Annotated in this window: 52 protein-coding genes (1 of these 52 cut by a window edge); 19 read left to right on the forward strand and 33 right to left on the reverse strand. The window is 65.4% G+C overall.

Features of this window, described 5'->3' with window-relative positions:
- Positions 1-197: 197 nt before the first annotated feature.
- Together HV681_RS20290 and HV681_RS20295 are read left to right on the forward strand one after the other, a co-directional pair.
- Positions 198-1550 (forward strand): MFS transporter, encoded by a 1353-nt coding sequence (locus tag HV681_RS20290; RefSeq protein ID WP_175124736.1) that lies wholly within the window; start codon positions 198-200, stop codon positions 1548-1550.
- A gap of 21 nt (positions 1551-1571) precedes the next feature.
- Complete coding sequence (locus HV681_RS20295; protein WP_175124737.1) at positions 1572-2441, forward strand: DMT family transporter; 870 nt, start codon at positions 1572-1574, stop codon at positions 2439-2441.
- Between the two features lie 10 nt (positions 2442-2451).
- On the opposite strand, the gene clsB is transcribed toward HV681_RS20295, so the two are convergent.
- The 12 genes from clsB to HV681_RS20355 form a co-directional block, all read right to left on the reverse strand.
- Positions 2452-3663, reverse strand: a complete 1212-nt coding sequence (gene clsB, locus HV681_RS20300) for a cardiolipin synthase ClsB (RefSeq protein WP_175124738.1) — start codon at positions 3661-3663, stop codon at positions 2452-2454.
- Positions 3660-4526, reverse strand: a complete 867-nt coding sequence (locus HV681_RS20305; RefSeq protein ID WP_175124739.1) for an endonuclease/exonuclease/phosphatase family protein — start codon at positions 4524-4526, stop codon at positions 3660-3662. The genes clsB and HV681_RS20305 overlap by 4 nt, the downstream gene beginning before the upstream one ends.
- Before the next feature lie 310 nt (positions 4527-4836).
- Positions 4837-6624: an aspartate--tRNA ligase gene (aspS, locus tag HV681_RS20310; RefSeq protein ID WP_175124740.1), complete on the reverse strand. Its 1788-nt coding sequence runs from the start codon at positions 6622-6624 to the stop codon at positions 4837-4839.
- Between the two features lie 36 nt (positions 6625-6660).
- Positions 6661-7326, reverse strand: a complete 666-nt coding sequence (locus tag HV681_RS20315) for a DUF502 domain-containing protein (RefSeq protein ID WP_370632979.1) — start codon at positions 7324-7326, stop codon at positions 6661-6663.
- 17 nt (positions 7327-7343) lie between these two features.
- Positions 7344-7676 carry an FmdB family zinc ribbon protein gene (locus tag HV681_RS20320; RefSeq protein WP_175124742.1) on the reverse strand — a complete coding sequence of 111 codons (333 nt, stop codon included), beginning with the start codon at positions 7674-7676 and terminating at the stop codon, positions 7344-7346.
- Positions 7677-7881: 205 nt separating this feature from the next.
- Positions 7882-9165: a putative Na+/H+ antiporter gene (locus HV681_RS20325; RefSeq protein ID WP_175124743.1), complete on the reverse strand. Its 1284-nt coding sequence runs from the start codon at positions 9163-9165 to the stop codon at positions 7882-7884.
- 124 nt (positions 9166-9289) lie between these two features.
- On the reverse strand, positions 9290-10186 hold the full coding sequence (locus HV681_RS20330) for a DUF6999 family protein (protein WP_175124744.1): 897 nt from the start codon (positions 10184-10186) through the stop codon (positions 9290-9292).
- Positions 10183-12153: an iron-containing redox enzyme family protein gene (locus HV681_RS20335; protein WP_175124745.1), complete on the reverse strand. Its 1971-nt coding sequence runs from the start codon at positions 12151-12153 to the stop codon at positions 10183-10185. The genes HV681_RS20330 and HV681_RS20335 overlap by 4 nt, the downstream gene beginning before the upstream one ends.
- A 35-nt stretch (positions 12154-12188) precedes the next feature.
- A complete protein-coding gene (locus tag HV681_RS20340) occupies positions 12189-13115 on the reverse strand; it encodes a fatty acid desaturase (protein WP_254595027.1) in 927 nt (308 codons plus the stop codon).
- Positions 13115-13900, reverse strand: coding sequence for a sterol desaturase family protein (locus tag HV681_RS20345; RefSeq protein WP_175124746.1), 786 nt, complete (start codon positions 13898-13900; stop codon positions 13115-13117). Before HV681_RS20345 ends, HV681_RS20340 begins: the two co-directional genes overlap by 1 nt.
- A 100-nt stretch (positions 13901-14000) precedes the next feature.
- Positions 14001-14915, reverse strand: coding sequence for a 4-hydroxy-tetrahydrodipicolinate synthase (gene dapA, locus HV681_RS20350; RefSeq protein WP_175124747.1), 915 nt, complete (start codon positions 14913-14915; stop codon positions 14001-14003).
- Positions 14916-15243: 328 nt separating this feature from the next.
- Entirely contained in the window at positions 15244-15729 is a 486-nt protein-coding gene (locus HV681_RS20355; protein WP_175124748.1) for a GAF domain-containing protein, read from the reverse strand.
- Between the two features lie 144 nt (positions 15730-15873).
- Here HV681_RS20355 and HV681_RS20360 point away from each other — a divergent pair, with 144 nt between their 5' ends.
- The 5 genes from HV681_RS20360 to HV681_RS20380 all read left to right on the forward strand — a co-directional run bounded on the left by HV681_RS20360 (position 15874) and on the right by HV681_RS20380 (position 20864).
- Positions 15874-17070 (forward strand): aminotransferase-like domain-containing protein, encoded by a 1197-nt coding sequence (locus tag HV681_RS20360; RefSeq protein ID WP_175124749.1) that lies wholly within the window; start codon positions 15874-15876, stop codon positions 17068-17070.
- Between the two features lie 120 nt (positions 17071-17190).
- Positions 17191-18117 (forward strand): 4-hydroxybenzoate octaprenyltransferase, encoded by a 927-nt coding sequence (gene ubiA, locus HV681_RS20365; RefSeq protein WP_175124750.1) that lies wholly within the window; start codon positions 17191-17193, stop codon positions 18115-18117.
- Positions 18118-18342: 225 nt separating this feature from the next.
- Positions 18343-18747: a DUF1090 domain-containing protein gene (locus HV681_RS20370; RefSeq protein WP_175124751.1), complete on the forward strand. Its 405-nt coding sequence runs from the start codon at positions 18343-18345 to the stop codon at positions 18745-18747.
- A gap of 399 nt (positions 18748-19146) precedes the next feature.
- Positions 19147-19542, forward strand: a complete 396-nt coding sequence (locus tag HV681_RS20375; protein ID WP_175124752.1) for a DUF4148 domain-containing protein — start codon at positions 19147-19149, stop codon at positions 19540-19542.
- Positions 19543-19745: 203 nt separating this feature from the next.
- Entirely contained in the window at positions 19746-20864 is a 1119-nt protein-coding gene (locus HV681_RS20380; protein WP_175124753.1) for a saccharopine dehydrogenase family protein, read from the forward strand.
- Between the two features lie 54 nt (positions 20865-20918).
- Here HV681_RS20380 and glcC read toward each other — a convergent pair whose 3' ends face one another.
- On the reverse strand, positions 20919-21683 hold the full coding sequence (gene glcC / locus HV681_RS20385; RefSeq protein WP_175124754.1) for a transcriptional regulator GlcC: 765 nt from the start codon (positions 21681-21683) through the stop codon (positions 20919-20921).
- A 238-nt stretch (positions 21684-21921) separates the two neighbouring features.
- On the opposite strand from glcC, the gene HV681_RS20390 reads away from it, so the two are divergent.
- The 3 genes from HV681_RS20390 (at position 21922) to HV681_RS20400 (ending at position 25930) form a co-directional block, all read left to right on the forward strand.
- Positions 21922-24096 carry a malate synthase G gene (locus tag HV681_RS20390; protein ID WP_175124755.1) on the forward strand — a complete coding sequence of 725 codons (2175 nt, stop codon included), beginning with the start codon at positions 21922-21924 and terminating at the stop codon, positions 24094-24096.
- A gap of 151 nt (positions 24097-24247) precedes the next feature.
- Positions 24248-24865 carry a TetR/AcrR family transcriptional regulator gene (locus tag HV681_RS20395; protein ID WP_056327123.1) on the forward strand — a complete coding sequence of 206 codons (618 nt, stop codon included), beginning with the start codon at positions 24248-24250 and terminating at the stop codon, positions 24863-24865.
- A gap of 210 nt (positions 24866-25075) precedes the next feature.
- Entirely contained in the window at positions 25076-25930 is an 855-nt protein-coding gene (locus tag HV681_RS20400; protein ID WP_175124756.1) for a cysteine hydrolase family protein, read from the forward strand.
- Positions 25931-26025: 95 nt separating this feature from the next.
- Here HV681_RS20400 and HV681_RS20405 read toward each other — a convergent pair whose 3' ends face one another.
- The 5 genes from HV681_RS20405 to HV681_RS20425 all read right to left on the reverse strand — a co-directional run bounded on the left by HV681_RS20405 (position 26026) and on the right by HV681_RS20425 (position 29344).
- On the reverse strand, positions 26026-26622 hold the full coding sequence (locus HV681_RS20405) for a TetR/AcrR family transcriptional regulator (protein WP_175124757.1): 597 nt from the start codon (positions 26620-26622) through the stop codon (positions 26026-26028).
- 154 nt (positions 26623-26776) lie between these two features.
- The gene (locus tag HV681_RS20410) at positions 26777-27082 is read right to left on the reverse strand and encodes a DUF4148 domain-containing protein (RefSeq protein WP_175124758.1); all 306 of its coding nucleotides are present in this window, start codon (positions 27080-27082) and stop codon (positions 26777-26779) included.
- 91 nt (positions 27083-27173) lie between these two features.
- Positions 27174-27479, reverse strand: coding sequence for a DUF4148 domain-containing protein (locus HV681_RS20415; RefSeq protein WP_175124759.1), 306 nt, complete (start codon positions 27477-27479; stop codon positions 27174-27176).
- A 90-nt stretch (positions 27480-27569) separates the two neighbouring features.
- Complete coding sequence (locus tag HV681_RS20420) at positions 27570-27875, reverse strand: DUF4148 domain-containing protein (protein WP_175124760.1); 306 nt, start codon at positions 27873-27875, stop codon at positions 27570-27572.
- A gap of 302 nt (positions 27876-28177) precedes the next feature.
- On the reverse strand, positions 28178-29344 hold the full coding sequence (locus tag HV681_RS20425) for a mandelate racemase/muconate lactonizing enzyme family protein (protein WP_175124761.1): 1167 nt from the start codon (positions 29342-29344) through the stop codon (positions 28178-28180).
- A gap of 95 nt (positions 29345-29439) precedes the next feature.
- Here HV681_RS20425 and HV681_RS20430 point away from each other — a divergent pair, with 95 nt between their 5' ends.
- Positions 29440-30369, forward strand: coding sequence for a LysR family transcriptional regulator (locus HV681_RS20430; protein WP_175124762.1), 930 nt, complete (start codon positions 29440-29442; stop codon positions 30367-30369).
- Positions 30370-30469: 100 nt separating this feature from the next.
- Here the strand turns inward: HV681_RS20430 and ssb are convergent, their stop codons facing one another.
- Together ssb and HV681_RS20440 are read right to left on the reverse strand one after the other, a co-directional pair.
- Complete coding sequence (gene ssb / locus HV681_RS20435) at positions 30470-30985, reverse strand: single-stranded DNA-binding protein (RefSeq protein ID WP_175124763.1); 516 nt, start codon at positions 30983-30985, stop codon at positions 30470-30472.
- A gap of 295 nt (positions 30986-31280) precedes the next feature.
- Positions 31281-32465, reverse strand: a complete 1185-nt coding sequence (locus tag HV681_RS20440; RefSeq protein WP_175124764.1) for an MFS transporter — start codon at positions 32463-32465, stop codon at positions 31281-31283.
- A 240-nt stretch (positions 32466-32705) separates the two neighbouring features.
- Between HV681_RS20440 and uvrA the strand changes: the two genes are divergently transcribed.
- Positions 32706-35561 carry an excinuclease ABC subunit UvrA gene (gene uvrA, locus HV681_RS20445; RefSeq protein WP_175124765.1) on the forward strand — a complete coding sequence of 952 codons (2856 nt, stop codon included), beginning with the start codon at positions 32706-32708 and terminating at the stop codon, positions 35559-35561.
- Positions 35562-35593: 32 nt separating this feature from the next.
- Positions 35594-36256, forward strand: coding sequence for a glutathione S-transferase family protein (locus tag HV681_RS20450; RefSeq protein WP_175124766.1), 663 nt, complete (start codon positions 35594-35596; stop codon positions 36254-36256).
- A 10-nt stretch (positions 36257-36266) separates the two neighbouring features.
- Here the strand turns inward: HV681_RS20450 and HV681_RS20455 are convergent, their stop codons facing one another.
- Genes HV681_RS20455 through HV681_RS20465 form a run of 3 tightly spaced genes read right to left on the reverse strand, consistent with a single transcriptional unit; the run spans position 36267 to position 39133 of the window.
- Positions 36267-37394, reverse strand: a complete 1128-nt coding sequence (locus tag HV681_RS20455) for a deoxyguanosinetriphosphate triphosphohydrolase (protein ID WP_175124767.1) — start codon at positions 37392-37394, stop codon at positions 36267-36269.
- A 24-nt stretch (positions 37395-37418) separates the two neighbouring features.
- Positions 37419-38495, reverse strand: coding sequence for a 3-dehydroquinate synthase (aroB, locus tag HV681_RS20460; RefSeq protein ID WP_175124768.1), 1077 nt, complete (start codon positions 38493-38495; stop codon positions 37419-37421).
- Positions 38492-39133, reverse strand: a complete 642-nt coding sequence (locus HV681_RS20465) for a shikimate kinase (RefSeq protein ID WP_175124769.1) — start codon at positions 39131-39133, stop codon at positions 38492-38494. The genes aroB and HV681_RS20465 overlap by 4 nt, the downstream gene beginning before the upstream one ends.
- A gap of 113 nt (positions 39134-39246) precedes the next feature.
- On the opposite strand from HV681_RS20465, the gene HV681_RS20470 reads away from it, so the two are divergent.
- Complete coding sequence (locus HV681_RS20470) at positions 39247-41694, forward strand: penicillin-binding protein 1A (protein WP_175124770.1); 2448 nt, start codon at positions 39247-39249, stop codon at positions 41692-41694.
- Positions 41695-41728: 34 nt separating this feature from the next.
- Here HV681_RS20470 and cyaY read toward each other — a convergent pair whose 3' ends face one another.
- Entirely contained in the window at positions 41729-42058 is a 330-nt protein-coding gene (gene cyaY / locus HV681_RS20475) for an iron donor protein CyaY (RefSeq protein ID WP_175124771.1), read from the reverse strand.
- A gap of 55 nt (positions 42059-42113) precedes the next feature.
- Here cyaY and lptM point away from each other — a divergent pair, with 55 nt between their 5' ends.
- Together lptM and lysA are read left to right on the forward strand one after the other, a co-directional pair.
- Positions 42114-42281: an LPS translocon maturation chaperone LptM gene (gene lptM, locus HV681_RS27920; protein ID WP_239216358.1), complete on the forward strand. Its 168-nt coding sequence runs from the start codon at positions 42114-42116 to the stop codon at positions 42279-42281.
- Positions 42278-43570 carry a diaminopimelate decarboxylase gene (lysA, locus tag HV681_RS20485; protein ID WP_175124773.1) on the forward strand — a complete coding sequence of 431 codons (1293 nt, stop codon included), beginning with the start codon at positions 42278-42280 and terminating at the stop codon, positions 43568-43570. Before lptM ends, lysA begins: the two co-directional genes overlap by 4 nt.
- A 72-nt stretch (positions 43571-43642) precedes the next feature.
- Here lysA and ccsB read toward each other — a convergent pair whose 3' ends face one another.
- From ccsB to HV681_RS20500, 3 genes are all read right to left on the reverse strand, one after another.
- Positions 43643-44989 (reverse strand): c-type cytochrome biogenesis protein CcsB, encoded by a 1347-nt coding sequence (gene ccsB, locus HV681_RS20490; protein ID WP_175124774.1) that lies wholly within the window; start codon positions 44987-44989, stop codon positions 43643-43645.
- An 8-nt stretch (positions 44990-44997) separates the two neighbouring features.
- Complete coding sequence (locus tag HV681_RS20495) at positions 44998-47079, reverse strand: cytochrome c biogenesis protein ResB (RefSeq protein ID WP_175124775.1); 2082 nt, start codon at positions 47077-47079, stop codon at positions 44998-45000.
- A 119-nt stretch (positions 47080-47198) separates the two neighbouring features.
- A complete protein-coding gene (locus HV681_RS20500; RefSeq protein WP_175124857.1) occupies positions 47199-47900 on the reverse strand; it encodes a c-type cytochrome in 702 nt (233 codons plus the stop codon).
- Between the two features lie 264 nt (positions 47901-48164).
- Between HV681_RS20500 and yihA the strand changes: the two genes are divergently transcribed.
- Positions 48165-48788 carry a ribosome biogenesis GTP-binding protein YihA/YsxC gene (yihA, locus tag HV681_RS20505; RefSeq protein WP_056571052.1) on the forward strand — a complete coding sequence of 208 codons (624 nt, stop codon included), beginning with the start codon at positions 48165-48167 and terminating at the stop codon, positions 48786-48788.
- On the forward strand, positions 48785-49801 hold the full coding sequence (gene hemB, locus HV681_RS20510) for a porphobilinogen synthase (protein WP_175124776.1): 1017 nt from the start codon (positions 48785-48787) through the stop codon (positions 49799-49801). The genes yihA and hemB overlap by 4 nt, the downstream gene beginning before the upstream one ends.
- Before the next feature lie 79 nt (positions 49802-49880).
- Here hemB and HV681_RS20515 read toward each other — a convergent pair whose 3' ends face one another.
- From HV681_RS20515 to cutA, 3 genes are all read right to left on the reverse strand, one after another.
- Complete coding sequence (locus HV681_RS20515) at positions 49881-50762, reverse strand: DMT family transporter (RefSeq protein ID WP_175124858.1); 882 nt, start codon at positions 50760-50762, stop codon at positions 49881-49883.
- Between the two features lie 205 nt (positions 50763-50967).
- A complete protein-coding gene (gene dsbD, locus HV681_RS20520; protein ID WP_175124777.1) occupies positions 50968-52863 on the reverse strand; it encodes a protein-disulfide reductase DsbD in 1896 nt (631 codons plus the stop codon).
- Positions 52863-53210: a divalent-cation tolerance protein CutA gene (gene cutA / locus HV681_RS20525; protein WP_175124778.1), complete on the reverse strand. Its 348-nt coding sequence runs from the start codon at positions 53208-53210 to the stop codon at positions 52863-52865. The genes dsbD and cutA overlap by 1 nt, the downstream gene beginning before the upstream one ends.
- A gap of 122 nt (positions 53211-53332) precedes the next feature.
- Here cutA and HV681_RS20530 point away from each other — a divergent pair, with 122 nt between their 5' ends.
- A complete protein-coding gene (locus HV681_RS20530) occupies positions 53333-53797 on the forward strand; it encodes an HIT family protein (RefSeq protein WP_175124779.1) in 465 nt (154 codons plus the stop codon).
- 106 nt (positions 53798-53903) lie between these two features.
- On the opposite strand, the gene rplQ is transcribed toward HV681_RS20530, so the two are convergent.
- The 3 genes from rplQ to rpsD form a co-directional block, all read right to left on the reverse strand.
- The gene (gene rplQ / locus HV681_RS20535; protein WP_006389635.1) at positions 53904-54296 is read right to left on the reverse strand and encodes a 50S ribosomal protein L17; all 393 of its coding nucleotides are present in this window, start codon (positions 54294-54296) and stop codon (positions 53904-53906) included.
- 185 nt (positions 54297-54481) lie between these two features.
- On the reverse strand, positions 54482-55468 hold the full coding sequence (locus HV681_RS20540; protein WP_008169002.1) for a DNA-directed RNA polymerase subunit alpha: 987 nt from the start codon (positions 55466-55468) through the stop codon (positions 54482-54484).
- Between the two features lie 229 nt (positions 55469-55697).
- On the reverse strand, positions 55698-55756 hold the end of the coding sequence (gene rpsD / locus HV681_RS20545; RefSeq protein ID WP_175124780.1) for a 30S ribosomal protein S4. Its footprint extends 565 nt past the window's final position; the window shows 59 of its 624 coding nt (coding positions 566-624); the start codon falls outside the window, past its right edge; the stop codon is at positions 55698-55700.

Raw genomic sequence — 55756 nt, forward strand, 5'->3', positions numbered from 1 at the left:
GATATCAGTCTGATCTATCGTCGCAGCAGCAGGCTTGTGTCGCATCACCCCGTGTCACTGATTTCCAACCAGCAAACCATTCCTATTGACGACAGCGACCATATCAGGGTGCCGGTGATATCCTTGACGGCATGAATCCGCCGCCGACGCCCCCGCAGCCAGCCACTGATCCCACACGCTCACGACGGGACCTGCTGATGGCGATGGCAGGCGTGTCGGCCACCGTGGTGCTTGCCGCCCTGGATTCCACCATCATCAGCACCACCCTGCCGCGCGTGGCCGAGGCGCTGAACGGCATGGCGCTCTACGCCTGGGTCGGCACGGGCTATCTGCTGGCCACTGCGGCCTCCATCCTGATCTTCGGCCGGCTGGGCGACATGTTCGGCCGCAAGCCCTTGATGCTGGTGTCGGTGCTGATCATCGCGCTGGGCTCCATCGCATGCGGCCTGGCGCAATCCATGACCCAACTCATCGTGTTCCGCACCCTGCAGGGGGTGGGCGGCGGCATGATGATCGCCACGGCATTCGCCGCGCCGGCGGATCTGTTTCCCGACGCCAAGCAGCGGGTCAGATGGATGGCGCTGGTGTCCGCGGCCTTTGCCATGGCCAGCGGCATCGGCCCGGTGCTGGGCGGGGCGGCCACGCAGGCGTTGGGGTGGCGCGCGGCGTTCTTCATCACGCCGATCGCGGCTGCGGCCGCCTTCTTCCTGTTGGCCCGTTATTTCCCGCGCATCCGGCCCATTCACGACGGCAGCCGCAAGATCGACTGGCTGGGCGCCATCCTGCTCGTGCTGGCCGTGGGCGCGCCGCTGGCCGCGCTGGAGCTTGCTTTCGCCAGCGGCGAACACGCGCACCCGATGCTCGGCCTGACCCTGGCGCTGGTCGGCGCTGCCGCCATTGCCATCCTGATTCCGACCGAACGCCGCGTGAAGTCGCCGATCTTCCCGCTGCGCGTGCTGTCCGGCCGCGACCCGCGCCTCTTGAACGTGGCAGCAATGATGGTGGGCGCGGTGATGTTCATCCTGATCTTCTACAGCCCGCTGCTGTTGCAGCAGGTGCTGGGCTACACGCCCAGCCAGGCGGGCCTGCTGCTGACGCCGCTGGTGGCCGCGATCTCGGTCGGCAGCATCATCAACGGCCGGATGTTCCCCAAGCAGACCGAGCCGCAGCGGCTGATGGTGTTCGGCGGCGGCCTGCTGGCAGCGGGTTCGCTGATGGTGCTGCTGATTTCACCGGGCACGCCGGCGTGGTGGATCCTGTCCGCCTTTTTCGTCAACGGCTGCGCGCTGGGCTTTCTGTTGCCCAACCTGACGCTCTTCATGCAGATGCTGAGCGAGCGGCGCGACGTGGGAGTGGCGTCGGCGCTGGTGCAGACCACGCGCGCCATCGGCAGCGCGCTGGGCACTGCCGTGGTCGGCATTCTGATTTCGCACAGCACGGTGCTTTCCGGCGTGCGGACCGGGCTGATCCTGTGTATCGTCCTGTCCCTGACCTGCGCGCTGCTGGCGCACCGGGTGAAGATGAAGAATCTGGTCACGAACCGGAAATAAGGCGTACGCCCGAGACAAATCATGCGTCAACGCAATCTGATGGATTTGCTGCTTCTGGCCGCCGTCTGGGGCGGCTCCTTTCTGTTCATGCGCGTGGCCGTCAAAGAGTTCGGACCCATCGCACTGATCGAGCTGCGCGTCGGACTTGCCGCCCTGTTCTTGCTGCCGGCCGCGATGTGGCGCGGCAGGCTGCCGATCATCGGACGCCACTGGAAGGCGTTGCTGGTGGTCGGGACCCTCAATGCCGCCGTGCCCTTTCTGCTTTACGCCTATGCCGCACAGTCCCTGGGCGCCGGCTTCCTGTCGGTGGCCAATGCGGTGACGCCCGTGTGGGGCGCCGTGGTGGGGTGGCTGTGGCTCAAGGACAGGCTCCCGAGGATGCGGTCGCTGGGGCTGTTCATCGGCTTGATCGGCATCGTCGTGCTGGTCTGGGACAAGCTGAATTTCCAGGATGGCGGCACAGGCCCCGCCGTCCTAGCGGCCGTGTCGGCGCCGGTCTTCTACGGCATCGCGGCCAACTGGACCAAGCGTTTCCTGACAGGCGTGGATGCGCTGGCAAGCGCCACGGGCAGCATGATCGCCGCGTCGCTCGTGCTGTTGCCGCTGGCCATTCCGGCTTGGCCGGAGACGCCGGCCTCGGCGCCCGCGTGGATCTCCACCATACTGCTGGCGGTGGTCTGCACCGGTGCGGCTTACATCATCTTCTTCCGGCTGATCGCCAATGTGGGCCCCACTGCGGCCGTGAGCGTGACGTTCCTCGTGCCGATATTCGGCGTGGTCTGGGGCGCAACGCTGCTGGATGAAGCCGTGACGCCGTCCATCGCGATTGGCGCGGCCATCATCCTGGTGGGAACGGCGCTGGCGCTGGGGCTTCTCAAACCCCGTACGTGAGCGCCCGCGTTCAGTACTTGTCCGACGTGCCCGTGAACGCCACGCCGATCCGCAGCAACGCATAAGACGCCGCATCGACCCACCGCCGCACGAAACCCCGGCGCTGGTAATCCAGCGGCCGAATAAAGCGTCCGCCTTCGCGGATGGCGGTTTCCAAGCGCTCCTGCAGGTCCCAGGCGAACGGCTGGCTGTCGACCACGACATTGGCCTCGCGCGCCAGCAGCAGGCTGAAGGGGTCGAGGTTCGATGACCCCACCGTCGCCACGTTGTCGATCACCGCGACCTTCGCGTGCAGGTAGCTCGGCATGTACTCGTAGATCTCGATGCCGTCGCGCAGCAGCTTGTCATACAGCGAACGCGTGGCGTGATACTGCATCCGGTATTCGACCTTGCCCTGCAACAGCAGCCGCACGCGCACGCCGCGGGCGGCGGCCTTGGCCAGCGCGCGGCGAAAGCGCACGCCCGGAAAGAAGTAGGCATTGGCGATCAGGATGTCGCGCCGCGCGCGCGAGATGCCGAACAGATAGGCACGCTCGAATGTCCTGCGGAAACGCAGGTTGTCGCGCAGCACCAGCGCGGCGCGCAGCATGCCGCCAGGCGGCGCAGGAACATCGCGCGGCTTGAGCAACTGCAACCGATGCCAGTCGCGCGGATGGCGCCGCAGGCGCGCCCAGTTCAGGCGCACCCACAGGAGATCCTGCGCATGGGCCGCCTGCGTGACGAGCGGGCCTTCGACCTGCACGGCGAAGTCGAAACGCGGACCGGTCAGGCCGTCGGTGGGATCCAGGTCATCGTAGTCGTCGATGACGTTGATGCCGCCGATAAAGGCCATGCGGCCATCGATGATGATGACCTTGCGATGCAGGCGCCGCAGGCGGCTGCGCGATGGCACGAAACGCGCGAACCAGCGCGGCTCGGGCCGGAAGATGCGGCACTGCGCGCCCGCATTGGTCAGCGCAACGCGCACGCGCTCTCCGTGCAACGCGCTGCCAAAGCCATCCAGGACCACGCGTACCTTGACGCCGCGGCGCGCGGCCGCCGACAGGCACTCCAGCACCTTCGTGCCGGTGCGGTCGAGCATGAATATGTAGGTTTCCAGGTGCACGCTGACCGTGGCCGAGTCGATCGCCGCGCACAGCGCGGGAAAGAAGTCGGCGCCGTTCTGGAGCAGACGGATATCGTTGCCCTGCACCCACTCCAGCCTGTCCTGCTCGTCCTTCACGGGAGTTCCAGCTCCGCGAGCAAGGGCGAATGATCGGACAGCTTAGCCCACTCGCGGCCGCGCAGCACCCGGGCGCTGCGCACGGCAAAGCCGCGCTGGTAGATGCGGTCCAGGCGGAACCACGGGAACACGGCGGGAAACGTGCGCGGCGGCGGCGCCAGCAGCCGGGAGCTGCCGTCCATGCCGAGCTGGTTGTTGCGCTCCATGACCGAGACGCCGCTGCTGGGCAAACCGCGCAGGGCGTTGGACAGCCGCTTGACCGAGTCGCGCAGGCGCGGCAGGTCGCCGCCATGGCTGCGCGGGGCATGTGAAAACACTTCGTACAGCCCAAGCTGCTGCACGAACATGGGCGCTAGCCGGTCATTCCAGTCGTTGAAATCGCCGGCGATCAGGATGGGCTCGCCGTCGGGCACCATGCGCTTGATGCGCTCGGTCAGCGCCAGGATCTGGCGGCTGCGGCTGCCGGCAAAGAGGCCCAGATGCACCACAAAGCAATGCACCGCCCGATCGCCCACGTCGATGCGCGCATGCAGCAGCCCGCGTTGCTCGAGGCGATGGTCGGAGATGTCGAGATTTTCGTGGTCGAGGATGGGATAACGCGACAGCAGCGCGTTGCCGTGGTCGGTGGCGTGACGGATGGCGTTGCGGCCATAGGCCACATCCAGCCGCAATGCCGCGGCCAGGGACTCGTGCTGGGCGTCGAGCAGCGACTTCTGCTCGTTGCGGCCCTGGACCTCCTGCAGGAAGACCAGGTCAGGGCGCAGGCCATACAGGCCCAGGCGAAGTTCATTCAGGGAGTCGCGCCGGCCTAGTGCCGAACGGCCCTTGTGTATGTTGTAGCTGACGACTCGGATGAGCGACATGGAAGCAATGGCGCCTTTCAAATCTTGGGAACCACCGGCCGGGTCCCGGTAGGTCCTCTGGCCAGCCGCCGCCGTGTTTGGCGGCGTTAGCCAGATTACTCCATTTCAGCCGGGCATTCCCATCTTTGCGGCATGCGGTCACGCCAGACTGACTGATCAGACACTTGAAACCTGCTCATGATTCGGGCGTGGCGCCCAGTGCGGATCGTGCTTCAAGCAGACCGCCGCGGATCCGGCGCTGCCGGTCCGCCAGCGGCCCCCGTGAAGAAGGCCGCCGGGGGGGGGGGAGCGCCAACGGCGCTCCGGGGCTTTACGCCTTTTCGACGTTGCGCAGGCGGATGTGCAGCTCGCGCAGTTGCTTCTCGTCGACTTCCGACGGCGCTTGCGTCAGGAGGTCCTGGGCGCGCTGCGTCTTCGGGAAGGCGATCACGTCGCGGATCGATTCGGCGCCGGTCATCATCGTGACGATGCGGTCCAGGCCGAAGGCGATGCCGCCGTGCGGAGGCGCGCCGTACTGCAGCGCGTCCAGCAGGTAGCCGAACTTCTCGCGGGCTTCCTCGGCGCCGATCTTGAGCGCGCGGAACACCTTGCTCTGCACTTCCTCGCGGTGGATACGGACCGAGCCGCCGCCGATTTCCCAGCCGTTCAGGACCATGTCGTAGGCCTTGGCGAACGCCTTGCTGGGATCGGATTCCAGGAAGTCTTCGTGGCCGTCCTTGGGGCTGGTGAACGGGTGGTGGGCAGCGGTGTAGCGGCCGTCTTCCTCGTCGTATTCGAACATCGGGAAGTCGACCACCCACAGCGGCTTCCAGCCGGCCGTGAACAGACCCGTCTTCTTGCCGAACTCGCTGTGGCCGATCTTCACGCGCAGCGCGCCGATGGCGTCGTTGACGACCTTCTCGCGGTCCGCGCCAAAGAAGATGATGTCGCCGTCCTGGGCGCCGGTGCGCTTGACCAGTTCGGCCAGGGCAGCGTCGTGCAGGTTCTTGACGATGGGCGATTGCAGGCCGTCGCGGCCCTTGGCCACTTCGTTGACCTTGATGTAGGCCAGGCCCTTGGCGCCGTAGATGCCCACGAACTGGGTGTAGGCGTCGATCTCGCTGCGCGACATTTCGGCGCCACCGGGCACGCGCAGGGCGACCACGCGGCTGCCGGGCGCCGTGGCGGCGGCGGCAAACACCTTGAAGTCCACGTCGCGCATGACGTCGGTGATATCGGTGAACTCGAGCTGCACACGCAGATCGGGCTTGTCCGAGCCGTAGCGGCGCATCGCTTCGGTCCACGGCATGATCGGGAACGGCGACGGCAGGTCGACGCCCTGCACCACCTTGAACACGTGGCGGATCAGGTTTTCGAAGATTTCACGGATTTCGAATTCGTTCAGGAACGAGGTTTCGCAATCGATCTGGGTGAATTCCGGCTGACGGTCGGCGCGCAGGTCTTCGTCGCGGAAGCACTTGGTGATCTGGTAGTAGCGGTCAAAGCCCGAGACCATCAGCATCTGCTTGAAGAGCTGCGGCGATTGCGGCAGCGCGAAGAAGTGGCCGGCGTTGACACGCGAGGGCACCAGGTAGTCGCGCGCGCCTTCCGGCGTGCTCTTGGCCAGCATCGGCGTTTCGATGTCGATGAAGCCCAGCTCGTCCAGGAACTTGCGGGTTTCGATGGACACGCGGTAGCGCAGCATCAGGTTGCGCTGCATCTGCGGACGGCGCAGGTCCAGCACGCGGTGCGTCAGGCGGGTGGTTTCCGACAGGTTGTCGTCGTCCAGCTGGAACGGCGGCGTGACCGACGCGTTCAGGATCTCGACTTCCTTGCAGAGCACTTCGATTTCGCCGGAGGCCAGTTCAGCGTTGGCCGTGCCCGCCGGACGCTCGCGCACCAGGCCGGTGACGCGGACGCAGAATTCATTGCGCAGGCGCTCGGCGGTGGCGAAAGCGGCGTTGTCCGGATCGAACACGATCTGCGCCAGGCCCGCGCGGTCGCGCAGGTCGATGAAGATGACCCCGCCGTGGTCGCGGCGGCGGTTCACCCAGCCGTACAGGGTGACGGTCTGGCCGAGATGGTCACGGCAAACCTGGCCGGTGTAGCAGGTACGCATGCGGGATGACTCCGTTTTGTGCTTGGTGTGTAAGGGTTACGAATCGGCGCGGGGTGCGTCCTGCACGCCCGGCGCCGGAGAGAGCGCAGCCGGCCGGACCACGGGCGTTGCCCCCGGGACCGGGGCGACCACGCCCATGGAAACGATGTACTTCAAGGCCGCGTCCACGCTCATCTGAAGGTCGACGACCTCGGCGCGAGGCACCATCAGGAAAAAGCCGGATGTGGGGTTGGGGGTCGTCGGCACGTACAGGCTGATGTGGTCGCCAGGCAGGCTGGCGGCCACTTCACCGCTGGGCGTGCCGGTGACGAAAGCGATGGTCCAGGCGCCTGCCCGCGGATACTGCACCAGCACCGCGCGGCGAAACGCCTGGCCGTTGGGAGCAAGCACGGTATCGCTGACCTGCTTGACCGAGTTGTAGATGGAACGCACGAGCGGGATGCGGCCCAGCAGGCTTTCCCACTGGTCGACCATGGTGCGGCCGATCAGGTTGGCGGCGAAGACGCCCGTCAGAAGCACCACCACGATCACGAGGGCGAAGCGGAAACCGGGAATGTCCAGTCCGAACAGCGATTCGGACGACAGGAAGCCGGGCACGAACCCTTCAAGGGTGGCGACCAGCAGTCCCAGTACCCACACCGTGATGACCAGGGGAACCCAGATCAGCAGCCCGGTGATGAAGTACTTCTTGATGACGCGCATCCGCATCGCGATGCGCTCTAGGAAGCGGCGCTGCCGGCAGCAGGCGTCGCCGGGGCGGGGGCTGCGGCAGGCGCGGCAGCCGGCGCGGCGGCGGGCGTGGCGCTTTCAGCGGAGGCCGGGGCGGCGCCCGGGTTGCTGCTGTTGGCGCTGCTGCTGTTGCCGCTGCCGTTGTTACGGAAGTCCGTGACATACCAGCCGGAGCCCTTGAGCTGGAATCCAGCCGCGGTCACCTGCTTGGAAAACGTGCTTTGGCCGCATTCGGGGCAAACCGAAAGCGGCGCGTCGGAAATCTTCTGCAAGACGTCTTTGGCATGGCCGCAGGCGCTGCACTTATAGGCGTAGATGGGCATCGAGGGCTCCCAGGCGCAAGCCCGGCATATCAAATTCCGCCTGCTGCCGCGCGCGGGCGCAAGGCTCGGCGGCTGGGCAAGGCCGGAAAAATACGGGAAAGTCTTGAATTTTAGCGGTTTTTCATAAAGCGTCGGTGTCCGCCCCACCCTGCCGGCCGCAAGCCGGCGCCCGGGGCACGGCCTGCCTGGTGCGGGCGGCCTTCCCCTACACGGGAAGCAAGAACATCACGGCGGCCACCAGGGTCGGTCCCAAGGCGCACAGGAACAGGCGCCCGGACGAAATGCTGCCATCCGGGAAATGGTTCTTCAGGATGGCGAAACCGGCCGGATTGGGCGCGTTGGCGATCACCGTCAACCCGCCGCCCGTGACCGCGCCGGCCACCAGCATGTAGCGCCAGGCCTCGCTGGTGCCTTCCACGAGCGACCCCAGATAGGTGAGCGCCGCGTTGTCGGTAATGGCTGTCAGGGCCGTCGCGCCCCAGAACAGGACGAAGGGCTCCAGCCCGCCAAGCAGTCCTTGCAGCCACCACTTCTGCAATCCGCCCAGCACCACGAGACCGGCCAGGAAGAAACCGACCATCAGGCCCTCCTTGATCATCAGGCGGTCCTGGTGCCGCTTGTACGCCTCGGAAAAGCCGATGAACATCATCAAAAGGCCCAGGAAGATGGCCGGATGGTGCGCGGTCAGCACGATGGCGACCAGGAACACCAGGTGCACCAGGATCACGATGGCGGGCACCGGCGCGCGCTTGCCGGCGCCGTCCGGCGCATCGACGCCGCCGCGCGTGCCCACCGCGCCTTCGAGCAGCGCCTTGCGGCAGATGAACGTCAGCAGACCCGCGTTCAGGCAGACTGCCAGCGCCGCGCGCCAGCCGAAGTGCTGCAGCATGAAGGCCGAATCCCAGCCGAACGTGCCCGCCACCATCAGGACGGGCGGCGCGGCGTAGGACGTGAGCACGCCGCCGATGGACACGTTCACGAACAGCACGCCCAGCGTCAGGTACTTGAACCCGGCCCGGCCGCTGCTGCGAAAGTACGCGTCGCGCAGCAGGATGGCGGCCAGCGTCATCGCGGCGGGTTCGGTGATGAACGAGCCGCCCAGCGGCACCAGCGCCATCACCACGAAAAAGGTCGAGAGCTCGCGCGGCATGGGCATCGCCCGCGCCACGATGCGGACCAGCAGCCCCACCAGCTCAAGAATCGGCCGGCTGGCCGCCACCACCATGATGACAAAGACGAACAGCGGCTCCGTAAAGTTGCGCGTGTCCATGTAGTCGATGGCGGCCGACGGCCCGGCCAGCGCGGCCATGGTCACGATCAGCGCGAAGGCCCACACGCCGAAGACGGCCTCGACCTCGGAAAACAGATGCCAGAAGCCCGCGTGCGGCCCGCCCCGATGCGCCAGGCGCGCAAAGAAGGGAACCGAAAAGGTGTGGAGGACCGCCACGGCAAACAGGATGGTGGCGATGACCTCTAGCGTCTGGGGCATTTGCGGCAATTCCTATGACGCCCGGCGGAGGGGTGTTCCGGCGGGCTTGTCGGACAAGCGTCGCAATATAGCCCAGCGGCTGGCCGGTGTAACGCAGGGTCAACACTGATCCCTGCCGCCTTTTCTACGCGATCGGGGCCGGCGGTTCGGCGCCCGCCTGGGCCGCCTTCATCTCCATCAGCAGGCTGTGCAGCATCTCGGTGGACAGGCCGTGCAGCACCAGCCGGTAGCCTGCACGCAGCGTGGACATGGGCACCAGCGGATGGCTGTTGTTGACCAGGATCAGGTGCTGCGGCGCGCCCAGCAGCTTGGCCGCATAGATGCCCACGGTCTCATCGAGCTGCAGCGAATTGGCCGCGCGCCAGAAGTCGTTGTCGGTCAGCAGCAGTTGATACAGCGGCGTGAACAGCTCGATGGCGCTTTGCAGGTCCAGGAAGTTCAGCTTGCCTTGCGGCATGTCCTCCAGCCGGATCGGCGGGTCGCGCAGCATGGAAAAGTCCACGGTCTGCGGCGCGTGCATCTCCACGCCAGCATCCCGCAGCGCCTGGTTCAGCCGGATGACGAAGTTGAAGAGATTCAGGTCGTGCTTGACGAACAGATCGTCCTTCAGGTCGTCGATCGTCATCGGCTCGAGCGGCGTCGTAGTGATCGGCACCGGCGAGTTCGCCGCGATGAACGCCAGCGCCTGCGCCCCCAGATGAAAATGCCGCAGGATCAGCCAGTTGGCCTCGGGCGACACGAACCGCTTCAAGCCCCACGCCAGGATGCGATGCAGCACCCGGGAATGCGACCAGCGTCGCGGCAGGAACGTTTTGACGATCTGGATCAGGATGATGAAGGCCCGCGCAAGCGGCCGCAGGAACGGCAACAGGTATTGGCGCGACGCGCAGCTGGAATCCGTCAGCCAGGCCTTCTTGACCTTGTCCGGCAGCGGCGTGCTGCGGTCCAGGTACAACGCGAGCCAGGGGCTGGGATCCGCCGGATCGTGCTCCCGGGCAAGGAATTCAGGCTCCTTGTTCATGCCGCGTCCGCCTCCATCACGTGATGAAACTGCATCAGGTAAAGCGCCGCCGTGCGGCGCGCGGTGTCGACGATGCGCTGCTCGGCGCGGCCATCCTCGTCGCAATCAAGCGCCAGTTCCACGGCCGACAGCCAGCGCGCCAGATGGTGTTCATCGTTGTGACCGTGGTATTCCAGGAAGCGGAAGGCGTCGGGCGGCAGCTTCAGACTGGCCTTGAGCAGCGGCAGCAGCGCCGGCACGATGCGCTGCCCCGTGCCTTCGATGATGTAAATGGCGCCCAAAAGGCCGATCGGATCGCGCGTGGCGGCCAGGCTGTGCAGGTAGGCATTGAGCGCCTCGCCGCCGGGATTGCGGCGCAGGGCGTCGATGCTGTCCACCGTGCCGCCCGCGGTGCGGTAGTCGTCGAACAAGATCTGGAAGTCGTTCTGCTCTTCGCCCGCGTGCATGTCGATCAGCGCGGCCAGCGGCGCGTATTGCTCGGTCAGCGACGCAGCGCCTTCGCGCATCCACTTGCTGCCTTCGCGCACCTGCGGAATCCAGTTCTCCATCCACGTCAGGTAATCCGTGGTCTGGAATTGGCGGTTGCGCAGGCGGCGGACCACCGGCGTGCGCCACACGCGCGAGCGGTAGTCGTGCCAGATCGCCGCGAGTTCGGTCAGAAGCTGGCCCAGGCCTTGCGGCGCCATGTCGGGATCGTGCGGCGGCGCGATAGCGTCGGCGTCGGCGGACGCCGCGTCTTCGCGCGCAGCGGCGCCCGGCATAGCGACGCCAGGAGTAACGACGCCCGGCGTAGCGACGCCCGACACGCCTGCGGCCACCGCCGGCTGGGCGTGCACCGCTTCGGCTTCCAGCAGCATGTAGGCCGCCATGAAGCGCCCGGACTCGGGGATGTAGCAGAAGATCTGCTCGCCCGGCTTGACCTCGCGGGTTTCCAGGAACTCGGCCAGCATGATCATGATGGAGGCGGCGCCCGTGTTGCCGCGCCATGCCAGGTTGCTGAACCAGCGCTCGCGCGGGATCACCAGGCCAGCCTTCTCCATCAGGTCTTCCACGACCGGAATGAATTTTTCCGATGAGTAATGGCACAGGAAGTGATCGACCTGGTCCGGATCCACCCAGCCGTCGCGCACCAGCTTGGCGTACTCGTGGATGCCGATGTCGAACAGATGCGGCAACAGGCGGATGTCCTGGCGCAGCGACAACGCGCCATCGGCCTCGGCCTCGTTCCAGGACGGGTAGTCCAGATGCCCCTTGCTCCGGTCGGCCGACAGCCCCAACTGCATGCACACCGGATAGTCGCCGGAGAACGAGCGCTGATGCACCCACTTCAAGCGCAGGCGCACGCCCTGCGACGCGCCGGGCAGCGGCCGCTGGCCATTGCCCAGCAGCACCGCGCCGGCGCCGTCCGACAGCATCCAGCGCAGGAAGTGCGCGTCGAAGTCGGCGTCGTAACCGCGCGCGGCAAAGCGCGAGCGCTTGAACAGGCGCGACGGCAGTTCGCTGGCCACGGCCAGCGCGCTGGCATGCGCGCCCAACTCCACGCCTTGCGCGGCCGCCTGGATCGCCGACACGCCCGCGGCGCAGATGCCATGCACCGACAACGTCTCCATTGGCGGCGCGGCCAGCTCGCCCTGGATCATGTTGGAAAAGCCCGGCATCAGCGCATCGCCTCCGGACGAACCGCTGGCCAGCATCGACACGGCCGACAGGTCGGTGTCATGGCGCCGCAGGCAATCGCGAATTGCGTTGGCTGCAAGCTGCGCATTCGAGAACACGGTCGCGCCATCCCGATCGATCGCGTAGTAGCGCTGCTTGATGCCGTTCTCGGCCAGAATGCGGCTCTTGATCCGGCTGGACATGCGGTTCAGCGGCGCGATGTAGTCGTCCATGGCTTCGTTGGACACGGGCTCGCCCGGCATGAAATAGCCGGCGCTCTCCAGGTAGACACGATGAAACGCAATGGGCATGACGGATCTCTGGTTGGGAAATGGGGTGTACGGCGCTAGCGGACGTGCTCGGGCGCCATGCAGGAACGGCTGCGAAAACGCGGCACGAAAGCGCCCAGCACGAAGGTGCGGAACATATAGGGCAAGAGGCCGCGCTCGTTCAATTCGGCGCGCACGCGGCTGCGGTAGTAATCACGATGCAGGCCGGTCAGTTCGGACCAGTGCGCGCGCGGATGCTCGTGGTGCGCGGTGTGCAGGCCGATGTTGAACAGCAGCGGATTGACCAGCCCCTCGAAATTGCGCGCGTAGTTCAGGCCCGCAACGTGCCGCGGTCCGCCGTCCGCATGCGCGTGCTGCAGATAATTGGTGGCCAGCAGCCAATGCAGGCCGTGCAGCTGCGGCACGATCACGAACACCAGCGCCTTGACCGGGTTCACCGCGATCAGCCCGGCCCACAGGCCCAGCCAAGCGCCGTACTGCGCCATGCAATAGCGAAAGGCGCCCGGCCAGTGTCTGCGCAGCCGGCCCAGCCACGCGAAAAACAGGGGATACAGCACCCAGGCCGCTTGCACGGGATGGATGACGTAGCCCCACAAATGGTTGGTGTCGCCGCCAAACCGGTACGTGCGCGCCACATCGCGCTCGCCATGCTTGTAGCGGTGATGATTGGCCACATGGGCCGGATAGAACACGAACGTCGGATGGCCCTGCAGCAGCGTGATCCAGAAGTCGGTGATGCGGTTGGCCCAGCGGCCGCGCCACATCCGGATGTGCGTGTGGTTGTGATGGATGACGCCGATGCCCAGGGTCAGAAACAGCATCAGCGCATAGGCCGGCCACCAGAATCCGTTGAACCACTGCCAGGCCGCCAGCAGGGGCAGCGCAGCCAGATAGGTCAGGCTCTGCCAATCCCGCCGGTTGCGCAGCGTGGGCAGCGCACGCCGCGGGCCGCTCTGGTCATTCGGGCCGATCCTTGCCGCCACTATGCGGAGCCTCGCAGGCCGGCGCCGGACTCGCGCTGCCGATAGACTTCCAGCTGTCGCTCGGCGGCTTCCGCCCCCAGCCGCGTGCGGAACAGGCGATCCATGAAGGTGAACTGGAAGCCGTAGTTGCCGTTGTAGCAGGCGTGGTGCAGATGGTGCCGGCGGCTGGCGGCGAACCAGTGCGCGTACGAGACCTTGGGAAAGAAATCGTAGTTGGCGTGACCGATGCAATTGAAGAACAGGCTAAAGAGCGGCACCGACAACAACGACCAGAAGCTGAAATCGTGCACCACCATGGGCAGCAGGATCACGTTGCCCAACATCAGCGCCTCGATGGGATGAAAGCTGTACGTCGAGAACGGCGTCGTCACGACCGAGCGATGATGCGGCAGGTGAAAGCGGCGCAGAAGCCGCGTGTGCAGCAGCCGGTGGTTGATCCAGAAATGCACGTCGTTCCAGGCCACCAGCGCCAAAATTTCCAGCACGATCTGCTGCCAGCTCGCGTCCGGGTCCAGACGCGCCCACCCTAATTGCAGAAGGCCCCACGGAAAGATCATGCCGGTGCCGAACAACAGGATCGACAGCCCTGACTGTGCCAGCTCGCGGCGCAACTGGCCCGGCGCAAGCGGCCGTGGATCGAGCGGCCGGCCCAGCCCCAGGGCCGGCAGGATGTGCCGGGTCAGCAACCAGGTGGCCGCGCCAAAGACCAGGTAGATGCTGCCGAAGAAGAGCAGCCCCGCCAGCATGACCTGCCAGGCGGACAAGGCTTCAAAAGCTTGGCCCATGAAGGTTTTATTCACCCTGAAGAATGGCCGCATCATAAGCAATCCGTCAGCTTCCCGGTAGGCGATTTATTACCAATTGAATCCGGACGCCACAAAGCGCTCACGCCGCGCGCAGGGTGACGCCTTGCGCCGGAAACTGGCGGTCCAGCGCGTCCACGGCGGCGCCCAAGCGCGCCGCGAGGGCTTCACTGGCCGGCAGCATGGGCAGGCGCAGTTCGTTCGACAGCAGCCCCTGCCGCGCAAGCTCCGCCTTCAGCGGACCGGGATTGGGCTCGCCGAACACCAGTTGGATCACCGGCGCCAGCGCATGGAACAGCGAACGGGCTTCGTCCAGCCGCTGCGCCCGCACCGCGCGGTGCATCGCCACGAAGAGATCGGGGCGCACGTGCGCGGCCGCGGCGATCATGCCGGTGGCGCCCAGGCACATCGCGGACAGCGATTGCAGATCTTCGCCGGCCAGGACATTCATCTGCCCATCGCTGATCAGCGCCACCGTCTTGTCCAGCGAGCCGCCGCAATCCTTGATGGCGGAGATGTTGGGATGCGCGGCCAGCGCCAGCAGCGTGGGCGTCTCCAGCGTGGTGCCGGTCCGGTACGGAATGTCGTAGAGCACCAGCGGAAAGCGCGAGGCATCGGCCAGGCAGCGAAAGTACGCGGCGGCCCCTTCCTGGCCCGCCCGCACGTAGTACGGCGCGGGCGCCAGGATGCCGGCCAGGGGACGCGTGCCAAACGCCGTCAGCCGATGCAGCACGTGCCCCTGATGATTGCCCGCCAGCCCCATCACGATGGGCAGGTCGCCCGCCTCGGTCAGCACCGTATCCAGCACGGCAAGCTGTTCGGCATCGTCCAGCGCCGCGGCCTCGCCCGTGCTGCCGCACACGACCAGCCCGTCCACACCTGCGGCCACGTAGTGGCGCACCAGGCGGCGCAGCGCCCCGCCGTCGACATGGCCGCCGGAAAACGGTGTGACCAGCGGCACCCAAACGCCCTGGAACAGAGATTGTTGAGATTGCATGAGAACACTCCTTCGTATGGACCGTTGGGGGACCGTACAGAAGTGCTCGGGAGGTCAGGGGGTGCGCGCGGAGGCGCCAAAGCGCCGCCAGGAGGCCGCTGTTCCGTCGCCCATCTGACGGAACAGCATGCTCCGGTCAGATGAGCGGCTGTTTTTTGGATTTCAGGCCGGCGGCAGCCAGCACCACGCCAAGGGCGCGGAGGTGGCTAGCAGTCTGGTGGGCCTGATGAATCATGGATGAGCGGGACGCGATATGCGGCGGATGCAGAAATCTACCGGGCGGGCGCGGCGGTGTCAACGCGGCGGCAAGGCGGACGCGGGCTGGCGTTCAGCCCAAGGTCGCCAGGAACACCGCGCACAGCGCTTCCATGCCCTTGCGGTCGTCTTCGTCGAACCGGTCCGGCACGGGGCTGTCCACGTCCCACACGCCGATCAGTTCGCCCTTGTGCACCAGCGGCACCACGATTTCGGATCGCGAGGCCGCGTCGCAGGCGATGTGGCCGGGAAAGGCATGCACGTCCGGCACAAGCTGCGTCTGACGCTGGCTGGCGGCCGCGCCGCACACGCCGCGATTGAGCGGAATGCGCACGCACGCGGGCTTGCCCTGGAACGGGCCCAGGACCAGTTCCGTGCCGTCGAAGAAATAAAAGCCCACCCAATTCAGGTCGGGCAGTGCCTGGAACGCCAGCGCGCTCAGGTTGGCGGCGTTGGCGATGCGGTCGGGTTCGCCTTCCAGCAGCGCGCGCGCCTGCATGGTCAGTTCGGCATACAGGGCGGCCTTGGAATCGGCGACGATGGGAGCGGCTTCGAACATGAAAATGTAACTGTACTGGCGGTTATCGATGCAGGTGATTTTAGGGGTTCCACCCGATAAAAGGGCCGGGCTGTTACCGTGTGGGACAATACTTTGTTGTCAAACGCATCAACCGACCCACCCTTCTTGATCAAGAAGCACTCCATGGACAAGCCCCTCGAACCTGCGTTTTCCTTTTCGGAACGCGCCCTGCAACTCACCAGCTCCGCCATCCGCGAGATTCTCAAGGTAACCGAGCGCCCCGAAGTCATTTCGTTCGCAGGCGGCCTGCCCGCGCCCGGCGGCTTCCCGGTAGAAGTGGTGCGTGCGGCATTCGACAAGGTCCTGTCCACCAACGGCCGCGCGGCCCTCCAATACGGTCCCACCGAGGGCTACGCACCGCTGCGCAAGTGGGTCGCCGATGACCTGACCGCCTCCGGCGCCGACATCGCCCCCGACCAGGTCCTGATCGTCTCCGGCTCGCAGCAGGCGCTGGACCTGCTGGGCAAGGTGCTGATCGACAAGGACAGCAAGGTGCTGGTCGAAGACCCCAGCTACCTGGGCGCGCTGCAATCGTTTAGCCTGTACCAGCCGAACTTCGTGCCGGTGCCCACCGACGAAGGCGGCCTGATCCCCGAAGCCATCACGCCCGAACTGGCTGACGGCGCCCGCTTCCTGTACGCCCTGCCCAACTTCCAGAACCCGACCGGCCGCACGCTCAACCTGGAGCGCCGCATCGCGCTGGTCAAGCGCGCCGCCGAACTGGGCCTGACCATCGTCGAGGACGATCCCTACGGCGAACTGCGCTACGCCGGCGAGCCGCAGCCCGGCCTGATCGCGCTGGCCAAGGAATACGGCGCGAACGTCGTGCGTCTGGGCACGTTCTCGAAGGTGCTGGCCCCGGGCCTGCGCCTGGGCTACATCGCCGGCGGCCGCGCGCTCATCAACAAGCTGGTGCAGGCCAAGCAAGCCACGGACCTGCACACGCCCACGCTGACCCAGATGGCCGTGTACGAGATCGTCAAGGACGGCTTCCTGGCCGAGCACCTGCCGAACGTGCGCGAGATCTACCGCGCCCAGGGCAGCTGCATGCTGGATGCCATCCAGAAGGAATTCCCGTCCACCGTCACCTGGACCAAGCCGGAAGGCGGCATGTTTATCTGGCTGACGCTGCCCGAGCACATCGACAGCACCAAGCTGCTCGAAAAGGCCATCGCGCAGAACGTGGCCTTCGTGCCCGGCGCGCCGTTCTACAGCGGCGAAGGCAAGCGCAACACGCTGCGCCTCAGTTTCGCCACCGTGCCGGAAGACAAGATCCGCACCGGCATCGCCATCCTGGGCAAGCTGCTGAAGGCGGAATGATAACGTCCGCCGTCGTCCCTTGAAGGGGCGGCGCGGATGCCTTGATGACCGATCGGCCGGGCGCGATGCCCGGCCGTTGTTTTATGCTGTCGGCTTTCCCGACCACTTGTGACCGTGACAGTGAGCGCTTCGCAACAATCCCCCGCCGATCTCAGTGACATCGTCTTCACCGACTGGGTCGAACGCTGGCTGCCGAAGTCGTGGCGGCCCTACGCGCGGCTGTGCCGCCTGGATCGCCCCATCGGCACCTGGCTGACCCTGCTGCCGGCCATTGCCGCGCTGGTCCAGGCCGCGGGCGGCCTGCCTGACCTGCAACGCCTTATCGTCTTCTCGCTGGGCGCCCTGCTGATGCGCGGCATCGGCTGCACCGTCAACGACATGTGCGACCGCGACTTCGACAAGCACGTCGAGCGCACGCGCTTCCGTCCGCTGACCAGCGGCCAGTTGTCGATGAAGAACGCCGTGTGGTTCCTGCTGGGCCAGTTGCTGGTGTGCGGGTCGCTGCTGTTCTTTCTGAACGACATGAGCCGCTGGCTGGCCGTGGCCGTGCTGCCCTTCGTCTTCATCTATCCGTTGTGCAAGCGCGTCACTTACTGGCCGCAGGTCGTGCTGGGCATCTGCTTCAACTGGGGCATGCTGATGGCCTGGTCGGACACGCAGAACCACGTGCCGCTCGCCGCCATCGCCATGTGGCTGGGCGCGGTGCTGTGGCAGGTGGGCTACGACAGCATCTATGCCTACGTCGACGTGCGCGACGACCGCAGCGTCGGCCTGCACTCGACCGCGATGCGCTTCGGCGACCAGGGCAAGCTCTGGATTGGCGGGTTCTACGCAGGCACCGTGCTGCTGTGGGCCTGGGGCGGTTATGCCATCGGCCTGTCGTGGGCCTATCAGGTCGGCATGGTCGCCGTGGCCGCGCATCTGGCTTGGCAGTTGAAGGTGTTCGACATCCAGCATCCCCACCGCAATTTCATGCTGTTCCGCGCCAACCTGTGGCTGGGCGCATTGCTGGTTGCCGCGGCATTGGCGGGCACGTTGATCCGCTGATGCGGCGCGGTTGAAGCGGCGCGGAAGCGCGACATGGCGACGTCTGCGCGTCCCGCGCTTTCGAGCCGCGCTTTTGGGCCGCACCTTTGGGCCGCACCTTTGGGCCGCACTTCCGGGCGGCACTTTCGAGCGGTATTTTCGGGCGGTACTTTCAGGCCGTGCATTTGCGGGATTGACGGCCTCAGGCGATTATGGGCCTTCCGCCCCACGTCACGGAGTCACCGCATGCCTGCAATGATCAAATCCCTGACCACCGCCGCCGCCGTGTGCGCCCTCTTCGCCACGCTGCCCGCACAAGCCGCCACCGATTGCGCGCCGCTGCGCGGTTGCGCGGCCAAGTTCTGCCACATCGAAAACGACATCGCCGCCGCGCAGGCGCAGAACAACTCGCGCCGCGAGGCGGGCCTGCGCAAGGCGTTGTCCGAAGCCAAGGCAAGCTGCACCGACAGCCGCCTGCAATCGCAGCGCGAGGCCGACGTGCGCGAAAAGCAATCCAAAGTGGCCGAACGCCAGCAAGAGCTGACAGAGGCGAAAGCCAAGGGCAAGCAGGACAAGATCGACAAGGCCCAACGCAAGCTTGAAGAAGCGCAGGCCGAATACAACGACGCGTTGGCCGACCTGAACCGCTGACCTGACGTGGCCGCGAGCCAGGGCGTCGCGCGCGCTGGCCGCCGCTTATCTCCCACTCTCCTGCGGCCGCCCCCTCGCCGCGCCCCTCCGATGTCCGCCTCTGCCTGCCCCGAGCCGGCCGCGCGCCCACTCCTCCAGTCGCCCTCCCATTCACCGTCGAGCCGACCTCCAAGGCCCGGATATCTGACGCGTCATGCAATGGAAATATCGCCACCCATGGCGCCAACATGGACAATCCAAACCGATTAGCCATGATTTTGGAAAGATGTTTTCAGGTAATAAGGGTTTATCCCAGGGTTGTTTAGGCACAGAATGCCTCTCATCGGGACACAGCAAGCGAGCCCCAGGCAGTCAGGCCTGGGGCTCGAATCCCAAGCTCACAAGACTCGGAGGTCTGCCATGAAAACCCTTGCTACCGCACTGATGCTGTCCATGTCCGTTCTGGCTGCCGGCGCTCAAGCCGCCGAAGCCGACCAAGCCCCCACCCGCGCTCAGGTTCAAGCCGAGCTGCAACAAGCCAAGGTTTCGGGCCAATACACGTTCGGCGAAGAAGGCTACCCCGCCCCCATCGCTCAACACTCCAGCCTGACCTCGCAGCAAGTTCAAGCCGATCTGGCCCAGGCCAAGAACGCCGGCCAAGTCACCTTCGGCAACATGGACTACCCGCCCGTCGCCGCCTCGGCCTCCGCCACGTCGCTGAGCCGCGCCCAAGTCGAATCGCAACTGGCACAAGCCAAGACCGAAGGCCTGGTGACCTTCGGCAACCTGGACTATCCCCCCCACCTGGGCAGCTGATCCACGGGCCACGCCGGCCGTGAATCGCTACCAGGCAGCCCTCTGGCCACAAGCCAGAGGGCTTTTTCTTTGACGCTTCGACCACTTCAACGGTCATATCGACGTGACTTGAAGCCGATTCGACGGTTTAGCCGCTACAAATCGACAGCACTCCCGCATAGGATGGGGCCACTTCCCTTCCCTCTCATTGCAGGAGCCGCACCATGTCCACGCACACCAAGCCCATCGTTCTGCTGGGCGCCGGAAAAATCGGTTTTGCGATCGCGCTGATGCTGGAACGCAGCGGCGATTATTCCGTCCTCGTCGCGGACCAGGACGCCAGCAGGCTGGCCGTGCTTGCCGAACTGGGCTGCGAGACGCGCCAGGTCAGCGACGATGCCGGCGTGGCCCGCTGCATCGAAGGCGCCTACGCGGTGGTCAATGCGTTGCCCTTTCATCGCGCGATTGCGGTGGCGGGCTTGTGCGCCAAGGCCGGCGTACATTATTTCGACCTGACCGAAGACGTGGCCAGCACGCACGCGATCCAGGCGCTGGCCCATGACACCGGCGGCGTGCTGATGCCGCAATGCGGTCTGGCGCCCGGCTTCATCGGCATCGTCGGCAACGCGCTGGCGCGCCGCTTCGACACCTTGCTCGATCTGCGCATGCGCGTCGGCGCACTGCCGCGCTATCCGTCCAACAGCCTGCGCTACAACCTGACTTGGAGCACCGAAGGGCTGATCAACGAATACTGCAATCCGTGCGAGGCGATCGTGGACGGCCAACTGTCCAGCGTGCCCGCACTGGAAGGCTACGAAACCTTTGCGCTGGACGGCGTGGAGTACGAAGCCTTCAACACCTCCGGCGGCCTGGGCACCTTGCCCGCGACGCTGCTGGGCCGCGCGCGCAACGTCGATTACAAGTCAGTGCGCTATCCCGGCCATTGCAACATCATGAAGCTGCTGCTCAATGACCTGCGCCTGCGCGACCGCCGCGACCTGCTCAAGGACATCTTCGAATCGGCCATCCCCACTACCGAACAGGACGTAATCGTGATCCAGGCATCGGCGTCCGGCTACCGCCACGGCCGTCTGGAAGAAGAGTCGTATCCGATTCGTGTCTTCGGCGCGGAAGTCGACGGCCACCGCCTGAGCGCAATCCAGTTGTCCACGGCCGCAGGCATTTGCGCGGCCCTAGATCTGGTGGCGCACGGCGTTCTGCCGCAGCAGGGCTTCGTGGGGCAAGAGGCGATTGGCCTTGAGGCATTGCTCAACAACCGATTCGGCCGCATTTACGCGGGCAAACCGCTGGCGCTGGCCGGGTGCGCGGTGGCCGATCGCTGAGGCCGTCATCACCGCCGTCATCACAGCCGGCATCGTCGCTGCCAGCGCGCGGCGCTACGTCCAGCCTTCCAGACGCAGCGTCGCGCGCACCAGGCGCTGCTCTTCCTGCTCGATATCCGACAGGCTCTGGCGCACGCTGTCCACATGATCGGCCGCGGCTTTGCGCGCCTGCTCTGGCTGGCGCCCGATCACCGCATTGAACAGCCGCGTGTGCTGGCGGTCGATCTGGCGCTTCTCGGGCTCGCGGTGGTACAGGTTGTTCACGCACGCGAACACCGATCCCAGCAGCAGATCCGTCAGCGATTGCAGCGTATGCACCAGCACAGGGTTGTGCGAGGCCTCGCAGATCGCCAGATGAAAGGCGTGGTCCAGATGCGCGTGGGTGGCGGTGTCAGTGGCGACGCCCTGCGCGGACACCATCTCGTCATACCGGCGCCGGATCATGATGAAATCCGCTTCGGTCCCGCGGATGGCTGCCAGCCGCGCCGATTCGGCCTCCAGCAGCGACCGCACTTCAAGCAGGTCATACAGCGTGCGCGGCTGCGAATTGAACAGGTGCATCAGCGGCCCGGCGTCCACGTTCGAGATGCGCGCGACGAACGAGCCCTTGCCCTGCGCCGTGTGAATGATCTCGCGGGCGCGCAGCAGCTTCAGGCCCTCGCGTAACGCCGTGCGCGATACGCCCAGCTTTTCGGTCAGGCGCCGCTCGGACGGCAGGGCCTGGCCCGCCTTGAGGACGCCGTCCAGAATCAGACGCTCGATCCGTTCGGCGACTTCATCGGCCACCTGACGGGGCTTTTCTTCAGTTTCCGCGTGCATGCATTCTCCGCGACCAGTGGTATGACCATGCGCCGTCGGCGCTCTCGCGGATCGGCCTTGCCTTGGTAAGTGGCTGATATCAAACCATAAAAATTGATGATCCGCCCGGGGTGCACCGCACAAACTGGTATGACCAGCGGGTTTCCGTATGGACATCGGCGCGGTCGCGGACGATGATGTCAGCACCCCTCACCCGGCGCGCCGCGCCGGTCAGCCTGACTCAACGCCAGAGAACCGCATGACTCAACGCATCCAGCACCACGGCCTGCAAGTGGCGGCCAATCTCAGTCAATTCATTGAACAGGAAGCGCTGCCCGGTTCCGGCCTGGAGGCCGACGACTTCTGGCAAGGCTTCGCGGCCCTGGTGCACGATCTGGCGCCGAAGAACCGGGCCTTGCTCGCCGAACGCGATCGCCTGCAGGCAGAACTCGATGCCTGGCATCGCGCCCATCCCGGTCCCATCACGGATCCCGCCGCCTACCGCAAGTTCCTCGAAGGCATCGGCTACCTGCTGCCGCAGCCTGCCACCGTGCGCGCCACCACCGACAACGTGGACACCGAGATCTCGCAGCAGGCCGGCCCGCAGCTCGTCGTGCCGATGTCCAATCCGCGTTATGCGCTGAACGCCGCCAACGCGCGCTGGGGCAGCCTGTACGACGCCCTCTACGGCACCGACGCCATCCCTGCCACGCCCGGCGACACGGGCCGCGGCTACAACCCGGAACGTGGCGCCGCCGTCATCGCCCGCGCGCGCAGCTTCCTGGACACCGCGGCGCCGCTCGCGCAGGGCTCGCATGCGGATGCCAGGGGCTACACGGTCGAAGGCGGCCAGCTTCGCGTGGCGCTTGCCACCGGCGCGACCGGACTGAAGACGGGCACGCAATTCGTCGGCTACCAAGGCGACGCGTCCGCTCCCACGGCGATCCTGCTCAAGAACAACGGCCTGCATTTCGAAATCCAGATCGACCGCGCCAGCACCATCGGCGCCACCGATGCGGCGGGTGTGAAAGACGTGGTGGTCGAAGCCGCGCTCACCACGATCATGGACTGCGAAGACTCGGTCGCGGCCGTCGACGGCGACGACAAGGTGCAGATCTACCGCAACTGGCTGGGCCTGATGAAGGGCGACCTGACCGAGGACGTCACCAAGGGCGGCAAGACCTTCACCCGCAAGCTCAACGCCGACCGCAACTACACGCGGCCGGACGGCTCGGCGCTGACGCTGCATGGCCGCTCGCTCATGTTCGTGCGCAACGTGGGTCACCTGATGACCAACCCGGCCGTGCTGGATCGCGAAGGCCAGGAAATCCCCGAAGGCATTCTCGACGCCGTCGTCACCAGCCTGGCCGCGGTGCAGGACCGCAAGCACAAGCTCAATTCGCGCACGGGCTCCGTCTACATCGTGAAGCCCAAGATGCACGGCCCCGCCGAAGCCGCATTCGCCAGCGAACTCTTCGACCGCGTCGAAGACCTGATCCGCGTGCCGCGCAACACGCTGAAGATGGGCATCATGGACGAAGAGCGCCGCACCAGCGTCAACCTCAAGGCCTGCATCGAAGCTGCCGCCTCACGCGTCGCCTTCATCAACACCGGCTTTCTGGACCGCACCGGCGATGAGATGCACTCCGGCATGGAAGCCGGTCCCATGCTGCGCAAGGGCGACATGAAGTCCAGCGCGTGGATCACCGCTTACGAACGCAACAACGTGCTGGTGGGCCTGGACGCCGGCCTGCGCGGCCGCGCCCAGATCGGCAAGGGCATGTGGGCCATGCCCGACCTGATGGCCGCCATGCTCGAACAAAAGATCGCGCATCCCAAGGCCGGCGCCAATACCGCCTGGGTGCCTTCGCCCACCGCTGCCACGCTGCATGCGCTGCATTACCACCAGGTCGACGTGCAAGCGGTCCAGCAGGAACTCGAACGCACGAAGCTGGACAGCGTGCGCGACGACCTGCTCAATGGCCTGCTCACGGTGCCGGTCGGCGATCCCACCAAATGGTCCGCTGCCGACATCCAGCAGGAACTGGACAACAACGTGCAAGGCATTCTCGGTTACGTGGTGCGGTGGATCGACCAGGGCGTGGGCTGCTCGAAGGTGCCCGATATCCACAACGTGGGGCTGATGGAAGACCGCGCCACGCTGCGCATTTCCAGCCAGCACATCGCCAACTGGCTGCGTCACGGCATCACGAACCGCGATCAGGTCACCGAGACCTTCAAACGCATGGCCAAGGTCGTCGACGGCCAGAACGCGGGCGACCCGCTCTACCAGCCGATGGCCGGCAACTTCGACACCTCGCTGGCATTCAAGGCCGCGTGCGCCCTGGTGTTCGAAGGCCTGACCCAGCCCAACGGCTACACCGAGCCGCTGCTGCACAAGTACCGCCTGGAGTACAAGGCGGCGCGCGCCTGATTTAGCGCCCCGCTTGACCAAAGCCGGACGGCAATGCCGTCCGGTTTTTTTTCGGGTCTGAATTTGCATCTGGGCGGGGGGTGTCTTGCTGCCTCATCCCTCCCCGATTAAAAACCCCTTGTTTTTCGCACGATCGTGCTAAATTTCGGCCATGACAGCAAAAACCGAGAAAAGCGAACTCACCTTCGCGGCCATCGTGAACACGGCGCTCGACATGGCCGCCGCGCAAGGCATGGAAAGCCTCTCGCTGGGCCAGGTCGCCAAACGGCTCGGCATCAGCAAGAGCGGCGTCTTCTCGCGCGTCGGCTCGCTCGAAGCCCTGCAGCAGGCGGTGCTGGACGAATACGACAGGCGCTTCGTTGAAGCGGTCTTCACGCCGGCCATGGCCTATCCGCGCGGCTTGCCGCGCCTGAACGCGCTGGTGTCGTTGTGGATCGACCGCGCCAGCAATGTCGAAACGCTGACCGGCTGCATCTACGTGGCCGGCGCGTTTGAATATGACGATGTCGACTCGCCGCTGCGCTCCGTGCTGGAACACAACCTGAAGCGCTGGCGCGCCGCGATGGTGCGCACGGTGAACCAGGCGCTCGAAGCCGGCCACTTGCGCCCCGACACGGACCCGCAACAGCTCGTGTTCGAGGTCTACAGCCTGATGATCGGCCTGATGCACGACGCCCGGTTCCTACGTGACCCGAAGGCGCACGAGCGCGTGAAGGCCGGCTACGAGCGTCTTATCTCCACGTATCGCAGCTTCAAGTACATCGAGTAATCCCCCCGAGCCGGCGTTGTGCCGGCTTTACTTTCGCTTAATTTCGCACGACCGTGCGAATATTGACAGGAGCAGGCCATGTGGATTCTTATTCCGTTAGGCGCGTTAGGCGTATCGTCCATCCTTTGGCGCCAATGGCGCTTGCTGTTGCGCCAGTTGCCCGACCGCGCCGAACACCTCGTGCTGTTCTAAGACCCCGCCCCCCCCACCATGCCGCGCACCATTCACCTGCTGATCGTCGACCCGCAAAACGATTTCTGCGACTTGCCCGAGTCGTACCGGCCCCTCGACCCGCTGACCGGCCTGGCGGTTGCGCCCGCGCTGCCCATCGCAGGCGCCCACGCAGACATGCAGCGGCTGGCGCGGTTCATCGACGCCACGGCCCCCGTGCTCTCCTCGATCACGGTCACGCTGGATTCGCATCATCGTCTGGACATTGCGCACCCCACGTTCTGGCGCGCGGGCAATGGCGACCCGGTCGCGCCCTTCACGCCGATCACGGCGGCGCAATTGCGCGCCGGCGAATTCGTGCCGCGCCATGACGACGACCTGCCGCGCACGCTCAACTACCTGGATGAACTCGAAGCGCGGGGCCGCTACACGCTGATGGCGTGGCCGGTGCATTGCGAGATCGGCACGTGGGGTCATAACGTGCATCCCGACGTGCGCGCCGCGTATGGTCGTTGGGAAGAAGAGCGCCAGTTCATTGTGCGCAAGGTGCCCAAGGGCGCCAATCCCTGGACCGAACACTACAGCGCGCTGATGGCCGAGGTGCCAGACGCCGACGATCCGCGCAGCCAGCTCAACCGCGGCTTGCTGGACTCGCTGGACCGCGCCGATCTGATCCTGATCGCGGGTGAGGCCGGCAGCCACTGCGTCAAGGCCACCGTCGAACACCTGGCCGAGCACCTGCCCGGTGGCAACCTGTCGCGCATCGTGCTGCTGACGGACTGCATGAGTCCCGTCGCGGGCTTTGCGAACGCACAGTCGAGCTTTCTGCAACGCATGCGGGATCTCGGCGTGCAGGAACGCACCAGCACCGACATGGCGCGCGCGCTGGCGTAAGACGGCGACGCGCAGTCGGCGCGCCCAAACACAACGGCCGCCTGCGTCAGCAAGGCGGCCGTGAAAGGGTGAACAGCGAAGTCAGCGCGTGGCGTTCAGGCGCCGTGGCCCGTCTTGCCTTCGCATTCAACGTAAAGCGCGCTGATCGCTTCGCACAACGCGGGCGGCTGTTGGAACAGGCGCGATACCAGCAGACAGCCCTGGATCGTCGCGAACACCGCCCGCCCCGCTGCTTCGGGCGTGCCGGAAAACTTCAGCGTACCCTGCGCCGCGCCTTCGGCCAGCACGCGGGCCAGCCACGCTTCGTGCGCGCGGAAGAACCCCTGCAGCGCGCCGCGGACCCGTTCCGACAAACTCATCACGTCGGCGGCCAACATGCCGCCCAGACAGAGCTCACCGGAACCGCAGGCGGCGGATTCCATCATCGACAGATATTTTTCAAGCTGCGCCTGCGCCGGCTGCGCGGTGTCGATCCCGCGCACCGCGCCAAGTGCGCGCGTGCTGTAGGCCTCGACCGCTTCGTACAGCAGGTCGTCCTTGCCTGGAAAGTAGTAATGGATGCTGGACGTCTTGACGCCCACATGCTCAGCCAGGTCGCGGTAGCTGAAGCCGTTGCATCCGCGCATGCGGATCAGCTTCTCGGCGTGCGCCAGAAGCAGTTCGCGAGTGGTATTGGAAGTCGGGGTATCCATGGCGGCATATTACCTACTAATAGATCGGTTCGTCATTGGGAGGGTCCCTGATCGGCAGTTGCCGAGCGGGCCATTCCATGTCACCGACCGTGCCAGCGGACTCCGGCCGGGACAAGAATCCCGCCCCCGGGGTCCGCTTTGATTGCCATCTGCTTCAGCCTTGCACGGGCGGGTAGTCGAGTTCACCGCCGTCGGTCAGGCCTTGGGCGCGGGCGGCTGCCAGTTCCTGCTTGACCTGAGCGCGCGTCTTGTCGCCAGCGTGGGCAAAGGCGGTGGCGGCGTAGCCTTCTTCACCGGACACCAGTTCGCCATTGGCGCGGGCGGCTGCCAGTTCTTGCTGCACCTGAGCGCGGGTCACCGTGCTTTGGGTGTTCAGTTCGGGCGGATAGTCCAGTTCGCCGGCTTGGGCAGCGCCGATGAAGGAAGCGGAAAGAATCAGGGCAGAAATGAGGGTCTTCATGAGAAATCTCCAGAATGGTTGAGTTGCTGCAGTTGCTGCGAGGTTGTCGGTTAAGGCTATCTATCTATAGATAGAGGCGTGGTCGAAAAAATCAGCCTTGAACGGGCGGGTAGTCCAGTTCGCCGCCGTCGGTCAGGCCTTGAGCGCGGGCAGCAGCCAGTTCTTGCTTGACCTGAGCGCGCGTCTTGTCGCTGGTGAAAGGGATCGGGGCAGCGGCGTAGCCTTCTTCACCGAATGCCAGTTCACCGTTGACGCGGGCGGCGGCCAGTTCTTGCTGCACTTGAGCGCGGGTCACCGTGCTTTGGGTGTTCAGCTCGGGCGGATAGTCCAGTTCGCCAGCTTGGGCAGCGCCGATAAAGGAAGCGGAAAGGATCAGGGCGGAAACGAGGGTCTTCATGAGAAATCTCCAGTCAGTTCGGTTTGAAATGCAGTGTTGCGTTGTGGGGTTGAAGCTATCTATCTATAGATAGAGGTTTGGTCGAAAAAATCAGCCTTGAACGGGCGGGTAGTCCAGTTCGCCACCGTCGGTCAGACCTTGAGCGCGGGCGGCAGCCAGTTCTTGCTTGACCTGAGCGCGGGTCTTGTCGCTGGTGAAGGCGATCGGGGCGGCGGCGTAGGCTTCTTCACCGAATGCCAGTTCACCGTTGACGCGGGCGGCGGCCAATTCTTGCTGCACTTGAGCGCGGGTCACCGTGCTTTGGGTGTTCAGTTCGGGCGGATAGTCCAGTTCGCCAGCTTGGGCAGCGCCGATGAAGGAAGCGGAAAGAATCAGGGCGGATACGAGGGTCTTCATGGTCAATCTCCAGGTTTAGATGCAGTATGCGTTTCAGTTAGCTATCTACTTGTAGGTAGATGTCGAGGGAAATAAAAAGGCGGTCCTACTGTATTTCTGATTTCGGCGCCGGGCGGTTTGTTGTTTGCGCTGCGTCGATGGGATGAATCTTACCTACTACTAGATAGACGACACAAGCCGGTAAAGTGAAACAATTTATGTCGCGACGCAGGCCAACCACAACGGATTCGCCGTGATGGCCTGAATCAGTGCAGTGCGGCGGCTCCCGCTGGCGTGGCCAACGGGACCGCCGTCGCCGGCAATCAGGCCGACAGCGCCCGCATCACGGCGTACAGATCGGACTTGCCCTCAAAGCCGATGCCCGGCAGGTCCGGCATCGTGACGTAGCCGGCCTCCACCTTCACCCCGTCCGGAAAGCCGCCAAAGGGCTGGAACAGATCCGGGTAGCTCTCATTACCGCCCAGACCCAGACCCGCCGCGATGTTCAGCGACATCTGATGCCCGCCATGCGGCACGCAGCGGCTCGCGGACCAGCCATGCTGACGCAGCATCGCGAGCGTGCGCAGGTACTCCACCAACCCATAGCTGAGCGCGCAATCGAACTGCAGATAATCGCGGTCGGCGCGCATGCCGCCATAGCGGATCAGGTTGCGCGCATCCTGCATCGAGAAGAGGTTTTCGCCCGTGGCCATGGGCTTGTCGTAGTAGTTGCGCAGCGTCGCCTGCAGTTCGAAATCCAGCGGATCGCCCGCTTCCTCGTACCAGAAGAGGTCGTACTGGGACAGCGCCTTGGCGTAGGCAATCGCCGTGTCCAGGTCGAACCGCCCGTTCGCATCCACAGCCAGCTTCTGGCCGTCCTGCAGCACGCTCAGCACCGAGTCGATCCGGCGAAGGTCCTCGTCCAGCGACGCGCCGCCAATCTTCTTTTTCACGACCGTATAGCCGCGATCGAGATAGCTGCGCATTTCGTCCTTGAGCGCGGCGTGGTCCTGCCCTGGGTGGTAGTAGCCGCCGGCCGCGTACACAAACACCCGCCGGTCCGGCTGGCCATTGCCGTAGCGTTCGGCCAGCAACTGGAAAAGCGGCTTGCCTTCGATTTTTGCGACCGCATCCCACACGGCCATGTCGATGGTGCCGATCGCCACCGACCGCTCACCGTGACCGCCGGGCTTCTCGTTCTTGAACATCGCGTCCCAGACCTTGTGCGGATCCAGGTTGCGCCCCGTGGCGTCCACCAGCGTATCCGGGTCCGCTTCCAGCACGCGCGGGATGAAGCGCTCGCGCATGAGCTTGCCCTGTCCATAACGGCCATTCGAATTGAAGCCGTACCCGACCACCGGCTTACCGTCGCGGATCACGTCGGTGATCACGGCGACCAGGCTCAGCGTCATCTTGCTGAAGTCGATGTAGGCGTTGCGGATGGGCGAGCTGATGGGCAGGGTCTGCTCGCGGATGTCGACGATTCTCATGGCTTGTCTCCGGTTGGGTCGCATCGGGAATCGATAGATTAGTGGCGCATCCCTGCCCTAGAATTCACCCAAGTTCATTTGATTATTTACTTTCAGTGAAAGCCGACCTAGCCTCCGAGCTGCAGTTCTTCGTGCTGATCGCCCGGCTGGGCAGCCTGTCCGCGGCGGCGCGGCAACTGGATCTGACGCCCCCGGCGGCCACCAAGCGACTGGCCCTGATGGAAAAGCGCCTTGGCGTGCGGCTGGTCAACCGCACCACGCGCAGCATCAGCCTGACCAACGAAGGCGAGACCTACCTGGCCTATGCGACCCGGATCCTGGCGGACCTGCGCGAGATGGAAGACGTGGTGTCCAGCAGCAGCGCCCAGCCGCGCGGCCTGATCCGCGTCAACGCCACGCTGGGATTCGGCCGCACGACCATCGCGCCGCTGGTCTCCGACTTTGCGAAGCGCTACCCGCAGGTGCAGGTTGAACTGGAGGTCACGGACCGGCCCGTCGATCTGGTGGAAGGCGCATTCGATCTGGCCATCCGCTTCGGCGAACTGCCCGACAAGCGCCTCGCCGCCCGCCGCATCATGACCAACCGCCGCTTTCTGTGCGCGTCGCCCCGCTACCTGAAGGCGCACGGCACGCCGGCAACGCTGGCCGACCTGGCGCATCACCAGTGCATTCTTCACCGGCAAAACGACGAGGCGCACGGCGTCTGGCGGTTTACACACAAAGGCCGCGTCGAAGTGGTGAAGGTGGAAGGCGGGCTATCCAGCAATGACGGCGACATCGTGCTGGGCTGGGCCCTGGACGGCCACGGCATCCTCATCCGGTCGGAATGGGATCTGGCCAAATATCTGGAAAGCGGCAGGCTGCGGGTGGTGCTGCCCGACTTCGCGCTGCCGTCGGCGGACCTGTTCGTCTACTACCCGCAACGCCGCAACCAGACGGCTCGCACGCGGGCGTTTATCGATTTTCTGATTGAGGCATTTCAGCCAGGTCCTGCAAAGGAAATCGCTGGCGCGGACCGTCCCTAGCCCTTGAGGCGCGGCTGCGTCGCCCCGTGATCCCCAAAAGCAAAACCCCGGCCTTCCATTGAAAGCCGGGGTCTTGAACATACCTAACGCGGGGCGACGCTTAGAACGGAATATCGTCGTCCATGTCCGCCAGGTTGGCGCCGCTGCTGGCCGGGGCCGCTGCGGGAGCCGGGCGCTGCTGGGGCGCCGGGCGTTGGGCCGGGGCGGCGCGCTGCTGGCGCGGCGCGTCGTCGTAGCCGCCGCCACCGTAGTTGCCGCCACCGCCGCCGCCGCCGTCTTCGCGGCCGCCCAGCATTTGCATCTGGTCAGCGACGACTTCGGTGCTGTAGCGGTCGGCGCCGGTGTCCTTGTCTTGCCACTTGCGCGTCTTGAGGCGGCCTTCGATGTAGACCGAGCGGCCCTTCTTCAGATATTCGCCGGCGATTTCAGCCAGGCGGTTGTACATGACGACGCGGTGCCATTCCGTTTCTTCGCGCTTTTCGCCGCTGGCCTTGTCCTTCCAGGACGAGGTCGTGGCGATCGACATGTTGCAGATTGCCGCCCCGTCGGGGCTGTAGCGGACTTCCGGGTCGCGACCCAGATTGCCCACGAGTATGACTTTGTTAACCGATGCCATGCCGATGTCCCTCTGTTGTTGACAGCCTGCGACTTGCGTTGCCGCGAGCGCGCCGGCAACAACATAAAAAAGCGATGTTGAAGACCGGCTTCATGAAACTCGCCGGTCATCGAAGCGATGACCGGCGATGCCCAGGTGAAGCCTGTGTTGATGCGTATTATCGACGAAAGCGCCCGCCGCGCCAAACGGGATCGGTGACAAATCGGTCACCGCAGGCAAACCATTTCGGCGCTGTTGGACGCCGTTCGGGGCCAGATCCGCGACTTTCCAAAGCCTGCGGGAAAGCCCGCAACGGTCAGGCCAGGGGCCGCAGCGCCCAGGTGACCGCCAGCCACACGGCCGACAGGATTGCCGCGCCGAGGAACACGGCGCTGGCGCCCGAATGCCCCGCCAGCCAGCCGCCCAGCGCGCCCCCGGCGAACAGGCCCGCGGCCTGCGCGGTGTTGTAGAAGCCCAGCGCCAATCCCTTGTAGGCCTGCGGCGCCACGCGCGAGACCAGCGACGGTTGCAGCGCCTCCAGCACATTGAAGACGACGAAGAATCCGGTCAGCGCGATGGCCAGCGTGTAAAAGCCGTGGCTGGCCGCCGGCAGCAGCGCACAAACGAGCACCAGGCCGGCCACCGACGCGCGCAGCGCGCCGCGGTGCGCCCGGCGCTTTTCGGCCACGAAGACCACCGGCACCATCAGCACGAACGACACCAGGATGACCGGCAGGTAGACCTTCCACAGGTCGCGCGCGTCCAGTCCGCCGACCTTGGCCAGCAGCGCCGGCACCACGACAAACAGCGACACCTGAATCAGATGCAGGACAAAGACGCCAAAATTCAGCCGCAGCAGGTCGCGATGGGTCAGGACCTCGCGCGGCTTGGCCGCCTGCATCGTGCGGGCCTGCGTGCGAGGCACCACCGGCACCACGAACCGCGCCACGGCCAGGCAGACGACGCCCAGGCAGGCGATGGTCCAGAACAGGCCCGACAGCCCCCACCAGCCCACCAGCACCGGCGACAGCACCAGCGACACAGCGAATGACAATCCGATCGATGCGCCCACCATCGCCATGGCGCGCGTGCGCACCTCGTCGCGGGTGGCGTCGGCCAGCCAGGCGGTGACCGCGGCGGAAATGGCGCCGGCGCCCTGGATGGCGCGGCCTATGGTGATCCAGAAGACGTCCGTCGCCTGCGCACAAACGATGCTGCCGGCGATAAACAGCAACAACCCGAAGATCACCACCGGACGGCGCCCCCAGCGGTCGGACGCCAGACCGAAGGGAATCTGCATGAACGCCTGGGTCAGGCCGTACATGCCTAGCGCCAGCCCCACGCGGGCAGGATCGTCGCCGCCCGGCATGCCGCTTGCGGCAACGGCAAAAACGGGCAGCAACAGGAACAGCCCCAGCATCCGCGCGGCGAACAGGCCGGCCAGGGCCACGCTGGCGCGGCGCTCGGAGGGGGTCAATTTCAGTTTTTTATCTGCCGGCATGCGGAAATTTCAACGATGACTAGGGCGGCGCGCATGCTTCTCATGTCATACGCTCACGGTCTGATGCTTGCGGTGCGGCGCCGGCCTCAGGCCAGTCCAACCGGATGAACGGCCTTGAACGCGAGAGGATTCGGCGCGCTATAGTACCAAGTTGGCCTTTGAAATCGCTTAAATGCGCCCAAAGGGTGCGCGGGATCAAAGGCGTCATCGACGACGCAACTGGACGTTACCCATACCGACGTGACCATACGCATCCGGGGTGCTCGCACCCACAATCTCAAGAACGTCTCGCTGGACCTGCCGCGCCACAAGCTGGTGGTCGTCACTGGCCTGTCCGGGTCCGGCAAATCCTCGCTGGCATTCGACACGCTGTACGCGGAAGGCCAGCGGCGCTACGTGGAAAGCCTTTCGGCCTACGCCCGCCAGTTCCTGCAACTGATGGACAAGCCGGATGTGGATCTCATCGAGGGCCTGTCTCCGGCCATCTCGATCGAACAGAAGGCCGCGGGACACAACCCGCGCTCCACGGTCGGCACCATCACCGAAATCCACGACTACCTGCGCCTGCTCTACGCGCGGGTCGGCACGCCCTACTGCCCCGACCACGGCCTGCCGCTGCAGGCCCAGAGCGTCAGCCAGATGGTGGACGCGGTGTTGGGTTGGACGCCCGAGACGCGGCTGGCGGTGCTGGCGCCCATTGCGCGCGGCAAGAAAGGTAGCTTCGAGGACGAATGCGCCAGCCTGCAGGCGCAGGGCTACGTGCGCCTGCGCATTGACGGCCAATTGGTGGAAATCGACGGCATGGCGCCGCTGAAGAAGACCGAGAAGCACGATATCGACGTCGTCATCGACCGCCTGCGCATCAAGCCCGAAAGCAAGCAGCGCCTGGCCGAAAGCTTCGAGACGGCGCTGCAACTCGCCGAAGGCCGTGCCCTGGCGCTGGACATGGACAGCGAGCGCGAACAGGTCTTCTCCAGCCGCTACGCCTGCCCGGTGTGCAGCCACAGCCTGCCCGAACTCGAACCGCGCCTGTTCAGCTTCAACAACCCGATGGGCGCCTGCCCCAGTTGCGACGGCATCGGACAGGTCGGCTTCTTTGATCCCAAGCGGGTCGTCGCCTTTCCGGAACTCAGCCTGGCCGCCGGCGCGATCCGCGGCTGGGATCGCCGCAATGCCTTCACGCACTCGCTGCTGACCAGCCTGGCCGCGCATTACGAATTCGACATCGAAGCGCCCTTCGAAGACCTGCCCGAAGCGTTGCGCGACAAGGTCCTGTACGGATCCGGCGAGGAAGAAATCTCGTTTCTGTACTTGAACGAAAAAGGCCGCAGCACCGTCAAGCGCCACACCTTCGAGGGCGTCATCCCGAATCTGGAGCGCCGCTGGCGCGAAACGGACTCGGCGACGGTGCGCGAGGAACTGGGCAAGTACCGCAACATCAAGACCTGCCCGGACTGCGCCGGCTCGCGCCTGCGCCCCGAAGCGCGCAATGTGCTGATCGGCCATGACCCGCGCGGTGGCGAACGCCACGGCCAGGCCATCTATGAAGTCGAGGCCATGCCGCTGTCCAGCTGCCTGGACTGGTTCCGCAACCTGAACCTGACGGGCGCCAAGCAGGAGATCGCGCAGCGCATCGTGCGCGAGATCGAGGCCCGGTTGAGCTTCCTGAACAACGTCGGCCTGAACTACCTGTCGCTGGACCGCAGCGCGGACACGATCTCCGGCGGCGAGGCGCAGCGCATCCGGCTGGCCAGCCAGATCGGCTCGGGCCTGACGGGCGTGATGTACGTGCTGGACGAGCCCTCCATCGGCCTGCACCAGCGCGACAACGACCGCCTGATCGGCACGCTGCAGCACCTGCGCGATCTCGGCAACAGCGTCATTGTGGTCGAGCATGACGAGGACATGATCCGCATGGCCGACTGGGTCGTGGACATGGGACCGGGCGCGGGCGAGCACGGCGGCGAAGTCGTCGCTCAGGGCGATCCCGAGACCGTGCAGCGCGATCCCAATTCGCTGACCGGCCAATACCTGAGCGGCGCGCGCGCCATCGCCATCCCGAAGCGCCGCCCTGTCGACGACGAACTGCCGTGGCTGACGCTCACCGGCGCCACCGGCAACAACCTCAAGAACGTCGACCTGCACGTGCCCGCCGGCCGCCTCGTCTGCGTGACCGGCGTGTCCGGTTCGGGCAAGTCCACGCTCATCAACGACACGCTGGCGGTGGCCGTATCGCGCCAGCTGCATCACGCGCAGAGCGAGCCCGCCCCCTACGTGTCGATGCAGGGGCTGGAGAACTTCGACAAGATCATCAGCGTGGATCAAAGCCCCATCGGGCGCACGCCGCGCAGCAATCCCGCCACGTACACGGGGCTGTTCACGCCGATCCGCGAACTCTTCGCCGGCGTGCCGGAAGCGCGCACGCGCGGCTATGACCCGGGGCGGTTCAGTTTCAACGTGAAGGGCGGCCGCTGCGAAGCCTGCCAGGGCGACGGCGTGGTCAAGGTCGAGATGCACTTTCTGCCCGACATGTACGTGCCCTGCGACGTCTGTCACGGCAAGCGCTACAACCGCGAGACGCTCGAAATCCGCTACCGCGGCCGCAACATCAGCGAAGTGCTGGACCTGACGGTGGAGCAGGCGCTCGAATATTTCGAATCGGTGCCCGCCATCTCGCGCAAGCTGCATACGCTGATCGACGTGGGTCTGTCGTACATCCGCCTGGGGCAAAGCGCGACCACGCTGTCCGGCGGCGAGGCGCAGCGCGTGAAGCTTTCGCAGGAGCTGTCGCGCCGCAGCACCGGGCGCACGCTGTACATCCTGGACGAGCCGACGACCGGCCTGCATTTCCGCGACATCGAACTGCTGCTTCAGGTGCTCAATCAGTTGGTGGACGCCGGCAACACGGTGCTCATCATCGAGCACAACCTGGACGTCATCAAGACGGCCGACTGGCTTATCGACATGGGTCCTGAAGGCGGCGACGGCGGCGGCAGGGTCGTGGCGCAAGGCACGCCGGAAATCGTGGCAGCAACGCAGGCCAGCCACACCGGCCAGTATCTGGGCAAGCTTTTGCGCCGCAGGCCGGGCGACTGAACACCCCCACTCCATCCAATGGGAAAGCCAGCATGTACACCCTGATCATCGGCAACAAGAACTACTCGTCCTGGTCCATGCGTCCGTGGATCGCGCTGCGCGCCGCGGGCATTGCGTTCACGGAGCAGAAGGTCGGCCTGTTCACCGAGGAATTTTCCAAGCGTGTCGCGGCGGTGTCGCCCGCCGGCCTGGTGCCCGTGCTGCTGGATGGCGATTTCGCCGTGTGGGATTCGCTGGCCATCTGCGAGTACGCCGCCGAGCGTCATCCGGAGGCCGCCTTGTGGCCGAAAGATGCCAAGGCCCGCGCCCGCGCGCGTTCGCTGGCCGCGCAGATGCATAGCGGTTTCGGCGCGCTGCGCCAAGCCATGCCGATGAATGTCGAAGCCGATTTGCCGGGCATCGACTTCCCCGAAGCGGCGCTCGCGGACGTCGCGCGCGTGCAGGCCATCTGGCAGGAAACGCGTGTGCAGTTCGGCCAGGGCGGCCCGTTTCTTTTTGGCGGGTTTTCCATTGCCGACGCCTTCTTTGCGCCGGTGGTCTCGCGTTTCAAGACCTACAACATCGCCGCGGCAGGTCCGGTGCGCGAGTACATGGACGCTGTCCTGGCGCTGCCGGCTATGCAGGAATGGACGCGGGACGCGCTGGCCGAAGCGACCTTCGTCGAGGCCGACGAGCCCTACCGCAAGCACCGCTGACAGCTGAACCCTACGCCATGTCGAACAGCCGCTTGTGTTCGCGGATGGCGTAGCGGTCGGTCATGCCGGCGATATAGTCCGAGATGGCGCGCGCCTGTTCGTTGAACTGCGCGCGGCGGTAATCGGGCGGCAGCAGACGCGGATCATCCAGGAACACCGCAAACAGCTCGCGCACGATGCGCCGCGCCTTGCGCGTCATGCGCAGCACGCGATAGTGGCGGTACAGATTGTCGAACAGGAATTTCTTCAGCGTGTCGGCTTCGCGGCGGATCTCGTCGGAAAACCCCGCCAGCGGCGGCGAGCGGCGCACGTCGTCCGCGCTGGCCGGCGCCGCGTCGCGGATGCGCGCCAGCGACGTGTGGGTCAGGTCGACGATCAGCGTGTTGATCATGCGGCGTATCGTTTCAGCGACTGCGCGCCGCGGCGCCAGACCGGGATAGCGGTCCACCACGTACGCATGGTGGCGCTCGAAGATCGACACTTCCTTCAACTGATCCAGCGTGATGAGCCCGGACCGCAGGCCGTCGTCCACGTCGTGGTTGTTATAGGCGATCTCGTCAGCCAGGTTGGCAAGCTGCGCCTCCAGCGACGGCTGCGTGCGGTTCAGAAACCGTTCGCCGACATCTCCCAGCACCCGTGCGTGGGCCACGGAGCAATGCTTGAGAATGCCCTCGCGCGTCTCGAAACACAGGTTCAAGCCATTGAAGTCGGCATAGCGCTCTTCAAGCTCATCCACCACCCGCAGGCTTTGCAGGTTGTGTTCAAAGCCCCCCGCCTCCGGCGCCAGTTCGCGCATGCAGGCGTTCAGCTCGTCCTGGCCGGCATGGCCGAACGGCGTGTGCCCCAGGTCGTGGGCCAGAGAAATGGCTTCGGTCAGGTCTTCGGACAGCCCCATGCTGCGCGCCAGCGTGCGCGCGATCTGCGCCACTTCCAGGCTGTGCGTGAGGCGTGTGCGGAACAGGTCGCCCTCGTGATTGACGAAGACCTGCGTCTTGTATTCCAGCCGCCGGAAGGCGCTGGAATGGACGATGCGATCCCGGTCGCGCTGGAATTCCGTGCGGTTCTCGGGTGGCGGCTCGGCATGCGCCCGGCCGCGCGATCGGGACGGGTGAGAAGCATAGGAAGCCAGTTCATTCATCTGCAACACCGTCCTTCACTACGTTTACTGGGTGGTTCGTGCCAGCACGGCGCGCACCGCGTCGTCGGGGGCCGGCCGCATCAGGGCTTCACCGATGCGTGTCATGAGCACGTAGCGGATCGAGCCGCCTTCGGTCTTCTTGTCCACCTGCATCAGGTCCAACCAGCGGTCGGCGCCCAGGTCCGGCGCGACGGTCGGGCAGCCGATGGCCTGGACCAGCGCGCGAACGCGTTCGACGTCGGCGGGATCAAAGCCGGCCACATCGGCCGACAGCTCAGCCGCCTGCACCATGCCGCAGCCCACGGCCTCGCCGTGCAGCCAGGCGCCGTAGCCCAGGCCCGATTCGATGGCATGGCCGAACGTATGACCCAGGTTCAGGATGGCGCGCAGCCCGGATTCCCGCTCGTCCTTGCCCACCACCTGCGCCTTCAGCTCGCACGAGCGGCGGATGGCATACGTGACGGCCTCGGGGTCCAGCGCGCGCAGTTTTTGCGCATTGTCCTCGCACCAGCGCCAGAATTCCGGATCCAGGATGAGGCCGTACTTGATGACCTCGGCCAGGCCCGCCGAGACCTCGCGCGCCGGCAGTGTGCCCAGCACGTCGGTATCGATCTCGACCGCGATCGGCTGGTAGAAGGCGCCGATCATGTTCTTGCCCAGCGGGTGGTTCACGGCCGTCTTGCCGCCCACCGAGGAGTCGACCTGCGCCAGCAGCGTGGTGGGCACCTGCAGGAAACGCACGCCGCGCATGTACACGGCCGCGGCAAAACCCGTCATGTCGCCGATGACGCCGCCGCCCAGCGCCACCAGGACGCAGCGCCGGTCCAGGCGATTGCCCAGCAGCGCGTCGAAGATCAGGTTGAGCGACTGCCAGTCCTTATAGGCCTCGCCGTCGGGGAGTTCGATGCGCAGCACCCGCTTGCCCGTGCGCGCCAGCGCGGCTTCGGCGCGTTCGGCATACAGGGCCGCCACGGTCGGATTGGTGACCACCGCAATCGCGGTGGCGTCCGCGGGAATGCATTGATCCAGCGAGTCCAGACGGCCCGGTCCGATGTGAATCGGATAGCTTCCGCCCGGGGTTTCAACGTCAACAACGTTCATATGCGCTTCTCGAATGCTTGTAATTGCGGCAGCAGCGCCTTGACCAGGGTGTGGATGGGCATTGACCCCGTTTCCACCACCAGGTCGGCGACTTCCTTGTATAGGGGCTCGCGCCGGGTCATCAGGTCGCGAAGGGTGCCGCGCGGGTCGGCGGTGGCCAGGAGGGGCCGGTTGCGGTCGCGGCAGGTCCGGCGGAACAATTCGTCCACACTGGCGCGCAGATAGACGACGATGCCGCGCTCGTGCAGAAGCTGCCGGTTCCCGGCGTCCAGGATGGCGCCGCCCCCCGTTGCAAGAATTATGTTGCGCCGTTGGGTACACTCTTCCAAGGCGGCGGACTCTCGGCGACGAAAACCGGCTTCGCCCTCGATTTCGAAGATTACCGGCACCCGCACGCCGCAACGCGCCTCGAGCTCATGATCCAGATCCATAAAGTCGCGCCCCAGCGCGCGCGCCAGGCTACGGCCTATGGTTGTCTTGCCCGCGCCCATCATTCCGACCAAAAATACCGGCAGGTCGTGCGGCAACGACGCGGTCTTGCCCGTGCACTCGACGGCGCAGGGCTGGCTTTCAGGCGCGGCGTCGGCGCGCGCCGGGTCCGGGGCTGCCTCCGGACATGAGTTAGCGGCAAAGTTCATGGCGGCATTATCACATTTGCCGCAGTTGCCCGCGCACCACACTGACCTATTTTGTTACAGAAACCGATCCGCCACGATGAGGCGGGACCGGAGATACCCGTAAAATCGCCGCGATGAGCAAGCCCCAGAATTCCTCCAAAAAAGACAAGCCCGCCAGCAGCGGCTCCCCGATACTGCGGTTCTTCGTTAAAACCGGCATCCTTTTCGCCGGCCTGTTCCTGTGCGGCGTCCTGCTCGCGGGCATGGCGCTGGCGCTCGCGTGGCCCAACCTGCCCGACCTGAACGCCATGACGGACTACCGTCCGCGGGTGCCGCTGCGCGTGTACACCGCAGACCGCGTCCTGATCGGCGAGTTCGGCGAAGAACGCCGCAACGTGCTGCGCTTCAACGAAATCCCGGACGTCATGAAATCGGCGGTCCTGGCGGCCGAGGACGACCGCTTCTACCAGCACGGCGGGATCGACTGGATGGGCGTGGTGCGGGCCGGCCTGACCAACCTGATCAACATGTCCAAGACGCAGGGCGCCAGCACGATCACCATGCAGGTCGCGCGCAACTTCTACCTGTCGTCCGAAAAGACCTATTCACGCAAGTTCTACGAACTGCTGCTGACCTTCAAGATTGAATCCGAGCTCACCAAGGACCAGATCCTCGAGCTCTACATGAACCAGATCTACCTGGGCCATCGCGCTTACGGATTTGCGGCCGCGTCTCGCACGTATTTCGGCAAGCCGCTGTCCGAAATCACGCCCGCAGAAGCCGCCATGCTGGCCGGCATCCCCAAGGCCCCCTCGCGCTTCAACCCCATCGCCAACCGCCCCCGCGCCGAACTCCGCCAGCGCTACGTGCTGGGCCGCATGCACTCGCTGGGCTACCTGACCGAACCCGAATACAAGCAGGCGATGGCGCAGCCCATCGTCATGAAGTCCGCCGAAGGCACCCCGGCCGGCGGCTATTCCATCCATGGCGAATACGTGGCCGAGCTGGCGCGCCAGCTCCTCTACAACGTGTACCAGGACAACGTGTATTCGCGCGGCATCAACATCTACACGACCGTGCAGTCCAAGGACCAGGAAGCCGCCTACCGCGCCGTGCGCGAAGGCGTGCTGGAATACACGCGCCGCGCGCCCTACCCCGGCCCGGAAGAACAGCTGGACCTGCCCGCCGGCACCGAGAACAACCCCGCCGCGCTGGACGAGTTCCTGGACGGCGTGTTCGACAAGTTCCCGGACAGCGGCGACCTGCTGACCGCGGTCGTGCTATCGGCCAGCCCCACCGAAGTGAAGCTGGCGCGCAGCTCGCGCGAAGTCATCACCGTGACGGACAAGAAGGTGCTGGGAGTCGTGGCTCGCGCGCTGAACGACAAGGCCAAGCCCGAACAGCGCATCAAGCGCGGCTCCGTGGTCTACATCCGCAAGTTCGGCGACAACTGGGAAATCATCAACTTGCCGTCGGTGCAGGCAGCCTTCGTCGCGCTGTCGCCGCAGGACGGCGCCATCCGTGCCATGGTCGGCGGCTTCGATTTCTACCGCGGCAACTTCAACCGCGTGACACAGGCATGGCGCCAGCCGGGCTCGAACATCAAGCCCTTCATCTACGCCGCCTCGCTGGAACGCGGCCTGACGCCGGGCACGCAGATCTCGGACCAGCCGTTCGAACTGACCGCCGCGCAAACCGGCTCGAAGGCCTGGAATCCCAAGAACTACGGCAACCAGTACGAGCCCATGCTGACGCTGCGCCAAGGCCTGTACAAGTCCAAGAACATGGTGTCGATCCGCATCCTGCAGGCCATCGGCCCGCAGTACGCGCAGGATTACCTGACCCGCTTCGGCTTTGACAAGGCACGCCAGCCCGCCGTGCTGCCGCTGGCGCTGGGCGCAGGTTCGGTCACGCCGCTGCAACTGGCCGGCGCGTTCTCGGTCTTCGCCAACGGCGGCTACCGCGTGACGCCTTATCTCATCGACCGCGTCACCGACAGCAGCGGCAAGGTCATCATGCAATCCAAGCCGGTCGTGGCCGGCGACGCGGCAGCCCGCGCCATCGACCCGCGCACCGCCTGGGTCATGGACGACATCCTGCGCGGCGTCACCACGTACGGCACCGCGGCGCGCGCCCGGGCGCTCCTCAAGCGCGGCGACATCGCCGGCAAGACGGGCACGACCAACGAATCCGTGGACGCCTGGTTCTCGGGCTACACGCCGACGCTGGCGGCAACCGCCTGGCTGGGCTTTGACCAGCCCAAGTCGCTGGGTTCGCGCGAAACCGGCGGTGGCGTCGCCATGCCGATCTGGGTGGACTACATGCAGAGCGTGCTGAAGGGCGTGCCGGAAGAAAAGCAGCGTCCGCGTCCGGACGGTCTGCTCGTCGAAAACGGCGAGTTCTACTTCTCGGAGTTTCCGCCGGGACAAGCCGTGGCGCGCCTCGGACTGCCCGAAGCCGACACGCTGGGTGAATTCCTGAATGGCCTGAGCAGCAGCTCCAGCGAGGACACCCGGATCAAGGTCGCGCCGGGCGTGGGGACGCAAACCACCACGCCCTGGTCGCAGAAGATTCCCTTCTGATGCAAAAAGGCCGGCCCAGTGGGCCGGCCTTTTTTTACAGCCGTATCGTCACGGGGACGCCGGCGGCAGCGGAGCAGATCTGAGACAGGGCGTCCGGCAGCTGCGGTCCTCCCCGGGTATCGTTCCAGTGCTGGCCATCAAAGCGGTAGTGGAAGCCGCCGCTGCGCGCGGCGACCCACAGCTCCTGCATGGCGGCCTGGCTGTTCACCACGACGTGGGTGTTGTCCTCGAAAACCATGGTCAGCACATTGCCGCTGCGGCTGGTTTCGACATCGACGTCGAGCGAAGCCGCCCAGTCATCGGCCTGGCTTTCGATGCTGTCCAGCACCTGGTCGATCAACGCAAGAAATTCGGTTTCGGTCATAATCGAGCCTGCAAGAATTACGGAGTTCCCAGTGTTCCAATTGGCATACAGCCGCATGGCTCTTCGCATTGTAGCCACGCTCATGGCGACCGGCATCGTGGCGGCCTGCGGGTACAAGGGGCCGCTCTCCATGCCTCCGCCCCCTGAAGGCAGCAAGGCGCCGGCCAGTACGCAGCAGACCGCGCCGCCGGTGCAGATCCCTCCGGCCCCGACCCTCCCATGACGCCACCGTTCCCCACTCCGCCAGACCTGGCCGGCCATCCCTACTTCCAGTACCGCAATAATGTGTTGTACGCCGAAGATGTGCCGCTTGACCATCTGGCCGAACGGTTGGGAACACCCCTTTACGTCTACTCCCGCGCGGCGCTGAAAGCCGCGTGGCAATCCTATTGCAGCGCCATCGGACCGCGTCCGGTGCTCGTCTGCTATGGCATGAAGGCCAACTCCAATCTGGCCGTGCTCGGCGAATTTGCGCGGTTGGGCGCCGGCTTTGACATCGTGTCCGGCGGCGAACTGCATCGCGCGCTTACCGCCGGCGCCGATGCTTCCCGCATCGTGTTCTCAGGCGTGGGCAAGCAGGCCTGGGAAATGCGCGATGCGCTGCGCGCTGGCGTAAAGTGCTTCAACGTCGAATCGGTCGACGAACTGCACCGCCTGTCCGACGTCGCGGCGCACATGGGCCTGCGCGCCCCCGTGTCGCTGCGCGTGAACCCGGACGTCGACGCCCGCACGCACCCGTACATCTCGACCGGCCTGAAGGAAAACAAATTCGGCATCGCCATCGGCGACGCGCTCGAGGCCTACCGCACCGCGCAGTCGCTGCCCGGTCTTCGGATCGTCGGCGTGGACTGCCACATCGGCTCGCAGCTCACCGACATCAGTCCCTACTTCGATGCCCTCGAAAAGCTGCTGGACCTGATCGAAAGCCTGCAACAGGCGGGCATCGCTATCGAACACCTGGACCTGGGCGGTGGACTGGGCATCCGCTACCTGGACGAGACGCCGCCTTCGCCCCGCGCCCTGCTCGACCGCGTTTTTGAACGGATGAACGCGCGCGGCCAAGGTCATCTGCAACTGGTGCTGGAACCGGGACGCTCGCTCGTCGGCAACGCCGGCGTGCTGCTCACCACCGTCCAGTACATCAAGCATGCCGAAGCCCGCAATTTCGCTATCGTCGACGCAGCCATGAACGACCTGCTGCGCCCGGCGCTCTATGACGCGTTCCATGGCGTGCAACCGCTGCACCCGCGCGCCGGCGACCCCGCCGAATACGACCTCGTCGGCCCTGTATGCGAAAGCGCCGACTGGCTCGCCAAACAGCGCCTGCTGACCATCCGCCAGGGCGACGTGCTGGCGGTGGAATCGGCCGGCGCCTACGGCGTGACCATGGCCAGCAACTACAACTCGCGCGGGCGCCCCGCCGAGGTCATGGTCGACGGCGACAAATACTATGTCGTGCGCCAGCGCGAAACCCTGGCGGACCAGCTTCGCGGCGAATCGCTGCTACCCTGAACGGGCGTCGCGCAAAAGACAAAGGCCCCTGCATGCAGGGGCCTTCGTTCGTCTGCCGGGATGTTCGCGGCGTTAAAGCTGGCCGTACGAGTGCAGGCCCGACAGGAACATGTTCACGCCCAGGAACGCAAACCCCGTGATCAACAGGCCTATCAGCGCCCAGTAGGCAGCCATCGCGCCACGCAGGCCCTTGATAAGCCGCATGTGCAGCCAGGCCGCGTAATTCAGCCAGACGATCAGCGCCCAGGTTTCCTTCGGGTCCCACTGCCAGTACGCGCCCCACGCGTCGGCCGCCCACAGCGCCCCCAAAATGGTGGCCACCGTGAAGAACGCGAACCCGATCGCGATGGCGCGATACATGATGTCGTCCAGCACTTCCAGCGAGGGTAGCGCCTCCGCGATGCGGCGGCGGCCCAGAAGAATGGCGCCCACGATCACCGCGCCCACGCCGAAGTACAGCATCCAGGTGGCCGACAAGCCATCAGAGCGGAACACCATCGGCTCGGCGCACAGCAACACGCCCAGGATGAACAGCGGCGCCAGCTTGGCCCACGACGTGGTCTGACCGTGCTGCTTGACCAGGTACGCAAAGCCCACCATCGCCGCCAGCGAGAACGTGCCGTAGCCGATGAAATTGGCGGGCACGTGCAGTTTCATCCACCAGCTTTTTAGCGCGGGCACCAGTGGCTGGATCTGTCCCGCGTCGCGCGTGAACGAATACCAGAGCAGGAACACGACGGCCGAGGTGACCACTAGCATCACAAAGCCGCCCAGCGCGCGCGTGGCGTACTTGCGTTCGTAGTACAGATAGAACAGCGCCGTGATGAGGCAAAACAGCACGAAAACTTCATACAGGTTGCTGACCGGGATATGACCCAGGTCCGGACCCATCAGATGGCCCTCGCGCCAGCGCACCAGCAGACCCGTGACGCCAGCAAACACCGCGCCCCAATTCAGCGCCGTGCCCAGCCAGGCGGCCGTCGGGCTGAAAAGGCCGATCCAGTAGCACACCATCGACAGCGCAAACAGCGCGCTCATCCAAAGAATGGCGGACTGCGAGGAAAACAGAAACTTCAGGAAGAACACCTGCTCGGCGCGGGCGAGGTCGGTGCCATAGAGCATCAGCGCCAGGCCCGACGAGATCGCACAGGCGATCATCAACCGGCGCAGCGGCCGCCACAGCCAGCCCAGCCAGGCCACCGCGGGCACCGTGCCGCACAGGATGATCTTCTCGTAGTAGTCCATCGCGTGCCCGTAGCGGGTCAGCGCGAATCCCGCGCCCGCTGCCAGCAGCAAAAAGAAGACGATGTCGGTCCAGTCGGGCTTGCCGCGTTGCGCGCGGCTGTCGCCGGTTTCGGATAAGGCGTCCTGCCAGAGCGTTTCAGGCGACGGGGGTTGCGTGGTGGTCGTCGTGGACATAAATAACCTCAGGACCCTTTTTTCTGGCGCAGCAGCGCCTGCTTGAAGCGTTCAAACTCTTGATTGAAGTCAAGTGTACGCTTCTGAGACGTCATGGCCGCCAGGACGCTGCTGCCGCCGCCTTGCGGCTTGACCCAGATCCAGACGCGACGATCGCGAATGTAAAACATGGAGAACACGCCCAGGACCAGCAGCAGGCTGCCCAGGTAGACCGTGTTTTTGCCCGGGGTGCGGCTGACCTGGAACACGCTGGCCTGCACGTGATTGAAGTCGGCCAGCGACAGGAACACCGGCGCGGGATAGACCGTCAGGTCGGACAGCGCCGCCACTGCCAGGCGCGACCACACCGCCGCGCGTTCGCCCTCCTGGCCCTCGACGGGCACGGGCGGCTGACCCGCGCGTTCGCGCGCGATGGCGCGCAATTCGTTCATGCTGGCGCCGATCAGGCGGATCACGACATCGGCCGCGCGCTCAAGATCCGGGGCGGGCGTATTGGCTTGCAGGAAAGCCGCGACGGCCTGCAGGCCGCCGGCGGCAAAGGTGTCCAGCGCGCGCTCTGCCGCGGTCTCCAGCGGTTGGCGGTCCGCGCCCGACGGGCTGTTGCGTTCGGCAAAGCGGCGGGCGGCTTCCTTGCGCGCGGCCGGATCGGCCAGGGTGGCGCGCAGGCGCATGAATTCAGCGATGGTGCTGTCGTCGTCGGCCGGAATGCGCAGATAGCGGAACGGCTCGGACGCGTTGTTGCGCACGCCGGCCAGGAACACGGCCGCGCCGTCCAGCTCGACGGGCAGCATGTAGTTCTGGAATTCGTGCGCCTGGCCCGCATCGTCGATCAGCTTGTACTCGACGCTGGGCCCGACGTTGCGCAGGTTCTCGTTCTTCTTGCCGGCCGCGCTGCCGGCAACCGATGCCACGTGTTCGGCAAAGCTCTGGTCGGCGCCTTTGGGGTCGCCCCGGGTCAGGTCTTCGACGTTGATGGGACGCATGGCCGTGATCTCGATGCCCATGCTGCGCGGGCCCTTGGCCGTCTGCGCGGTGAGCTCGCTGGTCTTGCCGACCGTGCCATCGACCGAGAACGTGGCGTCGTTGGCGCCCACCAGCGGATAACCCTTGAGCGCGACCGTGCTGCCGCCATCGTCAAAGCTCGATTGATAGACCGTCATGCCCTTGAAGCGCAGCGGTTCGTTGACCTCGATGGTGGAATCGAAGGTCTTGCCGGTGTCCGGGTCCGTGACCTCGACTTCGCTGGCGAAGCGGCTGGGCATACCGGTGGAGTAATAGTCGACGACGAACTTCTTGAGCTTGAGCGTGAAGGGCATCGGCTGCACCAGGGCGCCGTCACCCACCATCACGACCGCGGTGCTGGCCTGGCCGCCCTCGGGCACTAGGACGCTGGCACGAAAGCTCGGGTTGTTGACCGACAGGCGGCCGCTTTCCGGCACTTCGGAGATCAGCATGTTGTCGACGATGGGCTGCTTGCCGCCGAACATGACCTGCAGGCGCACCGGCAGTTCACTGTCGAGCAGGCCGCCGATACAGATGATGACCATGGCCGCGTGGGCGAACACATAACCCAGGCGGTTCGCGCTGCCCTTCTTGGCGGCCAGCAGGACGCCATCCTGGTCCTCGCGCACGCGCACCGCATACCCCATGCGGCCCAGCAGCGCCTTCAGGCCGGTCACGGTCTGCGGCACGCCGGTGGGCTCGGTGGTTTCCACGCGATGCGGGAATGCGCGCAAGCTGCCCTCGCGCACGTGCTCGCGGAATGACCGGGCGTCGCGCAGCATCTTGGGCGCATTGCGGATCAGGCACACCGAGGTCGACACGACCAGAAAGCCCATGATCAGCAGGAACCACCAGCTGTTGTAGACGTGCCAGATGGAGAACTTGTCGAACACTTCAAACCAGAACGGGCCGAACTGGTCGATGTAGTTGTTGGACGAGCGGTTCTGCTGCAGCACCGTCCCCACCAGGCTGGCCACGCAGATGAACATCAGCAGGCTGACGGCAAAACGCATCGAACCCAGAAGTTCAAAGAGATCGCCTGGCAGGCTGCGCAAAGAGGGGCGGGAGTGGGTTCGAGTCGAATTCATGAAAAAAGGGGGGCCGCGCTATCGGCTACCCCCCTCATAGACAGTGCATGACGGAACGAGGTTCCGGCACGCGCAAGTTGCATCAACGCGGACCGGCCGCGCACGTTGCGGCCGATCGTTTACCGAAGGCCGGCCGCGTAATCCGACACCGCCTTGATGTCGGCGTCCGACATGCGGTCCGCGATGGCATGCATGACGTCGTTCTTGCGGTCGCCGCTACGGAAAAGCTTCAGTTGCTCTTCGATGTACACGGGGAACTGGCCCGACAGACGGGGGTACTGACCGGGAATCCCGGCGCCATTGGCAGAATGGCATGCCGCGCAAGCCGGGACGTTGCGGTCTGGCAAACCGCCACGCCAGATCTTTTGACCTAGCTCAACCAGATTCTCATGGCCAGCCGTGGCGGGCTCTTTGAGCGGCTGCGTTGCCAGGTACAGCGCGATGTTCTGCATGTCGGCCGGCGTCAGGTTCTGCACCATGACGGTCATGGGGCTGGGATTGCCGCCCGGGCCGTTGCGAACAGGCGCTTTGGCGCCTTCCTTCACCTTGAAGTCGGCAAGCTGCTTGGCCAGGTATTCGTGCGGCTGCGCGGCCAGGTTCGGGTTCACCGGAATGGTGCTGTTACCCGCCGCGCCGTGACAGGAGGCACAGGCAATAATGCCGCGGGCCGCGTCGCCTTGGTCAAACAGCTGACCGCCCTTGGCGGCATCTGGTTTGGCCGGGCCCGCAGCGCCATTGGCGGCGAAACTCGTAGCAGAGAGGGCGGAGGCGCCGAGCAACAGCCCGCTCGCAACCAACATCCGGGACAGCACACGCTTCATGAAGACCTCGACGATCACATCGATCAAGGCGCAAAAAGGCGCCCACGCCTGCCCGCACTCGCAGTAAAACCGTATCGAACCTGTTTTGCTTGTCCTGCTTGCGATCTTTCTGCGAAGCCGCGTCAGCGCTGCCCGAAAGGGGCTTTTATCGGCTGGATGACAGCTAAACAGTAAGCAAAAAAGACGGCTCCGCGCACGGGGACCACTGTAGCAAACGCCGGATTATACAATAGGGCTCGAAACCAACCGTATCGAAAGCCATCCGTGTCCCTCCTACATCGCGCCTCCTTCCTCACTTCCGCGGCTCGCCTCGACCAGTTGCCGCCCGCCGGCGCTCCCGAGGTCTGCTTTGTCGGCCGCTCCAACGCCGGCAAGTCCACGTCCATCAACGTGCTGTGCAACCAGCGCCGCCTTGCGTTCTCCAGCAAGACGCCGGGCCGCACACGCCTGATCAACATGTTCGGCCTGCCGGACCCGCTGGACCCGGAAGCCCACATCGGCTATCTGGTCGACCTGCCCGGCTACGGCTATGCGTCCGTGGCCCGCAACGAGAAGGAAAAGTGGGCGGACATCCTGGGCGGCTACCTGCGCGACCGTGAGTCGCTCGTCGGCATCGTGCTGCTCATCGACATCCGCCGCGGCGTGACAGAACTGGACCGGCGTCTGGCGAACTTCATTGCCCCCACCGGCCGCCCGGTGCTGGCGCTGCTGACCAAGGCCGACAAGCTGCCGTACGGTCAGCGCATGCGCACCGTGTTCTCGGTCCGCAAGGACCTGGCCGACATCGGCGCGCTGCACACGATTCCCTTCTCGGCGCCCGAGCGCATCGGCCTGGAAGAAGCCGGCGCCCACATCGAAAATTGGATTTCCCCCAAGGTCGTACCATGAACCCGCAGATCATCACTCCTGAGTTTCCGGTTTCCCGCCCCCGCCGCCTGCGCCGCGACGACTTCACCCGCCGTCTGGTGCGCGAGAACGCACTGACGGTCAATGACCTGATCTACCCCGTCTTCGTGGCCGAAGGCTCCGGCCTGCGGCAGGCCGTGGCGTCCCTGCCCGGCGTGGTCCGCTATTCGCTGGACACGCTGCTGCCCGTGGCCGAAGAATGCGTGGCGCTGGGCATCCCCGTGCTGTCGCTGTTTCCCGCCATCGACCCGTCGCTGAAGACCCCGGACGGCATCGAAGCCACCAATCCCGACGGCCTGATCCCGCGCGTGGTCCGCGAGCTGAAATCGCGTTTCCCGGAACTGGGCGTGCTGTGCGATGTGGCTCTGGACCCGTACACCAGCCACGGCCAGGACGGCGTCATCGACGCGGACGGCTACGTGGTCAACGAACCCACCGTCGAGATCCTGGTCAAGCAGGCGCTCACGCAGGCTGAAGCCGGCGTCGACATGGTCGCCCCCAGCGACATGATGGACGGCCGCATCGGCGCGGTGCGTCGCGCGCTCGAGGCCAACGGCCACATCCACACGCGCATCATGGCGTATTCGGCCAAGTACGCCAGCGCGTTCTACGGCCCCTTCCGCGATGCCGTGGGCTCGGCCACCAATCTGGGCAAGTCCAACAAGATGGCTTACCAGATGGATCCGGGCAACATCGACGAGGCGCTGCGCGAAGTGGCCGGCGACCTGCAAGAAGGCGCCGACATGGTCATGGTCAAGCCGGGCATGCCTTATCTGGACGTGCTGCGCCGGGTCAAGGACACGTTCCGCGTGCCGACCTTCGCCTACCAGGTCAGCGGCGAATACGCCATGATCAAGGCGGCCGCCGCCAATGGTTGGCTGGATCACGACAAGGTCATGATGGAAGCGCTGCTGGCCTTCAAGCGCGCCGGCGCCGACGGCATCCTGACGTACTTCGCCATCGAAGCGGCCAAGCTGTTGAAAAGCCAGCGCTAGAAAGACCTCCGGGCGCGGCGGCTTTGGCCGTCTGCGCTCGGCGCCTCCCGCCGGCCAGGACGCCGGCAATCCCCCGCCATCAAGCCTTTGCGGCGGCAGCCCGCGCCGGCTGCGCGCCGCGGCGCAGTCCCAGCCACGTCCCGCCCAGCACACAGCCCAGACCGACGACATGCGTCAGCGTGACGTGCTCGTCCAGGAACAGGGCCGCGAACAGCAACCCGAAGATCGGCAGCCAGTTCACGAACAGCGCGGCGCGGCTGATCCCCAGCCGCGCGATGCCCGCGTTCCACACGATGTTGCTGATACCGGACGCGACCACCGCCGAAAACATCAGCACCGCCCAAGGCCACCATGCCATCTGCCACGTCTCAGCGTGGTACGAGGACGGCGTCAGCGCGGCATGTCCCACCAGCATCACGCCGCCGGCCAGGTACATGTACCAGAGCATCCCCAGCGGATCCATCATGCGTGACATCCGCTGGATGACGAGGCCGCCAAACACGAACACCAGCACGGCCACGAACACCACGGCATCGCCCCAGCCGGTCAACCCGAGCTGCGCGCCGCTGCCCACCACCACCATGCCGACGCCCAGGAGGCCGAGCAGCGCGCCGGCAATGCGAGTCGCCGTGAGTTTTTCTCGGTAGAAGATGGCGGCAAGAAAGGCGGACAGCAACGGACTGGTGGCCATGATCAGCGTGCCGTTGGCCGCCGACGACACGCGCAAACCCGACACCAACGCCACCTGGTGCGCATACACCACCAGAAAGCCGGCAAGCGCCACCCAGCCCAGCTGCGCGCTACCCAACTTCGGGATACGGCCGCCGCGTGCCTTGATGATGAGGGTGACGGTAATGAATGCAATGACGATCCGAACGGCGGCGAGCGCCTGGATGTCCATGTGCTGGGTCAGATACTTGATGGAGACGATGTTCAGGCCCCACGTGGCCATGACGAACATCAATTGAAGATAAATCAGACCGTTCCGGTCCTGACTTGCATCAACGGTGGGGGACGTCACGGCGCCGGCCTGGAGGGAGTGGGATGCGCCGCGCGGGCAGCGAAGCGATCATGGTATATCGCGCCCTTTCTTGATTCAACGCAAGCGTCGTCGCGTTGCGCGCATCAGACGCTGGCGCCTGCCCCGCCGCCAGCGTGCTCGTCCCTCAACGCACGAGCACGCGGTCCAGCGATTCCGTGAAGCGCTTTGCGTCTTGAAAGCCCACTACGCGCGCATCCGCGATTTCCTTACCGCCCGGCTCGAAGAACATGATGCCCGGCGGGCCGAACAGCCGGAAGCGCTTGAGCAGCGCGCGGTCGTCGGCATTGTTCGCGGTCACATCCGCCTGCACCAGCACCATGCCCGCCATGCGCTGCGCGACGCCCGGATCCGTGAAGGTGAAGCGCTCCATTTCGCGGCACGACACGCACCAGTCCGCATAGAAGTCCAGCATCACCGGCCGGGTGCTTTGCGCCAGCAGCGCGTCCAGCTCGGCATTGCTGCGCACACGCGTGAAATGGACATCGCCCGCCGCGGCGGCGCCGGCAGCCGGCGCATCGCCGCGCGCGGCCAAGTGCGACAGCGGCTGCAGCACATCGCGCCCGCCACTGGCCGCACCGACGAGCCACGCCGCGGCCGCCAGGGCAAGCAACAAGCCCAGGCCCTTGCCGAACATGCGCCCGGCGCCCACGCCTTGCGGCAAGGCGTCGAAGGCGCGCAGCATCACGGCCGACACGACAGCCAGAAACGCCCACCCCGTCATCTGGACCCAGGTGGGCACGACGGGAATCAGCATCCACCACGCGGTCGCCAGCAGCAGCATGCCGAACAACCGCTTGACGCCGTCCATCCACGGTCCGGCCTTGGGCAGCAAGGCGGACGACGACGCGCCGACGATCAACAGCGGCACGCCCATCCCCCATGCCATCGCAAACAGCGCCGATCCGCCCAGGATCACGTCCCCGGTCTGCGAGATATACAGCAAGGCGCCGGCCAGCGGCGCGGCCACGCACGGGCCGACGATCAGCGCCGACAAGGCGCCCATGACCAGGGCGCCGGTGTAGCGTCCGCCCGGCACGCGCGACGAGCGCTCGGACAGCATCGCCTGCACACTCGACGGCATCTGGAACGTGAATACATCGAACATCGCCAGCGCCAGCGCGGTCAGCAGGATGGCAAAGAGGGTCAGGATCCACGGCGTCTGCAACCAGGCCGCGAGCCCCGCGCCGCTCAGGCCGGCAGCCACGCCCAGCGCGGTGTACACCACCGACATGCCCAGCACGTAGGTGGCGGCCAAAGCCAATCCGCGTCCGCGGCTGGGCCGCTCCTGCTGCGCGCCGCCCAGCACGATGGACGACAGGATGGGGATCATGGGCAGCACGCACGGCGTGAAGGCCAGCAAGAGGCCCAGCACCAGAAACACGCCAGCCGTCTTGATCCATCCCAGGCCACCCAGCGCGTCGGCCAGGCCCGTGTCTCCGGCATTGACCAGCGCGGACAAGCCGCCGGAAGCCGCTTGCGGCGCCAACGCCCCGCCAAGCCCCGTGCCCGCCACCGTATATCCACCTGCCACGGGCGTGAGCTTCACGGTGCTGTCCATCGGCGGATAGCAAAGGCCGGCATCCGCGCAGCCCTGGCCCGTCAGCGTGAGCGTGAACGGCTGTCCGCCGGCTCCCACCGGGACGCGGATCGTCACGTCCTTGTGGAAGACTTCCATGTCCTTTTCAAAGGTCGGGTCGTACTTGACCTCGCCCTTGGGATAAACGGCCTCGCCCAACGTGGTGGCATCGGCGGGACTGATGGCAATGGCGAAGCGCTCGCGGTACATGTAATAGCCGGGCGCGACCTTGTAGTGCAGCTCCAGCGTGTCCGCGGACGCCATCTTGGCGCTGAACACGAACGCCTTTTCAGGCTCCAGGAACTCGGTATCCGCGCGCGCGGCTGCCTGCCATCCGAACAGCAGGATGGCCATCGCCAGCAGCATCAGGCAGTGCCTGAAAAAGGGGGAGGTCGCGCTCTCGGCGCGTCCGCGCGCGCCGACCGTACCGGCAAGTTGCAACATCAGTTTCTCTTGTTCTGCGTAATGGCCGTCTGCTCGCGCACCCAGTCCAGGTAGGGCGCTGCGCCGGCGATGACCGGCAGCACGATGATCTCGGGAACGTCGTAGGGATGCATTTTCGACAAGACCTGCACGACGGCGGCATGCCGCGCGTAGGTCGTCTTGATCTGGATGGGGATTTCTTCCGTCCCTTCGACCTCACCGTTCCACAGGTAGATGGACAACCCGGGCGCGCCGAGGTTCACGCACGCGGCCAGTCCGTCTTCGACGAGCACGTGCGCAATGCGTTTGGCCAGCAACAGGTCCGGCGCATTGCTGATGACCAGCACGACGTCGTCATCGCGCAACATGGAGCCTCCTTGGGATACCCGCGTGGGATGTAACTCGCGGTATTTTATCGGTATTGCGGCCACCTTCCCGGAACCGCCGCGCGCCAGGCCGCCGCGCCGCCCTCTTACACGCCGAGGCAAGCATGTCCGACAACTGCCTGTTCTGCCGCATCGCCCGTCACGAGATTCCCGCGCACGTCATCCACGAAGACGATCGCCTGCTGGCCTTCCTCGACATCCAGCCCGTGCGCCCCGGGCACACGCTCATCATTCCCAAGCAGCACTATCCCTATTACGAAGACATGCCGGCTGACCTTGCCGCCAGCATCGTCAACCTGGGCCAGCGGCTGGGCCGCCAGATGAAACGCCTGTACGGCGTCGAGCGCGTGGGATTTGCGTTCACGGGCATCCATGTCGCGCACGCGCACGCCCATGTCGTTCCGATGCATCACCCGCAGGACGTGACGTCCACGCAATACATCGAGCAGCAGGACCTGACTTTCAGGATGCCGCCTCAGCCGCCCCAGGATGTGTTGGCCGCAACAGCCGCGGAGCTGCGGGGGCAGTTGCGCGGCGGGCGCGAACGCGAGGATGCGGGCAACGCCTGATCGGTGCATCAGCGTCCCCTCGCGAATCGCAGCGCCCCATCGCGGCGCCCAAAAAAACAAGGGCGGGTCCGAAGACCCGCCCTTGTCGCTTATCTAGCTGCCGAAATTACTCGGCGCTGTCCTCAGCGGCTTCATCGACTTCCGGACGGTCAACCAGTTCCATGAAAGCCATGGGAGCGTTGTCGCCTTGACGGAAGCCCATCTTCAGCACGCGGGTGTAGCCGCCGTTACGGGCCGCGTAGCGCGGGCCGATTTCGGCAAACAGCTTCACAACCGCATCGCGATCGCGCAGACGGGCAAAAGCCAGACGCTTGTTCGCGAGCGTGGGCTCCTTGCCCAGCGTGATCAGGGGTTCGATGACGCGGCGCAATTCTTTCGCCTTCGGCAGCGTGGTCTTGATGGCTTCGTGGGTGATCAACGAAACGGCCATGTTGCGGAACATGGCAAGACGGTGACTGCTGGTGCGGTTGAGCTTACGCAAGCCATTACCGTGACGCATGATAAGTTTCCTTTGAATCTAAAGAAGGCGTTTCCGCCATCGGGTTGCCGGCTCTTCTATCAGCCTGCAATCAGGCTGCGGTCCGGTAGAAAACGGGGCATTTTACGACGATTTCGCAAACTGCCCGGCCGTGAGGCCGGGCGCTGCGGGGGACGCCCTTTTCAGGGGCGGCACCCTTTCAAGACTTACGGACGCTCCAGGCCCAGGGGCGGCCAGTTCTCGAGCTTCATGCCGAGCGTCAGGCCACGTGCAGCCAGCACTTCCTTGATCTCGTTGAGCGACTTGCGACCCAGGTTCGGGGTCTTGAGCAGCTCGTTTTCGGTACGCTGGATCAGGTCGCCGATGTAGTAGATGTTTTCGGCCTTCAGGCAGTTGGCCGAACGCACCGTCAGCTCCAGGTCGTCGACCGGACGCAGCAGCACCGGGTCGATCTGCGGCGTGCCGCGGACCGGGGCTTCGTACGAATCGCCAGCGCCTTCCAGGGCGGCGAAGACCGAGATCTGGTCCATCAGGATGCGGGCCGACTGGCGCACCGCTTCCTCGGGCGAGATCACGCCGTTGGTTTCGATGTCCAGGACCAGCTTGTCCAGGTCGGTGCGTTGTTCAACGCGGGCGCTTTCAACGGCGTAGCTCACGCGGCGGACCGGGCTGAACGAAGCGTCCAGAACGATGCGGCCGATGGTGTGGGTGCGGTCTTCCGACAGCGCGCGCACGTTGCCCGGCACGTAGCCGCGGCCCTTTTCGACCTTGATCTGCATTTCCAGCTTGCCTGCTTCCGTCAGGTTGCAGATGGCGTGGCCGGGGTTGATGATCTCGACGTCGTGCGGCAGCTCGATGTCGCTGGCCAGCACCGTGCCAGCGCCGGACTTGCGCAGAACCAGCGTCACTTCGTCGCGGTTGTGCAGCTTGAAGACCACGCCCTTCAGGTTCAGCAGGATGTCGACGACATCTTCGCGAACGCCCGGGATGGTCGAGTATTCGTGCACCACGCCCGTCATCTGGACTTCGGTCGGCGCGTAGCCGGTCATCGAAGACAGCAGGATGCGGCGCAGGGCGTTGCCCAGCGTGTGACCGTAGCCACGCTCGAACGGCTCCATCACGATCTTGGCATGGTGCGTGCCGACCGGTTCGACTTCAATGGAGCGCGGCTTCAGGAAACCTTGAGTGGACATTTACTGTGTTCCTTTTCAATACCCTCGGCTCGTTACACCGATAAGGCTGATGGACAGGGTGAGACTTGATGCTCAAACCATGGGCGGCGCAAAAACGCTGCCCGATACTTACCGCAAAGCCCGCTCCACCAAATGGCGAAAGCGGGCTGCTGCGGGACTTGCTAACGGGTCAACCGGGTCGCGTGACCAGCTTGCCAGCACCTTGCGAAGGAGGCGCCGGCAGGCGTGATTAACGCGAGTACAGTTCGACGACCATCGATTCGTTGATGTCGCGAGCGACATCAGCGC

The sequence above is a fragment of the Achromobacter animicus genome (genome assembly GCF_902859585.1).
In the GTDB taxonomy this organism is placed as follows: domain Bacteria; phylum Pseudomonadota; class Gammaproteobacteria; order Burkholderiales; family Burkholderiaceae_B; genus Achromobacter; species Achromobacter animicus.

What these genes read in the sequence shown, in the direction of transcription:
- dapA (WP_175124747.1), bottom strand. Translation starts at nt 14,915, where the DNA reads ATGCAATCTCAACAATCTCTGTTCCAGGGCGTTTGGGTGCCGCTGGTC.
- hemB (WP_175124776.1), top strand. Translation starts at nt 48,785, where the DNA reads ATGAACCCGCAGATCATCACTCCTGAGTTTCCGGTTTCCCGCCCCCGC.
- HV681_RS20410 (WP_175124758.1), bottom strand. Translation starts at nt 27,082, where the DNA reads ATGAAGACCCTCATTTCTGCCCTGATTCTTTCCGCTTCCTTCATCGGC.
- HV681_RS20345 (WP_175124746.1), bottom strand. Translation starts at nt 13,900, where the DNA reads ATGGGCCAAGCTTTTGAAGCCTTGTCCGCCTGGCAGGTCATGCTGGCG.
- HV681_RS20425 (WP_175124761.1), bottom strand. Translation starts at nt 29,344, where the DNA reads ATGAGAATCGTCGACATCCGCGAGCAGACCCTGCCCATCAGCTCGCCC.
- HV681_RS20540 (WP_008169002.1), bottom strand. Translation starts at nt 55,468, where the DNA reads ATGTCCACTCAAGGTTTCCTGAAGCCGCGCTCCATTGAAGTCGAACCG.
- HV681_RS20355 (WP_175124748.1), bottom strand. Translation starts at nt 15,729, where the DNA reads ATGTTCGAAGCCGCTCCCATCGTCGCCGATTCCAAGGCCGCCCTGTAT.
- HV681_RS20320 (WP_175124742.1), bottom strand. Translation starts at nt 7,676, where the DNA reads ATGCCCATCTACGCCTATAAGTGCAGCGCCTGCGGCCATGCCAAAGAC.
- aspS (WP_175124740.1), bottom strand. Translation starts at nt 6,624, where the DNA reads ATGCGTACCTGCTACACCGGCCAGGTTTGCCGTGACCATCTCGGCCAG.
- HV681_RS20440 (WP_175124764.1), bottom strand. Translation starts at nt 32,465, where the DNA reads ATGCCGGCAGATAAAAAACTGAAATTGACCCCCTCCGAGCGCCGCGCC.
- cutA (WP_175124778.1), bottom strand. Translation starts at nt 53,210, where the DNA reads ATGTTGCGCGATGACGACGTCGTGCTGGTCATCAGCAATGCGCCGGAC.
- HV681_RS20360 (WP_175124749.1), top strand. Translation starts at nt 15,874, where the DNA reads ATGGACAAGCCCCTCGAACCTGCGTTTTCCTTTTCGGAACGCGCCCTG.
- HV681_RS20395 (WP_056327123.1), top strand. Translation starts at nt 24,248, where the DNA reads ATGACAGCAAAAACCGAGAAAAGCGAACTCACCTTCGCGGCCATCGTG.
- HV681_RS20465 (WP_175124769.1), bottom strand. Translation starts at nt 39,133, where the DNA reads ATGAACTTTGCCGCTAACTCATGTCCGGAGGCAGCCCCGGACCCGGCG.
- HV681_RS20400 (WP_175124756.1), top strand. Translation starts at nt 25,076, where the DNA reads ATGCCGCGCACCATTCACCTGCTGATCGTCGACCCGCAAAACGATTTC.
- cyaY (WP_175124771.1), bottom strand. Translation starts at nt 42,058, where the DNA reads ATGACCGAAACCGAATTTCTTGCGTTGATCGACCAGGTGCTGGACAGC.
- HV681_RS20515 (WP_175124858.1), bottom strand. Translation starts at nt 50,762, where the DNA reads ATGTTCGTCATGGCCACGTGGGGCCTGAACATCGTCTCCATCAAGTAT.
- HV681_RS20390 (WP_175124755.1), top strand. Translation starts at nt 21,922, where the DNA reads ATGACTCAACGCATCCAGCACCACGGCCTGCAAGTGGCGGCCAATCTC.
- HV681_RS20295 (WP_175124737.1), top strand. Translation starts at nt 1,572, where the DNA reads ATGCGTCAACGCAATCTGATGGATTTGCTGCTTCTGGCCGCCGTCTGG.
- HV681_RS20420 (WP_175124760.1), bottom strand. Translation starts at nt 27,875, where the DNA reads ATGAAGACCCTCGTATCCGCCCTGATTCTTTCCGCTTCCTTCATCGGC.
- HV681_RS20290 (WP_175124736.1), top strand. Translation starts at nt 198, where the DNA reads ATGGCGATGGCAGGCGTGTCGGCCACCGTGGTGCTTGCCGCCCTGGAT.
- aroB (WP_175124768.1), bottom strand. Translation starts at nt 38,495, where the DNA reads ATGAACGTTGTTGACGTTGAAACCCCGGGCGGAAGCTATCCGATTCAC.
- HV681_RS20375 (WP_175124752.1), top strand. Translation starts at nt 19,147, where the DNA reads ATGAAAACCCTTGCTACCGCACTGATGCTGTCCATGTCCGTTCTGGCT.
- ssb (WP_175124763.1), bottom strand. Translation starts at nt 30,985, where the DNA reads ATGGCATCGGTTAACAAAGTCATACTCGTGGGCAATCTGGGTCGCGAC.
- dsbD (WP_175124777.1), bottom strand. Translation starts at nt 52,863, where the DNA reads ATGTTGCAACTTGCCGGTACGGTCGGCGCGCGCGGACGCGCCGAGAGC.
- HV681_RS20500 (WP_175124857.1), bottom strand. Translation starts at nt 47,900, where the DNA reads ATGAAGCGTGTGCTGTCCCGGATGTTGGTTGCGAGCGGGCTGTTGCTC.
- lptM (WP_239216358.1), top strand. Translation starts at nt 42,114, where the DNA reads ATGGCTCTTCGCATTGTAGCCACGCTCATGGCGACCGGCATCGTGGCG.
- HV681_RS20335 (WP_175124745.1), bottom strand. Translation starts at nt 12,153, where the DNA reads ATGCCCATTGCGTTTCATCGTGTCTACCTGGAGAGCGCCGGCTATTTC.
- HV681_RS20470 (WP_175124770.1), top strand. Translation starts at nt 39,247, where the DNA reads ATGAGCAAGCCCCAGAATTCCTCCAAAAAAGACAAGCCCGCCAGCAGC.
- lysA (WP_175124773.1), top strand. Translation starts at nt 42,278, where the DNA reads ATGACGCCACCGTTCCCCACTCCGCCAGACCTGGCCGGCCATCCCTAC.
- HV681_RS20415 (WP_175124759.1), bottom strand. Translation starts at nt 27,479, where the DNA reads ATGAAGACCCTCGTTTCCGCCCTGATCCTTTCCGCTTCCTTTATCGGC.
- HV681_RS20380 (WP_175124753.1), top strand. Translation starts at nt 19,746, where the DNA reads ATGTCCACGCACACCAAGCCCATCGTTCTGCTGGGCGCCGGAAAAATC.
- HV681_RS20530 (WP_175124779.1), top strand. Translation starts at nt 53,333, where the DNA reads ATGTCCGACAACTGCCTGTTCTGCCGCATCGCCCGTCACGAGATTCCC.
- HV681_RS20315 (WP_370632979.1), bottom strand. Translation starts at nt 7,326, where the DNA reads ATGCGCGTCATCAAGAAGTACTTCATCACCGGGCTGCTGATCTGGGTT.
- ccsB (WP_175124774.1), bottom strand. Translation starts at nt 44,989, where the DNA reads ATGTCCACGACGACCACCACGCAACCCCCGTCGCCTGAAACGCTCTGG.
- HV681_RS20455 (WP_175124767.1), bottom strand. Translation starts at nt 37,394, where the DNA reads ATGAATGAACTGGCTTCCTATGCTTCTCACCCGTCCCGATCGCGCGGC.
- HV681_RS20495 (WP_175124775.1), bottom strand. Translation starts at nt 47,079, where the DNA reads ATGAATTCGACTCGAACCCACTCCCGCCCCTCTTTGCGCAGCCTGCCA.
- HV681_RS20405 (WP_175124757.1), bottom strand. Translation starts at nt 26,622, where the DNA reads ATGGATACCCCGACTTCCAATACCACTCGCGAACTGCTTCTGGCGCAC.
- HV681_RS20325 (WP_175124743.1), bottom strand. Translation starts at nt 9,165, where the DNA reads ATGCCCCAGACGCTAGAGGTCATCGCCACCATCCTGTTTGCCGTGGCG.
- HV681_RS20450 (WP_175124766.1), top strand. Translation starts at nt 35,594, where the DNA reads ATGTACACCCTGATCATCGGCAACAAGAACTACTCGTCCTGGTCCATG.
- rplQ (WP_006389635.1), bottom strand. Translation starts at nt 54,296, where the DNA reads ATGCGTCACGGTAATGGCTTGCGTAAGCTCAACCGCACCAGCAGTCAC.
- HV681_RS20305 (WP_175124739.1), bottom strand. Translation starts at nt 4,526, where the DNA reads ATGTCGCTCATCCGAGTCGTCAGCTACAACATACACAAGGGCCGTTCG.
- glcC (WP_175124754.1), bottom strand. Translation starts at nt 21,683, where the DNA reads ATGCACGCGGAAACTGAAGAAAAGCCCCGTCAGGTGGCCGATGAAGTC.
- HV681_RS20330 (WP_175124744.1), bottom strand. Translation starts at nt 10,186, where the DNA reads ATGAACAAGGAGCCTGAATTCCTTGCCCGGGAGCACGATCCGGCGGAT.
- HV681_RS20370 (WP_175124751.1), top strand. Translation starts at nt 18,343, where the DNA reads ATGCCTGCAATGATCAAATCCCTGACCACCGCCGCCGCCGTGTGCGCC.